The sequence below is a fragment of the Acidithrix sp. C25 genome (genome assembly GCF_904848545.2).
Window position 1 is genome coordinate 715,172 of record NZ_CAJHCI020000006.1, and the last position, 57,671, is coordinate 772,842.

The 57,671-nt window shown below is 48.2% G+C and carries 49 protein-coding genes and 7 pseudogenes (1 of these 56 cut by a window edge); 35 read left to right on the forward strand and 21 right to left on the reverse strand.

Features of this window, described 5'->3' with window-relative positions:
* Positions 1–480 precede the first annotated feature (480 nt).
* A complete protein-coding gene (locus ACIDITHRIX25_RS72275; RefSeq protein WP_201732511.1) occupies positions 481–1,566 on the forward strand; it encodes a mechanosensitive ion channel family protein in 1,086 nt (361 codons plus the stop codon).
* A gap of 667 nt (positions 1,567–2,233) precedes the next feature.
* Entirely contained in the window at positions 2,234–2,671 is a 438-nt protein-coding gene (locus ACIDITHRIX25_RS72280) for a hypothetical protein (RefSeq protein ID WP_052604229.1), read from the forward strand.
* Between the two features lie 599 nt (positions 2,672–3,270).
* Here ACIDITHRIX25_RS72280 and ACIDITHRIX25_RS72285 read toward each other — a convergent pair.
* The 4 genes and pseudogenes from ACIDITHRIX25_RS72285 to ACIDITHRIX25_RS72300 form a co-directional block, all read right to left on the reverse strand.
* Positions 3,271–4,372: pseudogene (locus tag ACIDITHRIX25_RS72285) on the reverse strand (IS630 family transposase).
* A 289-nt stretch (positions 4,373–4,661) separates the two neighbouring features.
* Positions 4,662–6,262: pseudogene (locus ACIDITHRIX25_RS72290) on the reverse strand (APC family permease).
* A gap of 462 nt (positions 6,263–6,724) precedes the next feature.
* Positions 6,725–6,916, reverse strand: coding sequence for a hypothetical protein (locus ACIDITHRIX25_RS72295; protein WP_201732513.1), 192 nt, complete (start codon positions 6,914–6,916; stop codon positions 6,725–6,727).
* Positions 6,917–8,428: 1,512 nt separating this feature from the next.
* On the reverse strand, positions 8,429–10,498 hold the full coding sequence (locus tag ACIDITHRIX25_RS72300; protein ID WP_052604227.1) for a hypothetical protein: 2,070 nt from the start codon (positions 10,496–10,498) through the stop codon (positions 8,429–8,431).
* Between the two features lie 1,169 nt (positions 10,499–11,667).
* On the opposite strand from ACIDITHRIX25_RS72300, the gene ACIDITHRIX25_RS72305 reads away from it, so the two are divergent.
* Genes ACIDITHRIX25_RS72305 through ACIDITHRIX25_RS72325 form a run of 5 tightly spaced genes read left to right on the forward strand, consistent with a single transcriptional unit; the run spans position 11,668 to position 13,815 of the window.
* Positions 11,668–11,988 carry a transposase gene (locus ACIDITHRIX25_RS72305; RefSeq protein ID WP_052604224.1) on the forward strand — a complete coding sequence of 107 codons (321 nt, stop codon included), beginning with the start codon at positions 11,668–11,670 and terminating at the stop codon, positions 11,986–11,988.
* On the forward strand, positions 11,988–12,857 hold the full coding sequence (locus tag ACIDITHRIX25_RS72310) for an IS3 family transposase (protein WP_052604222.1): 870 nt from the start codon (positions 11,988–11,990) through the stop codon (positions 12,855–12,857). The genes ACIDITHRIX25_RS72305 and ACIDITHRIX25_RS72310 overlap by 1 nt, the downstream gene beginning before the upstream one ends.
* Before the next feature lie 5 nt (positions 12,858–12,862).
* A complete protein-coding gene (locus ACIDITHRIX25_RS72315) occupies positions 12,863–13,030 on the forward strand; it encodes a hypothetical protein (protein ID WP_200891162.1) in 168 nt (55 codons plus the stop codon).
* Positions 13,008–13,325: a reverse transcriptase domain-containing protein gene (locus ACIDITHRIX25_RS72320; RefSeq protein ID WP_201732514.1), complete on the forward strand. Its 318-nt coding sequence runs from the start codon at positions 13,008–13,010 to the stop codon at positions 13,323–13,325. The genes ACIDITHRIX25_RS72315 and ACIDITHRIX25_RS72320 overlap by 23 nt, the downstream gene beginning before the upstream one ends.
* Positions 13,288–13,815: a group II intron maturase-specific domain-containing protein gene (locus ACIDITHRIX25_RS72325; protein WP_201732515.1), complete on the forward strand. Its 528-nt coding sequence runs from the start codon at positions 13,288–13,290 to the stop codon at positions 13,813–13,815. Before ACIDITHRIX25_RS72320 ends, ACIDITHRIX25_RS72325 begins: the two co-directional genes overlap by 38 nt.
* Before the next feature lie 507 nt (positions 13,816–14,322).
* On the opposite strand, the pseudogene ACIDITHRIX25_RS72330 reads toward ACIDITHRIX25_RS72325, so the two are convergent.
* Positions 14,323–15,424: pseudogene (locus tag ACIDITHRIX25_RS72330) on the reverse strand (IS630 family transposase).
* A gap of 1,232 nt (positions 15,425–16,656) precedes the next feature.
* Here ACIDITHRIX25_RS72330 and ACIDITHRIX25_RS72335 point away from each other — a divergent pair.
* The 3 genes from ACIDITHRIX25_RS72335 (at position 16,657) to ACIDITHRIX25_RS72345 (ending at position 20,977) form a co-directional block, all read left to right on the forward strand.
* A complete protein-coding gene (locus ACIDITHRIX25_RS72335) occupies positions 16,657–18,093 on the forward strand; it encodes a methyl-accepting chemotaxis protein (RefSeq protein ID WP_160291905.1) in 1,437 nt (478 codons plus the stop codon).
* A 574-nt stretch (positions 18,094–18,667) separates the two neighbouring features.
* On the forward strand, positions 18,668–19,882 hold the full coding sequence (locus ACIDITHRIX25_RS72340; RefSeq protein ID WP_052606936.1) for an exonuclease domain-containing protein: 1,215 nt from the start codon (positions 18,668–18,670) through the stop codon (positions 19,880–19,882).
* 804 nt (positions 19,883–20,686) lie between these two features.
* The gene (locus ACIDITHRIX25_RS72345) at positions 20,687–20,977 is read left to right on the forward strand and encodes a putative quinol monooxygenase (protein ID WP_052606935.1); all 291 of its coding nucleotides are present in this window, start codon (positions 20,687–20,689) and stop codon (positions 20,975–20,977) included.
* A gap of 133 nt (positions 20,978–21,110) precedes the next feature.
* Here ACIDITHRIX25_RS72345 and ACIDITHRIX25_RS72350 read toward each other — a convergent pair whose 3' ends face one another.
* Complete coding sequence (locus ACIDITHRIX25_RS72350) at positions 21,111–21,860, reverse strand: FadR/GntR family transcriptional regulator (protein WP_160291904.1); 750 nt, start codon at positions 21,858–21,860, stop codon at positions 21,111–21,113.
* 109 nt (positions 21,861–21,969) lie between these two features.
* Between ACIDITHRIX25_RS72350 and ACIDITHRIX25_RS72355 the strand changes: the two are divergent.
* From ACIDITHRIX25_RS72355 to ACIDITHRIX25_RS72370, 4 genes and pseudogenes are all read left to right on the forward strand, one after another.
* A pseudogene (locus tag ACIDITHRIX25_RS72355) lies at positions 21,970–23,153 on the forward strand (thiolase family protein).
* Between the two features lie 30 nt (positions 23,154–23,183).
* Complete coding sequence (locus ACIDITHRIX25_RS72360) at positions 23,184–23,525, forward strand: tyrosine-protein phosphatase (RefSeq protein ID WP_052606933.1); 342 nt, start codon at positions 23,184–23,186, stop codon at positions 23,523–23,525.
* A gap of 32 nt (positions 23,526–23,557) precedes the next feature.
* Complete coding sequence (locus ACIDITHRIX25_RS72365) at positions 23,558–23,971, forward strand: tyrosine-protein phosphatase (RefSeq protein WP_052606932.1); 414 nt, start codon at positions 23,558–23,560, stop codon at positions 23,969–23,971.
* Between the two features lie 678 nt (positions 23,972–24,649).
* Positions 24,650–24,886 carry a hypothetical protein gene (locus ACIDITHRIX25_RS72370; RefSeq protein ID WP_201732516.1) on the forward strand — a complete coding sequence of 79 codons (237 nt, stop codon included), beginning with the start codon at positions 24,650–24,652 and terminating at the stop codon, positions 24,884–24,886.
* On the opposite strand, the gene ACIDITHRIX25_RS72375 is transcribed toward ACIDITHRIX25_RS72370, so the two are convergent.
* Together ACIDITHRIX25_RS72375 and ACIDITHRIX25_RS72380 are read right to left on the reverse strand one after the other, a co-directional pair.
* Positions 24,870–25,247 (reverse strand): hypothetical protein, encoded by a 378-nt coding sequence (locus ACIDITHRIX25_RS72375; RefSeq protein ID WP_052606930.1) that lies wholly within the window; start codon positions 25,245–25,247, stop codon positions 24,870–24,872. The two genes, ACIDITHRIX25_RS72370 and ACIDITHRIX25_RS72375, sit on opposite strands and share 17 nt — an antisense overlap.
* 754 nt (positions 25,248–26,001) lie before the next feature.
* The gene (locus ACIDITHRIX25_RS72380) at positions 26,002–26,175 is read right to left on the reverse strand and encodes a hypothetical protein (RefSeq protein WP_160291903.1); all 174 of its coding nucleotides are present in this window, start codon (positions 26,173–26,175) and stop codon (positions 26,002–26,004) included.
* Positions 26,176–26,385: 210 nt separating this feature from the next.
* Here ACIDITHRIX25_RS72380 and ACIDITHRIX25_RS72385 point away from each other — a divergent pair, with 210 nt between their 5' ends.
* Positions 26,386–26,592, forward strand: coding sequence for a ribbon-helix-helix protein, CopG family (locus tag ACIDITHRIX25_RS72385; RefSeq protein ID WP_052606929.1), 207 nt, complete (start codon positions 26,386–26,388; stop codon positions 26,590–26,592).
* Positions 26,593–26,623: 31 nt separating this feature from the next.
* A complete protein-coding gene (locus ACIDITHRIX25_RS72390) occupies positions 26,624–26,857 on the forward strand; it encodes a type II toxin-antitoxin system death-on-curing family toxin (protein ID WP_201732517.1) in 234 nt (77 codons plus the stop codon).
* 584 nt (positions 26,858–27,441) lie between these two features.
* Here the strand turns inward: ACIDITHRIX25_RS72390 and ACIDITHRIX25_RS72395 are convergent.
* Entirely contained in the window at positions 27,442–27,606 is a 165-nt protein-coding gene (locus ACIDITHRIX25_RS72395) for a hypothetical protein (protein WP_160291902.1), read from the reverse strand.
* A gap of 322 nt (positions 27,607–27,928) precedes the next feature.
* Here ACIDITHRIX25_RS72395 and ACIDITHRIX25_RS72400 point away from each other — a divergent pair, with 322 nt between their 5' ends.
* Positions 27,929–28,174, forward strand: a complete 246-nt coding sequence (locus ACIDITHRIX25_RS72400) for a hypothetical protein (RefSeq protein ID WP_152626160.1) — start codon at positions 27,929–27,931, stop codon at positions 28,172–28,174.
* Between the two features lie 60 nt (positions 28,175–28,234).
* On the opposite strand, the gene ACIDITHRIX25_RS72405 is transcribed toward ACIDITHRIX25_RS72400, so the two are convergent.
* Positions 28,235–28,426 carry a transposase gene (locus ACIDITHRIX25_RS72405; RefSeq protein WP_052606928.1) on the reverse strand — a complete coding sequence of 64 codons (192 nt, stop codon included), beginning with the start codon at positions 28,424–28,426 and terminating at the stop codon, positions 28,235–28,237.
* Positions 28,427–28,974: 548 nt separating this feature from the next.
* Here ACIDITHRIX25_RS72405 and ACIDITHRIX25_RS72410 point away from each other — a divergent pair.
* Both ACIDITHRIX25_RS72410 and ACIDITHRIX25_RS72415 read left to right on the forward strand, forming a co-directional pair.
* Positions 28,975–29,733 (forward strand): GAF and ANTAR domain-containing protein, encoded by a 759-nt coding sequence (locus ACIDITHRIX25_RS72410; RefSeq protein ID WP_052606927.1) that lies wholly within the window; start codon positions 28,975–28,977, stop codon positions 29,731–29,733.
* A 74-nt stretch (positions 29,734–29,807) separates the two neighbouring features.
* Positions 29,808–30,533, forward strand: a complete 726-nt coding sequence (locus ACIDITHRIX25_RS72415) for a GAF and ANTAR domain-containing protein (protein ID WP_201732518.1) — start codon at positions 29,808–29,810, stop codon at positions 30,531–30,533.
* Between the two features lie 691 nt (positions 30,534–31,224).
* Here ACIDITHRIX25_RS72415 and ACIDITHRIX25_RS72420 read toward each other — a convergent pair.
* The 3 genes and pseudogenes from ACIDITHRIX25_RS72420 to ACIDITHRIX25_RS72425 all read right to left on the reverse strand — a co-directional run bounded on the left by ACIDITHRIX25_RS72420 (position 31,225) and on the right by ACIDITHRIX25_RS72425 (position 33,439).
* A complete protein-coding gene (locus tag ACIDITHRIX25_RS72420; protein WP_052607022.1) occupies positions 31,225–31,512 on the reverse strand; it encodes an EAL domain-containing protein in 288 nt (95 codons plus the stop codon).
* Positions 31,513–31,717: 205 nt separating this feature from the next.
* Positions 31,718–31,864 (reverse strand): annotated as a pseudogene (locus ACIDITHRIX25_RS000000104165) (IS3 family transposase); the annotation flags it as partial.
* 93 nt (positions 31,865–31,957) lie between these two features.
* The gene (locus ACIDITHRIX25_RS72425; protein WP_052607021.1) at positions 31,958–33,439 is read right to left on the reverse strand and encodes a Fic family protein; all 1,482 of its coding nucleotides are present in this window, start codon (positions 33,437–33,439) and stop codon (positions 31,958–31,960) included.
* A gap of 659 nt (positions 33,440–34,098) precedes the next feature.
* Here ACIDITHRIX25_RS72425 and ACIDITHRIX25_RS72430 point away from each other — a divergent pair.
* Positions 34,099–34,242, forward strand: coding sequence for a carbon storage regulator (locus ACIDITHRIX25_RS72430; protein ID WP_082058853.1), 144 nt, complete (start codon positions 34,099–34,101; stop codon positions 34,240–34,242).
* A 473-nt stretch (positions 34,243–34,715) separates the two neighbouring features.
* Here the strand turns inward: ACIDITHRIX25_RS72430 and ACIDITHRIX25_RS72435 are convergent, their stop codons facing one another.
* Entirely contained in the window at positions 34,716–35,144 is a 429-nt protein-coding gene (locus tag ACIDITHRIX25_RS72435) for a PIN domain-containing protein (protein ID WP_200891332.1), read from the reverse strand.
* Positions 35,145–35,608: 464 nt separating this feature from the next.
* Between ACIDITHRIX25_RS72435 and ACIDITHRIX25_RS72440 the strand changes: the two genes are divergently transcribed.
* Both ACIDITHRIX25_RS72440 and ACIDITHRIX25_RS72445 read left to right on the forward strand, forming a co-directional pair.
* Positions 35,609–35,857, forward strand: a complete 249-nt coding sequence (locus tag ACIDITHRIX25_RS72440; RefSeq protein ID WP_052605479.1) for a helix-turn-helix domain-containing protein — start codon at positions 35,609–35,611, stop codon at positions 35,855–35,857.
* Positions 35,858–35,984: 127 nt separating this feature from the next.
* On the forward strand, positions 35,985–36,485 hold the full coding sequence (locus ACIDITHRIX25_RS72445; RefSeq protein WP_283770396.1) for a transposase: 501 nt from the start codon (positions 35,985–35,987) through the stop codon (positions 36,483–36,485).
* A gap of 149 nt (positions 36,486–36,634) precedes the next feature.
* Here the strand turns inward: ACIDITHRIX25_RS72445 and ACIDITHRIX25_RS72450 are convergent, their stop codons facing one another.
* Both ACIDITHRIX25_RS72450 and ltrA read right to left on the reverse strand, forming a co-directional pair.
* Positions 36,635–36,892: a hypothetical protein gene (locus ACIDITHRIX25_RS72450; RefSeq protein ID WP_035391934.1), complete on the reverse strand. Its 258-nt coding sequence runs from the start codon at positions 36,890–36,892 to the stop codon at positions 36,635–36,637.
* A gap of 290 nt (positions 36,893–37,182) precedes the next feature.
* Positions 37,183–38,424 (reverse strand): group II intron reverse transcriptase/maturase, encoded by a 1,242-nt coding sequence (gene ltrA, locus ACIDITHRIX25_RS72455; protein WP_201732520.1) that lies wholly within the window; start codon positions 38,422–38,424, stop codon positions 37,183–37,185.
* An 830-nt stretch (positions 38,425–39,254) separates the two neighbouring features.
* On the opposite strand from ltrA, the gene ACIDITHRIX25_RS72460 reads away from it, so the two are divergent.
* Together ACIDITHRIX25_RS72460 and ACIDITHRIX25_RS72465 are read left to right on the forward strand one after the other, a co-directional pair.
* Entirely contained in the window at positions 39,255–39,479 is a 225-nt protein-coding gene (locus ACIDITHRIX25_RS72460) for a hypothetical protein (RefSeq protein ID WP_052605506.1), read from the forward strand.
* Positions 39,480–39,785: 306 nt separating this feature from the next.
* A complete protein-coding gene (locus tag ACIDITHRIX25_RS72465) occupies positions 39,786–40,343 on the forward strand; it encodes a transposase (protein WP_052604418.1) in 558 nt (185 codons plus the stop codon).
* Here the strand turns inward: ACIDITHRIX25_RS72465 and ACIDITHRIX25_RS72470 are convergent.
* Positions 40,315–42,435, reverse strand: coding sequence for a putative transposase (locus ACIDITHRIX25_RS72470; RefSeq protein ID WP_201732521.1), 2,121 nt, complete (start codon positions 42,433–42,435; stop codon positions 40,315–40,317). The two genes, ACIDITHRIX25_RS72465 and ACIDITHRIX25_RS72470, sit on opposite strands and share 29 nt — an antisense overlap.
* 436 nt (positions 42,436–42,871) lie before the next feature.
* Here ACIDITHRIX25_RS72470 and ACIDITHRIX25_RS72475 point away from each other — a divergent pair, with 436 nt between their 5' ends.
* The gene (locus ACIDITHRIX25_RS72475; protein ID WP_052604420.1) at positions 42,872–44,743 is read left to right on the forward strand and encodes a WD40/YVTN/BNR-like repeat-containing protein; all 1,872 of its coding nucleotides are present in this window, start codon (positions 42,872–42,874) and stop codon (positions 44,741–44,743) included.
* An 849-nt stretch (positions 44,744–45,592) separates the two neighbouring features.
* On the forward strand, positions 45,593–46,042 hold the full coding sequence (locus ACIDITHRIX25_RS72480; RefSeq protein ID WP_052604421.1) for a hypothetical protein: 450 nt from the start codon (positions 45,593–45,595) through the stop codon (positions 46,040–46,042).
* A 561-nt stretch (positions 46,043–46,603) separates the two neighbouring features.
* On the opposite strand, the pseudogene ACIDITHRIX25_RS72485 reads toward ACIDITHRIX25_RS72480, so the two are convergent.
* From ACIDITHRIX25_RS72485 to ACIDITHRIX25_RS72495, 3 genes and pseudogenes are all read right to left on the reverse strand, one after another.
* Positions 46,604–47,029, reverse strand: a pseudogene (locus tag ACIDITHRIX25_RS72485) (ISL3 family transposase); the annotation flags it as partial.
* 204 nt (positions 47,030–47,233) lie between these two features.
* On the reverse strand, positions 47,234–47,443 hold the full coding sequence (locus tag ACIDITHRIX25_RS72490; protein WP_201732523.1) for a hypothetical protein: 210 nt from the start codon (positions 47,441–47,443) through the stop codon (positions 47,234–47,236).
* A complete protein-coding gene (locus ACIDITHRIX25_RS72495) occupies positions 47,440–48,465 on the reverse strand; it encodes an IS630 family transposase (RefSeq protein WP_201732524.1) in 1,026 nt (341 codons plus the stop codon). Before ACIDITHRIX25_RS72495 ends, ACIDITHRIX25_RS72490 begins: the two co-directional genes overlap by 4 nt.
* Before the next feature lie 586 nt (positions 48,466–49,051).
* Here ACIDITHRIX25_RS72495 and ACIDITHRIX25_RS72500 point away from each other — a divergent pair.
* From ACIDITHRIX25_RS72500 to ACIDITHRIX25_RS72515, 4 genes are all read left to right on the forward strand, one after another.
* Complete coding sequence (locus tag ACIDITHRIX25_RS72500) at positions 49,052–49,429, forward strand: hypothetical protein (RefSeq protein WP_052604425.1); 378 nt, start codon at positions 49,052–49,054, stop codon at positions 49,427–49,429.
* Positions 49,430–49,588: 159 nt separating this feature from the next.
* Positions 49,589–50,386, forward strand: coding sequence for a nucleotidyl transferase AbiEii/AbiGii toxin family protein (locus ACIDITHRIX25_RS72505; RefSeq protein ID WP_052604426.1), 798 nt, complete (start codon positions 49,589–49,591; stop codon positions 50,384–50,386).
* Between the two features lie 139 nt (positions 50,387–50,525).
* On the forward strand, positions 50,526–50,912 hold the full coding sequence (locus ACIDITHRIX25_RS72510) for a (R)-mandelonitrile lyase (RefSeq protein WP_201732525.1): 387 nt from the start codon (positions 50,526–50,528) through the stop codon (positions 50,910–50,912).
* Positions 50,913–51,642: 730 nt separating this feature from the next.
* Positions 51,643–52,557, forward strand: coding sequence for a hypothetical protein (locus ACIDITHRIX25_RS72515; protein WP_052604428.1), 915 nt, complete (start codon positions 51,643–51,645; stop codon positions 52,555–52,557).
* 787 nt (positions 52,558–53,344) lie between these two features.
* Here ACIDITHRIX25_RS72515 and ACIDITHRIX25_RS72520 read toward each other — a convergent pair.
* The gene (locus ACIDITHRIX25_RS72520; RefSeq protein ID WP_213333398.1) at positions 53,345–53,710 is read right to left on the reverse strand and encodes a hypothetical protein; all 366 of its coding nucleotides are present in this window, start codon (positions 53,708–53,710) and stop codon (positions 53,345–53,347) included.
* 14 nt (positions 53,711–53,724) lie between these two features.
* On the opposite strand from ACIDITHRIX25_RS72520, the gene ACIDITHRIX25_RS000000104170 reads away from it, so the two are divergent.
* From ACIDITHRIX25_RS000000104170 to ACIDITHRIX25_RS72540, 5 genes and pseudogenes are all read left to right on the forward strand, one after another.
* On the forward strand, positions 53,725–53,988 hold the full coding sequence (locus ACIDITHRIX25_RS000000104170; protein WP_082058442.1) for a Txe/YoeB family addiction module toxin: 264 nt from the start codon (positions 53,725–53,727) through the stop codon (positions 53,986–53,988).
* Complete coding sequence (locus ACIDITHRIX25_RS72525; protein ID WP_235347549.1) at positions 53,916–54,518, forward strand: chloramphenicol phosphotransferase CPT family protein; 603 nt, start codon at positions 53,916–53,918, stop codon at positions 54,516–54,518. Before ACIDITHRIX25_RS000000104170 ends, ACIDITHRIX25_RS72525 begins: the two co-directional genes overlap by 73 nt.
* A 1,213-nt stretch (positions 54,519–55,731) precedes the next feature.
* A complete protein-coding gene (locus ACIDITHRIX25_RS72530; protein WP_052605479.1) occupies positions 55,732–55,980 on the forward strand; it encodes a helix-turn-helix domain-containing protein in 249 nt (82 codons plus the stop codon).
* 204 nt (positions 55,981–56,184) lie between these two features.
* Positions 56,185–56,610: pseudogene (locus ACIDITHRIX25_RS72535) on the forward strand (ISL3 family transposase); the annotation flags it as partial.
* Between the two features lie 1,055 nt (positions 56,611–57,665).
* On the forward strand, positions 57,666–57,671 hold the beginning of the coding sequence (locus ACIDITHRIX25_RS72540) for an NAD-dependent succinate-semialdehyde dehydrogenase (protein WP_201732527.1). The gene runs 1,386 nt beyond the window's last position; only the first 6 of its 1,392 coding nucleotides appear in the window; the start codon lies at positions 57,666–57,668; the stop codon falls past the right edge of the window.

Here is a 57,671-nt window from a genome sequence, read left to right on the forward strand (position 1 = left end):
AGAACTAGCCAAACCAATGATGAAGAAGCGAGTTTTGCGATGGTTAGTTCTCCTTGAATCCACTACCGATGGTGCAGGCTTAGGAAGGATAGTTCCTATAAGCCGTATCGCACACTTTGATGATCCAAGATCAAGCCAAAGTCAACTCGAGTGAGACGCCATCTGCGCCCTCAAGGGCAGGATTGAATGCATGGACCGAGCCTACTCCTCGGTCGGAATGTACCATATCGACCTGCCATGCATTCCATAGGGCTTACCTAGCCGGTCTCTCTGGCTCATTGACACCTAGGGTTGGGGTTTGGTTCGTTGTTGCGTTTTGCCTACCTCAAAGCAACAGGTTGGGTCTCGATATTTATCGCGCCAATAAGAATCCTTTTTTGTTGGCGCTAGGTTCAAACCGATAGATAGATGGCTTTAGCACGCTCAGAGATCTCGTCACTCTTCGTTTACTCTTTGGTATTCCCGATAGGATCTAAGACAATGACCGCCATTCAAATCTTTGCGTCTTTTACTAACAACGTTCTCTCTAGCAACTGGCTCAGAGCACTAATTGCGATGGTGGGCTCTGTTGTCTTGGTGGTTGTCGTCTATGGAGTTCTCTCAAAACTATCCAAACGAAGACATTCCAAACACTTTGTTATGGTTATAAATAGCACCCGAAAGTCTGTTATCGCCTTTTCCTTTGCGCTCTCTGGCACTGAGTCGATTAGATTCGCCCCTTTTCGATGGCGACTTGGCCTTAACTACGCTGCTCAAATAGCGGTAATTCTTACAATTGTCTGGATTATTGTAAACATATTGGCCGTCGTATCCACCATGGTGGTGGAGAGATTTGATATTACGGTGGTCGACAACAGAGACGCGAGACGCACAGTTACCCAAGTAAGCCTGATCCATCGGGTGATATCGATCACGATAATCATCATCGGCATCCTGGTATCGCTCACCACCTTGCCAGCGATTAGGACGTTTGGGACTACGGTCTTGGCTTCAGCTGGCGTTTTGAGTATCGTTGCTGGAATCGCTGGTCAGTCAACGCTAGGTAATATGATTGCCGGGATTCAAATCGCATTTTCGGGTGCACTGCGGATTGGCGACGTCGTTGTAGTCCAAAACGAGTGGGGCACGATAGAGGCTATCACGTTGACATATGTGGTGGTAAAGATTTGGGACGAACGCAGGCTGGTATTGCCTGTCTCATATTTTGTAAATACTCCCTTTGAGAACTGGACGAGAGATACTTCCCAGCTCCTCGGCGCTGTTTTGATCTTCGTTGATTACTCGGTCTCTATCCCTGAATTGCGTAAGGAATTGATCGACTACGTATCTAGCCATCCTCTATGGGATAAGAGAGTAGTGACCTTGCAGGTTGTCAATTCAACTGAACTAGCTATTCAAATTAGAGCTTTAGTTTCATCATCAACTTCGGGAAATTCATGGAATCTACGCTGTGACGTACGCGAGCACTTGATCACCTATCTAATGGATAACAACCCTGGCAGCCTTCCCAGGGTGCATATTGACGTTGCAAAGCCGGCCGCGGGCAAGGATACGACGCAGAACTAGACGATCTGACATTAGCGGATTTAGCCCTAGACCATTACGGGACGAAATCGCTCCTCTTTCCTTTGGGCTAAAAATCTCTCAGTTCCATTCAAGTGTAACCAATTCGGCACCTATGGGCATTTTGATAGTGTCGGAGTGCCACTAGGCAAGAATCGTAGATTTTTACTTCAAAGTTAGCTTTTCTATGGCGGTTGTCTTTTGATCAAAGAACCAAAGCGGTCCGGTTGGTAGGTGTTTAGTTCCTTCGCGATGCCAAAGGCCGTTGAGAATACCAAGCTAGCGGCCACGAAGAATGTATACATGTGGCCATCTCTATTCATGATGTTCTACACATCGCTTTTACATGTGCCCCTTTTTTCAACTATTGGGAGTCGCTATTGCGGCCGAATCGTCCATGGGTATATTCTTTGGAATAAATGGAATGCTTTAACCTTTGGTTACGAGGGCCTATCAGCCGCCCAAAGACGCATCCAAGAACTGTAATTTGTCGATTAGTCAAAGTTGGACTCCGAGTTAAAGTAGATTTTCAGATAGTCTCAAGAGTCAAGGGCCCTGGCTGTCAAGTGAATAGAGGTCTAGGTTTTGCTAACTGCAACTAACAAGACCCCATTATCTCAAGTTTAGGAAGTGTGCAGACAATGCTAATGATTATGTTGTTGGAGCCATCATGAATCCAAGGTCAATGAATCGAGATGATAGCAATCCAATGGAATCTCGCCAAAGGAGATATGTCTCTCCCACGGCGACGCTTATGTGGATCCTATTTGGCGCATTTGTCTTTGGAATTGGATGGTTCGTTGGCATCTGGAGACTTTGGATGGATCAAGGATGGACTACTGCCCAAAAATTGATTGCGACTCTAATAGTGCCCGGAGGGCTACTGCCTGCCGTTACCCTTTTGGGGATGCCTTCTGGATCATCGAGTTGCTCCACAGGGTTGGTTGGTCCTAGCCATCAAGGACCTGTTGTAGTCCATTGCATCACAACAGGAATAGTTAGTTCCGCTATAGCTCTTTTTGCCTTGGCCTTGTTGATCCTAGCTCCCATTTCCGTTGCAATTTTTATGCATCGAAAGTACTATCAAAACGTCGCCGTAAAGCTTTGAGTTGTTATTTGGAGCAACCGCGAACCATTCCGATTGCAGCTCTCATGGGAAAAGTGCTTTGTAGCGGTGATCGTAAATTTTGCGCCTAACAAATGGAGTCTATCCAAACTTCGCTGTGGCATGCGATGATACGATCCCTTTGTGCTGCTACTTCGAGCAATTGTTCCTACAGAATCAGTCCTCTAGGTCGAAGTTGGCAAAAGGATACATCCAAATATTTTTTAGAGGTTATCAGTCCTGCCATCGAATCAAATTCTCCTTTGACTTAGATAAATTGGAAGATAGAATTGTGCGCTGGAATAAAGAAGATTGACGGATATGGATCTGTCGCGATTCAACTTTACTATTAACGACAGACCCTTATCGCCGTCCTTGTGAAACTGGTTTTTTCCTTGGGTCTACAAGTGCCGGTCTTTCAAGTGAATTCTAAACCAGGTGCTATTTAATCTTGTGTTGTCATTTGGCACTTATCCATAGATTCAATGGTTTTTCCTTGGCCTGCCTAGCGAGCCCGTATAAGCGTCTTTTCTCTTGAAGAATGACCACGGGTGCAATTGATACCTTCCAGCTAGTGTCCCCTCTCATAAGTTCCCTGAGTTCTAGTTCCCCAGATACTTTGCCATCGATGCGAATATCTCGTCAGCTGTCTTTACCCACCTAAATGGTGTTGGGTCTTGGTTCCAGCGCTCTGCCCAGGTGTTGATCGAAGCAACGAGTTGCTTTTTTGACTTATGGGTGGATCTGCGGAGCATTTTGGTAGTCAGTTCCGAGAACCATCTCTCAACCAGGTTCATCCACGAGGAGTAGGTGGGTGTAAAATGGAAGTGGAATCTGGGGTTTTTTATGAGCCAGGCCCGTACAGCATCGGTTTTATGCGTTGCATAATTGTCCAGGATGATATGGACTTCGAGTTCTTTTGGAACTTCTTTTTTCACCTGATCCAAAAAGGCTATGAACTCGATCGCCCGATGAGCCTTTGTGGTGTTGGTGATCACCTTGCCAGAGGCAACATCAAGTGCTGCAAAGAGATTTGTTGTGCCGTTGCGTTTGTAGTCATGTGTTTGCCGCTCTGGAACAAAAGGTCTCATGGGAAGCAGTGGCTGGGTTCTATCCAACGCCTGGATCTGTGTCTTTTCGTCAATACATAGTACCAGTGCAGCATCAGGGGGATTGAGATAGATCCCAGTTATGTCGCGGACCTTTTCGGTAAAGGCCGGATCGGTACTGATGTTGAAGTATCCCAAGACATGGGGCTTGAGGCCAAAGGTTCTCCAGATACGTGAGATGCTCGCTGGTGATACCCCGATCCGCTTGGACATTGAAGACGTCGACCACTGGGTAGCAAGCGGGGGCTCTTCTTCCAAAGTGATCCTTAGAATCTCGGCGATCTTTTCGTCATCAATGCTTCTCGGTTTTCCACTTCTCGGTGCGTCATCGAGAAGTTCCACTCCGTAGTTGATAAAACGCCGCTTCCATTTGCATACCGTCTCTGTAGATATCTGAAGTCTTTGCGCGATCTCGTTGGTGTCCAACCCCTTCGTTACTCCATAGGGCAATGCTGGCCCTTGCCACCTGTCCTATGGGAGCTGTGGACTTTCTTACCACTGCTTCTAATTCGCTACGTTCTTTGGGACTGAGCGGAACCACCGAAGCTTGTCGTCCAGATCTCTTCTTGGGCGGCTTGCTCTGGTTGGCATCAATGTTTGGCTCCTCTGAAACGGTGTGACTTTGCATCGTTCTCCCTTGCAAGGTTATGTCCTTACCAAGGAGAACAACCTTAGAAGGGATTAATTCCTCAGTTTCAGGGAAATTATGAGAGGGGACACTAGCTCTATCTATAGTTGGCGAAACGGTGCCCTTGAAGTCAATATTTGGCAGTTAGATTCGCCATTTTTAGGGTTTGAAAAGTAAAAAAAAAAGGGGGGGAGGATGGGCTCAAGCGAGCATGGCATTGGCCCATTGAGCCCATCCGGTGAAAAATCGTCAGTTTCTATTCGTCGGCAACGATTGATCCGACTCTGTCGCCAAGCCCAGGGTTTCGCTTTGAAAGAATAGCGGCATAGATGACAGCTAAAACAACGATTGCGAGTGCGATGTAGGGATACCAGTTATAGGGAGTTGGTTGTCCAGGCTTAGCAAGGTAGTAAAGAGGTACCACTATTGATAAAGCACCTAAGATCGGCAAGACACCGTGACGGACAACCCTAAAGTCTGCCGGTCGGTATTTCTTGTAATAAAAGGGCAGAGCTAGGTTGGCCAAAAGGTAGACAATTAGTACCAGAATCGTTCCCATTGTGGATGACTCCGCGAAGAAGTTGATTGGGTCCATCGTCCCTGAACCCAACAAATGCGCGATCGCCCATCCGCCGATCAGTAGGACCGAGATACCTATAAAGGTCAAAATGGCGTTCATTGGAGTACGCCGCTCTTGATGCACCTTTCCAATTATTGAAGGCAAAAGTCCCTCTCTGCCCGCTGAGAAGATGAGCCTGGCTTGAGAGTTTGTCCCTGCCACCAGCGCACCGAGGGTAGAAGTCATACCAGCTAGGTATGCAAGAAATGCCAGAATTCCTATTGTCCCATTTGCGACAGTGATAAAAGGTATCGCAGCATTTCCTAGCTTGGTAACGTTGTAGTTGAAGCCTGTCACGGTTGCATACGCAAAGACGATATAGCTAATAGACATAATTGCGACCGAAGTAAATACGGCTTTAGGGACATTCTTCCTCGGTTGTTTGTCTCCTCAGCAAGGGCTGCGGAATTTTCCCAACCGATAAAAAGATAGATTGCTAGCGGAAATCCAGCCGCAAGGCCAGACATCCCATTTGTTATATGGCTTGGTTCAAACGGAGTTAGCGAAAGGTGGCCACCGTTTTGGATGATCGCTACCACTGCCACGATTATGAGAACTGTTATTTCGAAGGCGAAGAAGAATCCAGCGACTTTGGTCGAAACCGAGACACCTCTAATCATCAAGATCACGGCAAGTATGGTAAGGATTACCGTTAGGATACCCCAAGGTACGTTCCACTTTAAGTAGTGGTTGAGGATGATAGATAGAAACCCTCCCGAGACTGCAATTACCGAGGCCATGGCTACTATGTAGCCAACACCAGCCAAAATAGCAGTGGTAACTGCACTAGTTGGTCCAAATGTCTTTCCGACGAAAGTTATAAAACCTCCAGCAGATGGTTGAGCTTTAGAGAACTCCGAAAGGGTATTGGCTAGAAATGCGATGGCTATACCAGCGGCAACTATGGTGAGCGGTGATGCTACACCTGCGGTAACCGCTAGGAATCCAAAGCCGAAATAGAAACTCATCGCCGGCCCAATATTTGCCATTGTTGCAGCCGAAATATCAACTACGCCCAATGACCCAGAGGCCAACCGATGCTGGCGGCCGGCCGGAGCCATTGGTCTAGGTTCTACCTCTGTTCCAGACAATTTACCGGGAACAATATCTTCATTTGTGTCCAAAGGAGTTAGCCTTCCTTGATACATTATGGCGTGCCCCATTACACACCATCTATTTGAAGGATCTGCACCCCGCACCCTTGCTTCAAGAACGCTCAATATTTCGTTCTCCAGCATGGGTATTAGATCTTCTAGGAAAGGACTTTAGCAAATCCTAAAATAGGATCCGCTAAAAGTCCAGGATATTTACCACTAGAGCAATTTTATATTTGTGTATAATTCTAATTCATTCGATTTCTCCTGGCGGAATATCTAAATACGAGCAACAGAATCGACGTAATGTGACAGCTTGGCCTTGATTCCCAGGATTGGTAACCGTCTATGGCTCAGCGAAACCGCACATGGTCTATGGCCTCTATCGCTTGGAAGGACAGCTACTAATATGGTTTCATTTCTGCTAGAGCATAAGATTTCTGTTAATGATGAAGCGAATTTCGTTACCGTTAGTAGCATCTTCTCGATGCAGCCTTAGATTGAAGCCCGCTGGGGCGGTGTGCTTTTTAATCTGGCAGTGGCGAACTTAACAATCATATTGTTGAAATATAAGTTAGGGATATGCTAGAAAGATCCTAGAGACTCCTAGGTTTCGCAGTAGTCACCGAATCGCCTTACCACTCGTTCACGACTTCGGATCATAGAAGGAGATAGCCGACGCGCCATATGCTGGCATCGCCATCCCTCCAACATTGCATCAAATAACATCGGCTCTACGCGCAGTGGCGTTCCAGCACCCACCAAAGCCAATGCAGCCGAACCAGACGGTCGTCTCATTCGTGCTCCTCCCTGTTGTGGCATCAGATACAACATTATGTACTTCGACCCAACTTATTAGATGCATCATTATTGCATCTAACTGACTACAGGTGTTATATATCCATTCCCACCAGCGCTTTGGTGCGCGATGGACAAACTCCTATAGAACTGCTTAAAACTGTTTTCCCAGGTGGGAACTAATCACGAACCATGCTGAATGATGCATCAGACCTAACATTGCTCATTTTTCGCAAATAATCTAACACATGTGGAAAACGCTTCGCGTTTACACACAGGTGCCAGATCTCGACCACAGGCTCAACAACCAGCTACTACTACTACTAATTAACAAAAAGCTCTATGAATTTTCCTTAGAGTCGCGAACCCCTAAAAACAGCCCGATCCAAAAATCACAATAATTTTGGACCATTAAATGGGGACCCGCCACCGGCGCGATTGATTGAACTAACGCAGATGAAATTGTTCTTCGACGAGAGGTAATCGAGATAATTTTGAGTAGCGCTATCTCTTATGGCAACCCAAGTGCCGACTCACGCGGACGAAGTGTCAACGAAATAGCGTCCATAGTTATCTGTGGTTTGACAGCGAAAGTTTTCCTTATCGATGGATTGAATGCGGTTATCATCTGATAAGCGATAATCTTTTCAAAAGAGGCAACTGTCTAAGTCGGATATCATCCTTGAGCGGAACTTTCGATCTTGAATGGGCTTTTGGGTCGGCGAGCCTTGACTCTTAACGTAACGTCAGATTTCTCTGGCTCTGGAGGAGGTCACCATATAGTTTCTCGTGGGCCGACTTGTCGCCTAAGGTGTTTTAAATGTCTATATCGAAGATCATCTGTTGGAGTGGTCGTTTGCTTTGCCTCTAGTACGATTATCACGGCAGAGACCCTTTGGGTCGGCACAGCTGCTAGGTGCGGTTCCCGCATCTCATTGAGCTTTGAGATATTCAGCTTTGAATTAGTTAACGATGACGCTAACACTTAAATCAACTTTTTTGCGGTGGTAAATTTACTGGCCTAGTGTCGCCAACGCGCCAAAGTTGGCGACTGAGGGTTATCGCAAAACCAGCGAAATGCTAGCGCGAGACGTGACCTGTCGATTCACTTGCTTGCCAAGTCGTCTTTTATTTGTATTTTTTTCTATGGTCATCTATCGCGATGTGATTTTAAATGTGTCTGACCAAAGCAAGTGCCGAGTGGTAAGGAATGTTCAGTCTCGCCAGCTTAGATCCCCAAAATCATGTTGTGTCGATATCAAGATTAGATCCTCTGGCGTTCGGCAATAGTTATTGCGGCCACCAGTCAAGATAGTCTTACCTGGGGTTTACCTTCACTATTTTCGAGATAACTTTCGAATTGGGTTACCGCGATGGAATCTTTAAAACTTGTATGGGTACTTTGTGTAGTAGCAGTCGCCGTGGCCTGAACCCAATACCGAAAAAGGAGTATTCCCTGGATATTTTAGCCAAGTAACCCCTTGTGGTAGCCCTAGTTCCATAAGGCAATAATCACCTGCTGCAGTGAATTTTACTGTCGCTCAGAAAGCCTAGAGTTGTGCCACTTTTGAGATATTGCTCAAAATAGACGTTTTTTCGCCCCGGAACCAGGTATGGACCTACATTTTTCAAGGTACTTTGCGTTCCTACCTTGCACCATTTGAGCTGTCGGCTCAACAGATAAAGTGCGTTATTCGGCGAATATTCAATCAATGATCCATTCGGAAGGATAGTTTCAGGGCTATTAGAGGAGACGTAAGGCGGTAAGCCTGGCAGGCTTGGAACTCCACTGACCACCTCCCAATTGGCACCTCCATTACTAGAGATGCGCAAAGAATAGGATGAAGAGCCAGAAAGGAGATACCGGTTTGAGCCCGATTTGAAAAGTTCGGATTCAAAGCATGCATTGACAGAGCTAGGCCACGGTATCTGTTTTAGCGTAGCAGTTGAGGACTTCGAGAATAGGAGTGATTGGGAGCTCCCGTTCATGGCGCAATTTCCATATGTAACTCCACCAAAGCGGACGCAACCTCCGCTTTGTGTGCACTTTAGGGAACCCGTAATCCAGTCCTTGGCGTTGGTGGTAGTCTCAACTGCCAGATTGTTGGAAGCTGTGTTAAAGAATACCGAGATTCCATTTGTGTTTTGAGCAAATCCATCAAAGCTGGAAGGCGCCAAGCCGGATGGCGTTGGAATTTGACTCCAGCTCTTTCCTAGGTTAGAGGTAATAACTGGCACAAGCATAAACGGGGGACCGGCCGACGAACTATTTTGGCTGCTAAACCCAGCCGCTACGAGAAGCTGGCCCGATGAAGTCTTGTAATCGACCACGGTACTACAGACGTGAGGACCAAACGAAGGAGACCCTAGCAGGCTTCCGAGCGTCGATACTGGTATGTTTGATCGAGTTCCATGGTTCAATTCGGTGATGCCACTTTGAGTGCAACCTAACACCACACCGGGCAATGATTGGTTTATCGCAATCGCCAATAATCCCCCCAACTGCGGGTTTGTTGGCGATTTGAGTGGATAGCTACTCAGGAATGCCGCTGCATCTACTTTAACTTTTATTGCGCCAAGGTCAACGAAGGCGGCTTGGTTTCCACTTTTCTTGTATTTAATCAAATGGTAGGTTGAGATTGCCTTTGGGGTCATGTTGAATTGATAGACGAATGACTGGTTGGATCCTATGATATTGACCAGGGGAACGGATCCTGCAATTTTTACCACTTGACCTGGATAAACGCCTTTTGCACTCAGCTTCAAAATTTGCTTGGAGCTTGGTGGGTTGCTGGTTATCGAAAAATTGGTCTTACCTTCAGACGATCCGAGTCCGCACCCTCTAAATGAGACTAAACATTGCACTGAGACTTCGTAACTTCCAATCTTAGGATATGCAGGGAGGTCGTTATTTCGCGCTATCCAAGGTCCTGAGGGAAGGGTAAGGCTTGCCACAAAGTTGTGTGTTCCGCTCCAAGAAAGGGGAACTCCGTCATATTGAAGGCCCACTTCGCAGCCAGCCCAGCAAAAATTTGCATAAGAGGGGAGTGGAGATAGGTTTCCACTGACTTGTCCATGAATGGTAATGACGGATCCAGGCGGTCCATTTGAAGGAGCGAGTGAGAGCAAAACATGGGGTCCAGAATTGCCTTGCGCGTTAGTAGTTGGAAAGCCTTGAATTGTCGCATTGGCTCCTCTTTGGTTGATGCCTTGATCGACACTTAACCAATATGTCCCTGGTCTGAGGTTTGGGATTCGATAGCAGCCCGAGATTGCTCCACTCATCGATTGCCTGATTCCTCCAAAGGAACACCCCGCCTCAGGCAAAGTAGTGGCTACCAAAGATGGGTTGGTTGGTGTCTTTTTAACGTTTGCAAGTGTGACTGTTGCAGAAGAATTGGTTGTTTGCTTGGGGGTGGTGCCAGTTGTGGTGCTATTTCCACATGCACCCAATATCAGTGCTGCGAGGGTCAGTGCCAGCAGCGACCACGAGAAACTAGAGCTTGTTCGTCGATAGGATCTAGAAGCTATATCGTCACCTTCTGTTCTAGTGTTGCAGGCAGGATATCCAAGATTGACCAAGAGCCCTCAGGAGATTTAAAATTAGATTATTCGCTTTGAAATCATAGTTTCCGTCCCATAATAGCCCATCCTTGGCCCCTTGTCAAGGCCTAGGAGTGTCAATTATTGTAACTAAGGATATGTGGGTCGTATTTTGTGGGTCTTGCCCAGTGGCGCTATCAAAGATTCTGGTTGGGTTCAAATGTTGGCACAATGATTGGTTGGCACTTGTCGCCTTAGGCGATAGCTTGATGGCATTTAGTTGCAACCAAGTCAGTCGCCAATCATATTCAAAGAACTTTAGAGCGGACCCATTTGCAAGTTGCATCTGCTGAGGTACGAACTGATCCATACTCCTGGAATGCCATATCGATTGGGCGCATTTCAAATAATCGTGTGGTGGATAAATGATAATAAAGAGGGCTCTTTTATGGTAACTCCTAATCAGGCGGCCAAAATAGGCTATCGCTTCTTCGCCGATCCAAGGAACTGCGGATCTATTTGGACCAGAAGTTCGAAGGAGAGGGCAATTCACTTCTTTAGTGATTCAGCGCAATCCTATTTCCGTAGTTTTCATACCATATTGATCCTCCAAGATTAGGGAGTCATTTTTGGGAACTACTTCGTGATATCTAGAGGTAGTAACTTCAACATTGTCAGTGGATGCAGTGGAGATTCCACAAAGCCATAGTGGACATAGACGACCTTCGCATTCTCATCCTTTGCACGCATGGGAAATAGCTGTTGTCTCTGATATCTAGGTTCGACCGCCAAGCGGTTCAACGGAATCGCCGGTATCTCTTTGGGCTGGTTTCGAAGTTATTTTTTTGGCGAAGGTGCGTGAAGTATGAAAGCGCTTAAAGAAGAGCTGAATGCAAGTTCCTTGCTCGCCACCTGTCTTCGGTGATCAACCAGGTTCGATTGGTAGCAGTGGTCTGGTTTTCTGAGAGTTCGCATAACCAGTCAGTGGTTCAGGATGGGTTTATCACAATCAAAGCCAACCGGAATATGTCCCGTGTCAAGCGAGTCAAAAAGGCGCAGTGGCTTAGGGTCAATGTTGTGAATCCTTGAGAATAAAATCCTACGGAACGAGTTTGCTCATTGCCTCTGGTAGGAGCGATGGTGAGGTTCCCCAGATTTAGTGGACACCTGTTAAGCCAACATAGATTGTTGGTAGAAAGGATGTCATCATGGGAGCAACAAGGCGTAAATTCACCCTTGAGTTCAAGACTGAAGCTGCTCATCGAGTTATAGATTCCGCCACGTTCATTCCAGAGGTAGCTAGTGAGCTATCTATTTCCCAAGAGGCTCTATATAGGTGGGTAAAAGATGAACGAATACGTCTAGAGGCAGCTTCTAGTGTCAATGAAGGACCACTGAGCGCTGATGAAAGAAGAGAACTCATAAAGCTTCGTCGTGAGATGGCAGAGCTCAAAAAAGATAATGAGTTCCTGGGAAAAGCAGCCGCGTACTTCGCAGCCAAGCAAGCAAACAAGAAAGATTTGCCCTGATGGAAGCGGAGTGCGCTAACTTTGAGATAGCACGAATGGCGCGACTACTTGAAGTGTCTCGATCTGGCTACTATGCCTGGCTACATCGGTTAGAGAACCCAGCCGATGCCAAGGTGGCTAGAAATGACCTTGAGGCAAAGATACTCTCCATTCACAGGGAATCTAATGGAACTTATGGCGCTCCAAGAATCACCGCTGAGCTTCACGATCGCGGGGAGGTAATCAGTAAAAACAGCGTTGCAACTCGGATGAGAGATCTTGGAATAGAGGGTATATCCCCCAGATCATTCAAGGTCAAAACCACTACCGCTGATCCAAAGGCTTGTTATCCCAGTGACCTCGTCGAACGTGACTTCGACAAGGGATATCTAAATGCCGTTCTTACCTCGGATATCACTTACTTGCGAGTTGGAGAGGGATTTGCCTACCTTTGTGCTATTCGTGATGAGCACTCCGGCAGGGTGCTTGGATATTCTGTCGATCGCCACATGAGGACAAGCCTTGTCATTGAAGCACTCCAGCAGGCAATCTCCCTCAGGGGAGACGATATCCAAGGCGCAATTTTCCATACCGATCGCGGGAGCCAATTCACCGATCGTCGCGTCGTGGAACTCTGTGAACAGAATGGCATTATCCGGTCAATGGGTAAAACTGGATCTTGCTACGACCATGCAACAGCTGAATCGTTCTGGTCGATCTTCAAACACGAGTACTTCTACCGGCACGTATTTGAAGGTATGTCCGAATTGAGGGCTGGGATTAGGAGTTACATGGACTTTTATAACCATAAAAGGCGGTACTCGAAGATCGGTAACGTCTCACCAGTTGGTTATGAACTAACATTATTGGAGTCCGCCAAGGCGGCGTAGTCAATGTGTCCATTATTTATGGGCAACCTCAAATCTGGTCAACACCCAAATCAAAGACAGATGCCATAACACAGGTGACGCAGCGGGGCTATCAGCCTTTGGCCCTTCGACGCATCTACATAGCCAAGAAAAACCCCAAAGAAGAGACCCTTGGGAATTCCCCTAATGGGTGATCGAGCATTCCAAGCTTTATATAAGCTGGCACTCGATCCCATCGCAGAGACATTGGAGGATCCGAACTGCTGCGGATTTCGTACCGCCCGCTCAAGGCAAGATGCGGCCGGACAGTGCTTTATCGTGCTGGCGAACTGCAACCGGGCACAGTGGATACTTGAGGGCGACATCAAAGGCTTCTTTGACAATATCAGCCACGACTGGCTAATCGCCAATATCCCTATGGACAAAGCGATTCTGATTAAGTGGCCAAAGGTTGGATACTCAAGAAAGAGGAAGGCTCTTTCTGAGTGACCTCGGGACACCGAAAGAGAGCCCAGTTTCAGCAGTATTGGCAAATTTGACACTAGATGGTCTTAAAACACTGCTCAAGCAGCAATTTCGAGGTCGCAAGGTCAACATGGTAAGATTCGCGGATGATTTTATCGTCACCGGCATCTCTAAAGAGCTGTTGGAATACCAGGTGAAACCTGTGATAGAAGCTTTTATGGCGGAGCGTGGTCTCATGGCTTCACCGGAAAAGACCAATATCACCAATATTGCTGATGGCTTTGACTTCCTGGGTTGGAACTTCCGAAAGTACAAGGGAAAGCTTCTGCAAAGGCCCTCTAAGGACAACATGGCTGCGGTTAAATCTAAAATATGCCAGATCATCTCCTCTAACAAGACGGCTAAGCAGGAAAGTCTCATACGGCAACTGAACCCGGTGATCCGGGGCTGGGCGAACTATCATCGCCATGCCCTTGCCAAGGAAACCTTTTTCTCTCTAGATCGATATAGCTAAGGTAAGCATTCACCGCCTCGAAATCACCTCTAGCTGAACCCGATAGGATCCAGCCCTTTTCGTGGTGGTTCAGACGTAGCGTCTTTGTTTGCCTAGAGCATTAGTATCTGACCGGTCTTATCTCATTGAAAGCTATTTTTTAGAAAACTTTCGATGAAGCAAATCAGATGGAACTTGGATGGATGATCGGCCAATTCCACCCCATCCGCAGTATCCTGTACGAACTTTCGGAGCTTCCTCCCCCAACAACCGCTGATGCTAATTATTAGCCACATAAGAAAGGGGGGCACGGCTCAGCTATGGGTCGTGCCTACCCGACTACGTATTGGAATCAGCTACCCATTGTGCTATTCCTGGCTTAGAGTTGTCCGTAATCCTCAGAAAAGCGAAAGACAACTTTCTAATCCAACAGCGGGAGGACTATGGACAAATAAATATCAGAAAACGAGCCATTTAGGCATTAATTAAGGGACCTTCTAGTGTCCCCTCTCATAAGTTCCCTGAGTTCTAGTTCCCCAGATACTTTGCCATCGATGCTAATATCTCGTCAGCTGTCTTTACCCACCTAAATGGTGTTGGGTCTTGGTTCCAGCGCTCTGCCCAGGTGTTGATCGAAGCAACGAGTTGCTTTTGTGACTTATGGGTGGATGTGTGGAGCATTTTAGTAGTCAGTTCCGAGAACCATCTCTCAACCAGGTTCATCCACGAGGAGTAGGTGGGTGTAAAATGGAAGTGGAATCTGGGGTTTTTTATGAGCCAGGCCCGTACAGCATCGGTTTTATGCGTTGCATAATTGTCCAGGATGATATGGACTTCGAGTTCTTTTGGAACTTCTTTTTTCACCTGATCCAAAAAGGCTATGAACTCGATCGCCCGATGAGCCTTTGTGGTGTTGGTGATCACCTTGCCAGAGGCAACATCAAGTGCTGCAAAGAGATTTGTTGTGCCGTTGCGTTTGTAGTCATGTGTTTGCCGCTCTGGAACAAAAGGTCTCATGGGAAGCAGTGGCTGGGTTCTATCCAACGCCTGGATCTGTGTCTTTTCGTCAATACATAGTACCAGTGCAGCATCAGGGGGATTGAGATAGATCCCAGTTATGTCGCGGACCTTTTCGGTAAAGGCCGGATCGGTACTGATGTTGAAGTATCCCAAGACATGGGGCTTGAGGCCAAAGGTTCTCCAGATACGTGAGATGCTCGCTGGTGATACCCCGATCCGCTTGGACATTGAAGACGTCGACCACTGGGTAGCAAGCGGGGGCTCTTCTTCCAAAGTGATCCTTAGAATCTCGGCGATCTTTTCGTCATCAATGCTTCTCGGTTTTCCACTTCTCGGTGCGTCATCGAGAAGTTCCACTCCGTAGTTGATAAAACGCCGCTTCCATTTGCATACCGTCTCTGTAGATATCTGAAGTCTTTGCGCGATCTCGTTGGTGTCCAACCCCTTCGTTACTCCATAGGGCAATGCTGGCCCTTGCCACCTGTCCTATGGGAGCTGTGGACTTTCTTACCACTGCTTCTAATTCGCTACGTTCTTTGGGACTGAGCGGAACCACCGAAGCTTGTCGTCCAGATCTCTTCTTGGGCGGCTTGCTCTGGTTGGCATCAATGTTTGGCTCCTCTGAAACGGTGTGACTTTGCATCGTTCTCCCTTGCAAGGTTATGTCCTTACCAAGGAGAACAACCTTAGAAGGGATTAATTCCTCAGTTTCAGGGAAATTATGAGAGGGGACAAGAGCATTGGATGATGCTCGCGCTGCGGCGCAACTCCTAATGAGATCTCTAGAATCGGGCGTAAAGAAACTAGTATCATCAGCCTGTGAGCCGTCGACGATAGGTTGATGGAGAGATCTATCGTCTTTGATTTCGGGGATTCCAAATGCTGATTTCTGCCCTTGGCGAAATTGATCACTTGATCTTGCCATTTATCTGCGCAATTGAATTAGATGGATCTAGCGCTTGGGATAATGCTAGAAATTGCTAATTCTGCGAGGGTATCCTATCGGGGCGTTGGATGCTTTGGGATGCCGGAATCTCTTGTTGAAGTGTCACCTTTATTCTTAGTGGCCCAATCGTGGCTTTGTTGAATTCCATCTAAACATAAAAGCCTTTCGTCTATTTTTATCTTTAAAGCCGTGTGCTATTAAGGCCCTTCGAAATTTGGATATTCGAGGAGCTAGGGTCTTCGTGGGCTATCACTGAAAGGTACGTCGTTGTTCCCTTGAATCTGATGCCGATTTTTACTTTTAAAATCGGCCTTCATCTGCATTTTAGTTAGTAGAGCCCATTGATGTGCAAACGAGTTTGCTTAGTTACTTTTATTACTCAGTCTGCTCCAAGAGTAAATGATGTGGGATCTAGGATCACTGTTTGGCTGGTGTCTGTCAAAATGTTAGCTCTGATGGTGAATTTAGAGCGGGAAACTCGACATCGACTCGGACCAGGTAAATCTACCGATTCATCGAAACCAACGAGTTGTCGCCAACGAGATCGAATACAACTGTATAGAAGTTATCAAAAAGAGGTCGGTGGGTAAGGCGCCTTAGGAAAATCATTGGTTTGACCCACGTCGAGCCATGCTAAAGAAGCGTTCTTTAATGGCGATGATAAAAATCAACGATAAGGAGCAGCTTACATGCGGTCATATTCTGGCTAATTGGATTATTTAAGTCACAGAAGACTTGGTCTCTATAAAGAGTTGTATTTTCTTAGATTGGATTGAAGTACACTCCAACTTTACGGCCATTAGCTCAGCGAAGATCAAACTAAATCAAACACGACTTAAGCCGATATAAAGATTTACAGCTCATTTTGCTTGGAAGGTGGTTTCATGGTGCGACTTTTGACAAGGAGTACTACCAGGAGGGCTGCGTCAAGGGCGCAATTGGGTCGAATTAAATTCGAAAGCCCAGAGGCTGTGGTGGTCCAGGTCTCCTCGTTAGCATCGGCACTCGGAATCCATGTTGTAGATATATGGGGAATAATAGATAGCCTTGCGACTAAACTCGAGGAGCAGACTAGTTATTTTCATAATATTGGTGAAGTCGCCAACGATGTTGTTCTTTCTAACGAGAGAGTCTCTGAGCTTGCTCAGAAGACTAAAGTCGTAGCCCAAGATGTTGATAACCTTTTAGAGTCTTCAAAAGGCACAGTCGATAGTTCGCTATCTGAAATACGATCTTTAGCCGCTTGGGTATCGAACACCAGTGACGAACTAGTAGAGCTCGGAGTAGAACTTCAATCTGTAGCTAGCGTTGCCGCCAGCATCGATCAAATAGCTCAACAAACGCATATCTTGGCTCTTAATGCCCGAATTGAAGCCGTGCGTTCCGGAGTCCATGGAGTGTCGTTCGCTGTAATTGCAAATTCAATTAGAGACTTAGCAGATCAGACCATTTCGATGGCTGGTTCTATAGGCGAGAAGTTATCTGGGTTGACAGAGCGGGTTAATAGCCTCGATCGCAGCGCCCAAAAGGCTCGCCATGGGGCAAGTAATACTGAGACAGGAACTAACTCCATATCGGGAGTTATCACCGGTGCAGCTAGCGCCGTCTCAGAGGTAGATCGGGACGCTAGTGAAATGGCAAGTGCGGCCCAAGATTCCAGTGGCCAGATGGCGCAATTCAATAGTTCTCTGTCCATGCTCATTGAAGGAGTTGAAAGCAGCTCGAGGGAGTTAGTTCTAGCTAAAACTAAGAGTTCAGACCTTCTAGACGCCGTTGAGGTACTGTTGCAGAAGGCGAATGCCTCGGCGATCGATACGGTGGACACCCCCTTTATTAAGCTGGCGATAGATACAGCAGCGGATTTGTCGCGTCTCTTAGAGAATGCTATCGCGAGCGGAAGGATCAGTGAGGATGAGGTCTTTGATGATGACTATGTTCCAATAGCTGGCAGCAACCCTCCTCAGTACCTAACTAAATTTGTTCGCTTGACGGATGAGTTATTTGTTGCGCCCCAGGAGAGAGCCTTGGAAATGGATGCGCGCATAGCGTATTGTGCAGCGTCAGATCGGAATGGATTCGGGCCAACCCATAATCTAAAATTCTCAAAACCCCAAGGACCTGATCCAATCTGGAACGCTGCTAACTGCAGGAATCGATTAATGTATAAAGATCGTACGGGACTTTCAGTGGCTAAGAACCAGGATTTGGTGCACTTGCAGACCTATAGACGACATATGGGAGGTGGCCAATATGTTTTGATGAAGGACGTGTCATCTCCCATATGGGTGAATGGATTGCACTGGGGCGGATTACGTATTGGATATACGGCATAGATTTATGCTTTGCTGACTCAATTTATACAATGGTTACGGATTGGTTCTCCCATCCTCACACCTGGGGCCTTATGTTATCCTATTGATGCTCTATGCTCGCTTTTAGATCTTACTCATCATACGTAGCCCTCTTTATGCCACTGGTTTCGATGCGAGTTATCGTCTCGCATAGCTCAGTATTCAACACCTAGCCGGGCAGCTTCTTTCATGGATTAAGGAATGAAAAAGTTAGATTGGCAGTGGCGGGTCATTTGAACGGAAGCGTTGCAGTTGACCTAACAATCGTCAGTCGCTTGCGTTAGCTAGGTGGCAGGGGTAGCTTCGATGATAATTTAACACCTAAGTGAAGTAATTTGCCTACGATGACTCGCGAATTATTCATCAAGAGTCACCTATCGACAACTGCCCGGTCTAGCGAAATGAGCACTAAATAAATAAGAAGATGCGCACGTTAATTAGTGACAGTGGTACACTTTGGGGGTCTCACTTAAAGCCGAATCCAGGACTTCGGAGTTGCAGGGTGCTCTCTCCGTTAGAATTTACATCGGGCTTTTCCAGGCGCTAGTATTTCGGCGTGGAAACAGCAAGACCAATTAGCCATACGAATTCTCCAACTAGGAGTCCTGAAAAAATTGCCGCGAAGGTCGCGGTCGTTGACACCGAGACCACGGGCCTCTATAGGGACGATCGTATCGTTGAGGTTGGTATCGTTCTTCTGGATTCGCAAACCTGTGAGATTTTCGATGAATTTGAGACATTGGTAAATCCGGGTCGTGATGTTGGGCCAACTAGGATTCACGGAATCACGGCTTCCATGGTTGCGGCAGCACCCTCGTTTGATGAGATCGTCTATGAAGTCGCCGATCGCCTCAACGGATATATACTATCGGCGCACAACCTTGCCTTCGACCAAAGAATGATTGATTCTGAATTCACTCGGGCAGGAGCAATATTCGAGCCTGGAAGGGGCCTTTGCACACTTTCACTGTCGAGGATGAGACTCGACTTGGCCTGCCAAGAGTATGGGATTCCACTAAAAAGTGCACACAGAGCACTAGATGATGCTCGTGCTGCGGCGCAACTCCTAATGAGATCTTTGGAATCGGGTGCAAATAAATTACTATCATCAGCCTGTGAGCCGGCAACCATAAGCCTTGGTCATCTTCATAAGCCAACATATGGCCTGGCGATAACCCGTGACGACGTTGCGCAGGTAACCGAAGTAGTTCGCTTGCAAGAGGCGCACCGTCTTGAAATTGTCTGTGATGATCCGACCTTACTACCTTATTTAGATTTGCTCGGCCTAGCACTAGACGATCTTGTTCTAACTGAACAAGAGGTACGCGAGTTGAACAATGAAGCTCTTAGTCTCGGGCTTAGTCCCAATCAGATTAGCCTTGCTCACGAGCAAGCTTTCACTTCACTGATGGCTGATGTCGGCTCTGGAAATTCTGCGACAGAGATACAGTTAATGAAGGTTCTGGCTCCTCGTCTTGGAATCAACGATCGAAGCATGTTCGCAACTCATATGAGTAAACTAAGTGCGGAGTTGACGCCGACGGTTTGTTTCACTGGAGACATCTTCATAAAGGGTCACTTTGTGGAACGTTCAAAGTTGGAACAGTTAGCTTTAGCTGCAGGTTGGAGGGTTGACGGCACTGTTACCAAGAAGCGGTGCACGTTGTTAGTGGGAGATGTCAACTCCCAGTCTTCGAAGATGGAAAAAGCTCGACAGTTAGGGATCAAAATTGCTAGCGGTGATCAGTTCGCTGGCCTAATTGGCCTTTAGCTATTTTCCCCGCATGTAACGATGCTATTCGCCGCCCCATTGACCTTTTTTCTTGGTCCCGAAGAGTGATCTGACAGGAACTTATTGCTTTAGAAGTGGGGCTGTGGCCCCGTTCTCAATGCGAGGGCTCTCTCCTAGGGGTATTTACCCTAGGGTCTTTTCAATCGCAAGGTAAGAGTAAGGTAGACCCTGACAATCCTCGCCATTAGGAGAAGATTCTAGAAAATGGAATTGAACCGTTTGTTTTGCGACCCTTTTCTGCCTTGTTCACGATGGCGATGAGCCCATTAGCTCTAACCCTACTTTAATGTATGCAAGAGTTGTAAAGTTGCAAAGTCCAGTTGTTTTGTAGTGTCTGTTCTCTCTTGCGGTGCTGGCTAAAGGTTCAAGGTCTTGGCGATTGCCGCGCTTATTTAACTCTTTTGAAACGCTAGCTTCTTCGACATTGATTATGGCTTCGGCTACGAGTTGAATTCTGGCTAGCTGAGATGAACCTGCTTTATCGTATGGATGGCCGATCTTTTAATAAATCGGGTGTAGCTGGATGACGTCTCATTGAGTCACGCTGACAGTGCGGATTCAAAATTGGTGATTATTGGTCTCATTAAGCCAAAAAGCCTTGCTGTATAAGAAAACTAGGATTCGACAAAACTACTTAGGCATGTTCTGGCCGTAAACATTATGAAGGCCAAGACCAAAGATTGGTAGGACCTCGGAATTGATACAAAAGCAATTTCGAGTGCATTCTAAGAATGAAAGGTAGTACCTTTGATATGAAGAAACCATAGTGAAGGTAGATAAACGATGGCAATAAAAGTTCTTTTCGAATTTAAACTCAATGAAAATGCAATCGACCAAGGAAAAAAGAAACTCAGTGAAATCCTCGTTGATACCAGGGCTTTTGATGGTTGCGTGAGTGTCGAGGTAGTTGCCGATCTCAAGGATGCCACTCATTATGTGCTGCTAGAGACCTGGCGATCCAAAGAGCACTATTTTGCCTATGGAAAATGGAGAGCTGGAGATGGAGCCACGGATTTGGGAACGTTTTTCTCCGCTCCTCCGGCGATTTCGCTCTTTGAAATCACTGATATTTAGTATTTGAAGGTACCGCTCGGCTACACCTGCGAGCCGAGCGAGTGCCAAGGGCAGATCAGTAGATTCAAGCCGCTAGTTATGAAGAGATAGCTACAAAGATAGCCAAGGCAGTTGACTCTCTCGCAGATTCGGCTCAGTGCTGTTCAGCGCTTTGGATATCTTTTACCGTAGAACTGTGTTCATGAAGGGCGTGTAAGGCTGCTTGATCGCTCTCGATAAGCGAGCGGATCCAGCGCTCAGATTCGGTGACGTGTATTGTTGATGCGGCCGATGCTAGCGTGGGATTTCTTTCGGCCAACGCTTCAACTATTCTACGGTGTTGCTCGAGGGTAAACGACTGAACTCCCCCTAGATAGATTCCGCACCATATCCTTGCGCGAAGCGCTTTCGTGGATAGACCGCGCATGAGTGCACATAGGGTCATATTGCCGGTAACGGCCATTATTTGTTCGTGAAAGTCAAAGTCAATGACGATTAGTTCCTCAACGTTATTCGCCTTGTACATAAGTTCGAGGCTGTGGCGAAGATTTGAGACTTGTTCTTCATTTATTTTGAGGGCCGCGTAAGCTGTCGCGACAGGTTCAAAGAGTCGTCGCACTTCAAATATCTCTATAAGAGAGTCTCCTTGAGCTAGGTCAACTCCTAACCCAAGGCCACTCATCAGAACTTCTGGCCCTAGACCCGAAACATAAGTTCCACTTCCTTTGCGAACCTCAAGAACGCGCAGCTGTACTAAGGCGCTGGTCGCCTCACGTAGGGAACTTCTAGAGAGGCCAAACTTAGCTGCGAGTTCGTTCTCTGACGGTGGTCGCTGGCCTGGACAGAATTCCCCGTTGGCGATCAGCCCCATAATCTTCTCGATTGTCTTTACGGATACGTTCATATAGATGTCTCTCTCTGCCGGGCCCTTTACAGCCTCCACATGGCAATGGAGATAATCAGCAAAAGGACCTCTCGTAGATGAACTACCCGATACCTTTTGGTACCTCCTCATGAAGCGGGCCGTCATAGTTGAAATAGTGCGTACTCCATTTGCAAAGGCCCGCGAAGGCGGTGCACTCGAGGGTATCCATCCAGTAGACCTGCTAGCAACCTGTCTTGAAGCAATAGTTGATCCAAGTGGTATTCAATCCAATTTGATCGACGACGTAATAGTTGGGTGTTCTCTACCAGCGGCTGAGCAGTCCGGCAATATCGCGAGAAATGCGGTACTAGCCGCGGATATTCTGAGGATGTCCCCACAGTCTCTATCGATCGTAAATGCGGTTCATTCCAACAAGCGATACACTTTGCAGCACAAGGAGTAATGGCTGGCGCTTATGACGCGGCAGTGGCCGGGGGCGTAGAGATGATGGGACTTTTGCCTATGAAGGCGAACCGGATGGGAAAAGACGAAAAGGGTCCGCGCTTTCAAACGCGTTATCCGGCCGGACTTATCCCCCAGGGTGTTTCAGCCGAGCTCATAGCTTCTAGATTTGAAATCTCGCGCGATCAGTTGGATGAGTACTCTCTACGGTCGCATCTCCTGGCTCAAAGTGCCATCACCGAAGGATCTAAACTACAAGATATTATCCAAATTGAAAATCAAGGACGTGTAGTCCAAAAGGACGAGGGAATTCGTCCCAATTCGACCCTGGAAGCATTGTTATCGCTTCGCCCAGCCTTCTATACACCTGAGATGGCAGAGCGGTTCCCCGAGATCTCTTGGTGTCTCACCGCCGGTAACTCTTCGCAGATCTCAGATGGAGCAGGGGCTGCATTGATAGCAAGCGAAGCCTTTGCTAAAGAAAATGGCCTCATCGTAAAAGGATATTTGACTAGTTTTTCCGTTGTGGGCGATGATCTCATCATGATGCTGACTGGAGTGATACCAGCTACTCAAAAACTCTTGAAACGGGCAGGTCTGGAGATAAAAGATATCAATCTTTTTGAGGTTAACGAGGCATTTGCCTCGGTGGTTCTTGCTTATCAAAAGAAGTTAGATCTTCCTCTCGACTCTCTCAATGTCAGTGGTGGAGCGATTGCTTATGGCCATCCTGTGGGTGCATCAGGAGTTCGTCTTTTCGCTCAGCTGATAGATGACCTTACTCGACGCGGCGGAGGAAGAGGGGTTGTAACAATGTGTGAAAGTGGAGGAATGGCAAATGCAACTTTGGTTGAGGCGTTAGGTAAATGATCGACTTTGGACGATATGGAGCGTTAAATAATGCTTGAGGGTGCTTTCAACTTTCGGGACTTGGGAGGAATCACAACCTCCGACGGCAGACAAATTGTTTCCGGTCAACTTTTTCGTAGCGATAGCTTGCAGGAGCTAACCGACAACGATGTCAAGATTGTCAGCGAGGATCTTAAAGTGCGATGCGTTCTCGATCTCCGTTCGACTCAAGAGGCAGTATCGGAAGGTCGAGGTTTACTTGGGCGGCGACCATTATGTTATGTCAACCTTCCACTCATCGATGTGGATAGCCCTCACGGTGAACCTGGGGAATTGACCGTAAATCAATACCTCGATCACTTGGAGTCAGATGAGAATTTGTTTTGGCTATAAACCTATTAGGTTCGCTGGTTTAACATCCAACTGTGGTTCACTGCGCGGCAGGTAAGGATCGAACTGGTGTCCTTGTAGCCCTGGTACTCTTTCTGATAGGCGTACCGGAAGAGGCAGCTGCGCTCGATTATTTGAAGACTGCGGAAAATATGGATCGAGTAGTTCAACGATTTAGGACTTGGCCGCGCTATGCCAATAATATGGAGAATCTCCCTGAGGAGATAGATAGGTGTGAGCCCAGAACGATCGAGACTTTCCTAAGAGTGCTAAATTCTCGCTATGGTGGAGCACATGAGTGGGTACTACAAAAGGGTGTCTCTGTGGATGCGATAGAGCAGCTCGGCGCTAGCCACTCTGTTGGGTTTTACCTTTCCGATTTTCTCATTGTTTTTTTAGAGAGCGAAAGCTGCCTATTTTGCAGTTATGATCGTTGGCAGTACACCTGAATGTTGGGTAATTCATCGACTGTGCAATTTTGATAGGTCTTCAGACTTAATTTGACAATCAATTAGGCGACCTGAGGAGGACAACATCTGTTTAACAGCTGGTAGGACTTCTAGGGGTACACAAATTAGGTTGCTGTAAGCCTTGGCCGAGTTTCGAAGCCTCCTGTAACTCTGAATTTTTTGATCTTTAGTTGAGTGAATGCAAAGGTTTGCGCTAATTATGGACGCGATGAAAGCTTGGTTTGGGATTTTGGGACATTGTCAATCGGGAAAGCGGTGACTGTCAGTATGGATTGCACGTTTGTCCTATTCTTCGGCTGAAGGTCTTTTATACCTTAGGGTCATAAGACGTTATTGCTCGATTAACAGCAAGACCAATAACGATATCACTATCGTTGCGCAACGGACAATTAAAGAACGGAACGATTATCTCTATGGTATAGGACCTGAGCAGTAATCGCAACTACAGTTTAACTTTCCACCGTTAAATCTGAAGACCCAGAAACCTGGATGCGGTTAGATCTCAGTTATCGAAGCTCGTCTTACCAACAAGACGTAGTAGCAGAAGAATCCGACAAACGGCTGCACTCGGTAATACGGAGATAGACGAGCTTTCATCGCCATGTAATTGTTAAAAAATGCTTTTTCATCTTTAGATCGCCAGCAATGGATAATGCTGTGCGAGTGGGCGAAAAGACGCCATCCCAACAGGGGAGCCAAATAGATAAAGAAGATGCACATCATAATCGTCGCCAACCAGATTTGGGTCTCATGTTGCGGAGCCTCTTAGGCGGGTGTCAGACCGTCCTCGCAACTGGTGGTGCCACGGACCAGCTGCGGTCTCGATTCACGCTTGTCATCTCTCGTTCGAACGTGATAGCCGAGAGACTGCTCATAGTTATTGGACAGTCTTGATTCGATCAACTATTAGACACGGGACAACCTCATCCTCGCACAGGTGATAGCTAGCGCAGATGCGGTGGTAGCCGTCGGCGACCCAGAGCGGCGCACCTCGCACCAGTAGTACGGGGGAGAGTTTCTCGCCGGACTTCACCTTGTCCAGATCCTTTTCCACTTCGTGGTCATCGGCGCCCAAACAGGGCAGGCCGCTGGCCCGAAGGAGGTCCTTTGCCGCAAAGTGGTCGATCTGCGAGCTCGCTTTTAATGCCTTTACGATTTTCTTTGCTTCGCGGGGATCGGTCAAGAGAGACAAATAGTTGAGTGCTGCTGGATAGTCCTTGTCCTCTGGCTCTTCCTTCCAGTTCTCTGTTTTCATATGGTCCTCCTATTTTTCGGGCAAATCGGTGATAAGTTCACCCTGAAGTGAGCTGAGACCTGCGTTGTATGGACACTGTATTTGGAATCACGGGGAATTCTTCAGATTCGATCACCGAAATTCCCTAGGGCGACCAACCTGCGACGTGGATTTAAAGAAGTTTATTGAAAACAGCTTAACGGATCCAATGTCTAGAGTCAACTAGTTCCCCTAAAAGTCTCTCTACCAGATGCTCAATCAACCTCTAAAGGCGTAACGAAGCGCTATTTGCCACCGTCCAAGCCCCGGCATGGTAGATGTTTCGATTAATAATTAGTTGTTTATCGGTGACCTGTAGAAGGTCGGCGTCCGAGGAGAAGATGCGGCAGAGTAGTCAAAGGAGGTCCGCTGCGGTTATGAGTGATCCTCCCTGCTCTAGCACGGCCCGACAAACTGGCGAGGAAGCGCTTCTCTGAAGCGCGTACCACCTCTGGAGAGCGCTCGAGTTTGTGCTACTCTGCGAATTAGCCCCGGTTGGATCTGCTTGCAAGCAGAAGTCATCCACAACGACACAACCGATGGCTGCGATCAAGTCGACCTAGAGAGAGCAGGCATCGCGACCAACGTGGTCCGACTCGCTAGGTTCTTGGTAACGCCGAGTTTATTCCCGACCCTCAGCGCAACTGGCGAGGGATAACGAGCGTCGACGAATGTAAGGCTGTTGTGAAGTTCGGCCTGCTCTTCGACCTCGACTCCGCGCCAGGCGGTTTAGTAGTTAGCTTCGACGAGTGCGATCAACTTGAAGCGCTGAACTCGCAATTTGCGACTTATGGCCCAGGGCGACCAGATTGGAAGAGTCAGATTCCGTTCGAAAAGCATCGGTGATTAATTCGGGCTTGGAGTGCAGAACCAATTTAGTGTCGGCGTATTCAATTAGTCCGGCAGTCATGAGCTTCCAATATCGAACTTCTTCGAGCAGGAGACAAGATTGATCCAATGGAGTGCAGTGTCGTGATAGACCGCTCAACGAGCGATTAAATTGATCGTCTCAAGTGCGTTCGTCTGAATCTCTAATAGTCAGTGGCGTGGCCGTCAAGGTGTTATGGCGAATTTTGCGGCTAGAAGTTGAAATTTGATACTGAAACGGTACCATAGGGATATGGCTTTGACCCTTAGAACAGATGCAATTCTTGAGCATGCGCTCACCGCACTCTCGGAACTCGAAGGAATCTCTCGTCAGGAGGTGATCCGTCGGGCAGTGCTCGACCGCCTTGAGAGGAATGGTCATCGTGCACGAGTTGATGAGTCGACGGAGCGCTTGTTGGCACGTTGGAGCGACGTCTTGGAGCGACTTGGTTCATCGTGAGTTTGAATACCTCGAGCTTGAGGAACTCTTCATGATGATTAGAAGGCTCGATATTGGCCCGATTCGTGATGTGGGATTGTTGGACTCGGCAATAAATAGGCCACGTTCTCGGTTTCATGGCGAGGAAGCATATGCAACTTTTAGTTTCAAGGCAGCTGCACTCCTTCAATCCATAACAAAGAATCATGCCCTAACAGATGGTAACAAACGTCTCGCATGGCTCAGCACTGTAGTTTTTTGCGATCTGAACGGCTACGCACCCTAACTTGGTGACGACGATGCATTCAAGCTTGTCTATGAAATTGCAAGTTCAAGATTTGACGTTGAAGAAATTTCCCAACGACTTAGTCTCAAGCCACTGATCTAAAAGTTACATTCACCAACAATCTATCGATGTGTCTAAACACATGAGCCCATGTCGGAGCCTTGTAGGTCGGCCGCCCAAGGCACGTTCGCATAGCTTAACGCGTGAAAATGTGGGCAGAAATGTGGGCAAGACAGGATAGCCGAGACAGGGAGAACCGGTTCCTTCAAGCATCCAATGCCTAAGATAAGCCATTAGCTAAGCGTTGAATGTATCGGATTACTTTGGTTGTCTCGTCAGGGCCACCTTGATCGATCCACATTATGACGCCACAATCTCGGGAGGCGCTTCTGCCCGGGATGATTCACAGGACAGTAGACGGCCCCTTGAGCCCGGTGTACCCGTGTGCTTGAGTCCGGGAGAGATGGACGTCGTCTCTGCGATAGCGTGCATTCGGTAGGACTCGGTCGGCGTTGACAGGGTCCCGAAGCTTGATTAGTCAGCAATCGCGTTTGAAGATCGATGATTTGCTCAATCCTGCGCATTCATGCATCGATGCTATCGAGGGAGTTGGCCGAGTTGTCTTCGAGGTCGGCGATGGCGTTGGGAGTCGTAGAATTAGGAGCCTTTACTCCAAGTGGGATCCGACGTTTGTCTGCAAGACCAACCATGAGCAGATGAATGGCGCATATTCCTGCGAAACTTGCCACCCATTCTCGCTGAAATGTGCCACCCCTTAAGAGGGCGTAGAATGGACTCAGGAACAATGGATCCCAGAAGGCCTTGGGCGCAATCTATCGGTGATCCAAAACCAACCCACCGAAGGTGCCACACGCCCAATAGGCGAGAACCGAAAGGGTACTGCGCCCACGCACGCAAGTCAGGAGCCCCAGAGCAATCCGGCCCATGGCCTCTTCGTCAAATAAACGTAATGCCTTTTTTTAACCCTTGGTACTTGCTAAAATGTCTGGGGAAGAGTACAATTAATATTATCACTCCAGAACCTCGGTGATTTCTACCGAGGAGGACGGCATGAGTGAAAATACAATAATTCCCGACGACGGGTCATTAGACGCTGCCGAAAGCATGATTCAAAGCCAGTGGAACCAGTTCGTACATCCCGTTCTTTCGGTCGACTGGGGATCGTTGCCTACATTCCTAGCCCCCACTCCACCGAGTTCGACCGACCAAACCGACTCTCCGCGTCAAAGCAGGGCACGACGCTTTCGGATCCGTAGAAAAAACGGTCGGGACGGCCAGTTGAAACCCCCAGTGTAGAGCAATGCCCTTGGCCGATAGTGATCTCACTCGTGGAACCCATGGTCGGCCCGCTTCGCCTTACTTTATGAGCAGATTCAGACCCTCCGTTGGGCAGTTCGAAGCGCCGGTGAGGTGGTGGTTGAGGATTTCGGTCCTCCAACCCAAGAGCGTCCTGTCCAAAGTGACGATCTCCGGCACCTCCTCGACAAGACAGTCGGCGATCGTCTTGTCGAGGAGAGTGGCGGCGGTTGGGGGATTTGTCGCTATCATAATGTCCCCATTGAACTGCCTTTCTAGCTCAGCAAACCATCGTTGCGATGGTTTGCTGAGCTAGATGACCGTTTCAACCTGTCTCACAAGTGTCATCCACATCTCTCTTCAGAGACATTCATGATAACCGTGACGGCAAGATTACGACCACGCCTGTCTTCTTCATTGGATTGGTAGGTTTATTTGATGAATGTCGTTCTCTTTGAGTAGTTCAAAACGCTTACCGCTTGAAGTGGCCAAAACAGGAGATGCTGATAAACCAGCCAAGGCGATGTTCATTTTGACTCCGGCTTTGAGGCACGTCACTTCTAGAGAGCTATTCCTGATAATCTGTCAGTCTTTGAGTACGACGTTATATGGTTCTGAATCGTCCACTTTCTCTGGGTAGGATCACAGAAGGCAAAGGAGCTACAGTCATGGTTTACAGAAGTCCTAATGCGCTGGAGCAAGCACTCATCGAGCGTTTTTGCAACATGAGGAGACTCCCTCGATGGAGCCAGCAGCTATTGAGAATCTCGTGACGGGCACGGTCGCGTTGAGAGGTCATCGTGTCTACTGAACGTCTAATCGATATCTTCACTCTCATGGCAAACCACGAGAGTGAAGATCCCCATGGCTCGTCACTCTGTTCCGTCGCGAAAGAGATAACCGAACTGAGTGGCGCCGGCATTTCCATTACTTCGGAGGACGGCGGCCAAGAACAACTTTGCGCGAGCAATGACGTAGCGCAAGGTTTATTGGACCTCGAGATGACTTTCAATGAGGGACCGGGACACGATGCGAGCCAGAACGGCACGGCCAGCGAAGTCTCTGACCTCATGGGCGAAGGCGGGCAGCGTTGGACGTTCTATTCGCCCGAGGCGGTCAAGCTCGGAGCTCGAGCGGTCTTTGGCTTCCCCATCCATATTGGGGCAGTTGTCTTTGGCGCCTTGAGTCTGTACCGCGACAGCACGGGGCCGCTCAGCGAGGAGCAGTCCTCAAGTGCCTATCTCATGGCTTCGGTCATCGGCCGCGCTGTTCTGGTGATGCAAACCGGTGTCCCCAGAGGCGCCATCGCCAACGAACTCCAGGGCCAGTCCACCTTTGATTTCTCCGTGCACCAAGCCTCGGGGATACTTTCGGTGCAGGCTAAGCTTTCGGTGAAAGACGCCCTGATCATGCTTCGCGCACACGCGTTTGCTGTGGATATATCTCCATCCGAACTCGCGCATCGAATCATCGACCGTGGCACTCGGTTTGACTTTCAGTCTAGGGTCTGGCTAGAAACAGACCCGAAAAACAGGGAATACGAGGAATATGGGAATTAGTGTAGAGGCATCCGGTAGTTCATCCTCAAGGGTCGCCGACCGTTCTTGGGGGAACCCAGCAAGACGAGGGAATTATGAGTAGAGAATCACTGATAGTCAGCACGCTGGTCGAGTTGGCCGACAATCTCGTTGACAGCTTCGACATCATCAACATTCTCACGACCCTGAGTGATCGCTGCGTCGAAGCCTTGGAGGTGGACGCCGCTGGGGTCTTGCTGGCTTCACCCGGTGGAGAACTGCAGTTCGTAGCTTCCTCGAGCGAATCGATGCGCGTGCTTGAGCTCTTCCAGATCCAAACGAATGAAGGTCCGTGCATGGACTGCTACCGGAGCGGTGTAGCCGTAGTGAATGTGGCCCTCAGCGAGGCGAACGGACGTTGGCCGCTCTTTGCACCGCGAGCAATCAAGCACGGCTTCCACTCGGTGCACAGCCTTCCCCTTCGACTGCGGGGACGTACCATTGGCGCTCTCAATCTCTTTCGAACATTGCAGGGACCGATGGAAGACGGAGACATTGCCGCCGCGCAAGGCCTCGCTCACGTGGCGACCATCGCCATCCTTCAACACCGCGCGATGCTCGACGCCACCTCGCTCAATGAGCAACTCGATCACGCTCTCACCAGTCGCATAGTCATCGAACAAGCGAAGGGCATCATTGCCGAAGCGACGCAGTGCAGAATGGACCAAGCGTTTGGGCGACTCCGTGCTCATTCACGCAATCACAACGAAGGTATCACTTTGGTCGCCTCGGCCATCGTGGCGGGAACGCTTCAAGCGAATGATTTGGACAATCCGACGTAACGAAGTTCGGGGTACTGTGGAGAGTTCGCAAGATGTTTCGCATCATACTGCCAGCCTCTGAGATCCGAATTGACGAGTTTGCGACCAAGCATTAGTGTCTCATTGAGTTGGTCTTGCAGGCTCAGCTACGCCGATCTTTTTGTGTAACTGTGATGCAGGCGCCACTTCTTACATCGAACTTCTCCAGAGTGCGACTATGCAATGAGACGTTCGCTCCATCGCCTTGGGCGAGGCGTGTCAATATAGAAACCGAGGCTGTAGGATTACGAGAGTGGAAGGTACGCGTGAATGGATTTGTCACTCTTTTTACGATCGGAGCGTTCCCCGCGTCGAGACTGCGACTACGGCGAGGTCACTTGCGCCGTGATCGACCCGTTCGCTCGTGAAGTGACCCACCTCGTCTTCGAGCCCACATAGCGCCAAAAGCTCGGTCGACGGGTGCTGCTCTTACCTATCGAATCCTCGAACGACGGGGTGCTTCGGTGCAAATGAACGAGTTCGAGCAACTTGAGTTATCTCTTCTATGCCTACCGTTACTGAGCTGGATCTGTTCTTCGTTCTACCATAGTTTCGATGGTCGGGGAGTCCCTTCGGTATGAGGGTCGTCGGGTGTTATCCACATCCATTCATGCAGCGAAAGGTGGTCTCCTTCAAGCACTAGTGTGTCCATGTGTCGCTGATTGCCCCTTGATCAAACCTCTTCGCTGCAATTGCTACGCATGACCGAGGATTCAATGCTGGTGTTGGGGGTCATGAAATCACTCGCCGACAGGTTTATGTTCATCAATATGTTGGGAGTTCGTGGGTAGCTTTGCTGCCAATCCCCAAGTTGGGGTATCGCCTGCTCTCGGACACAGCGGTTGATCTCCACAATGAAACCGGTCTCTTCCATGAATGGAAGGAATGCCTGGGGACTGAGTAGCCCTCGTTCGGGGTGTTGCCAACGAATTAGCGCTTCGAATCCGGTTATTTCTGCCACTCTCGAGCGCAACTATGGCTTCTGTCTCCCACGAGCGCCGCGCCGGTCCACGTGCAGATTCCAGGCTTTGACAACGATTGGGAGCGAGATGACTCGATGAGCACCCTCACCATTCCGGGAGAGGTCGAATAGGAGCCGTAGGGTTGGCTTGTGCGTATCCAACTGGTGGAATTGCTCACCAAATGGGACTCTGGACCCCGCTTACCTATGCCGCTTGTAAGGTAGCAGTTTGCTCGAACCGAGTCGGCGATAAATGATTGATGTTCGAATGTCTACGCTTCTGGTTGGACCACTGGATCGAAACAAAGATTGCGGTTCTTGCTTCCTCTCGAGTGCTAATGTCGGTTCGGTATACGAGTTCTTTATTGCATGGCCGCTAACACACCAGATAAGATGAGAACCGTCTTCGTTGTGCTACCGGGGGTCTCAGACAAACTGGTATCGGTTAGCTGAGGTCTATTTCTCCGTTTTGGCTTCTGCCGAGCAAGACGAGACGCTTTGGGCTATCAGCTGCATTGAAGGCATTAGTTCTCTCAAGTTGCATAGTTGCTGTTGTTTTGTCAGTGAAATCAATACTGGACGTATAGTCATGAGCGAACCGCAGGGCTTTGATCAAGACGCTGGGGTCGTCATAGCGGGTGAGTTGACGCAAAGCTCCAAGATAGTCATCTCTGAACACGATGGGGATAATGATTCGTGATTGGTTACCAGCGACTAGTTCCGCGTTCATCATTACTCTTGCAGCTCGCCCGTTTCCATCATCGAATGGATGGACCTCAGAAACCAGAAACATGGTAAACACGGCACGCTCCCATGCTGTATCGAGTTCCGCTAGACGAGCAAAGCCTGCACGTAGCGTTCCCTCTGCTAGATCGGGTCGTACAAATACGGAGTCGCCCGCGCGGTTAGCAACTTCTTTCAGTCTCCCAGGGTTCTTTTCCGGTCGCCCAGCGAGAATAATTGAGTGACGATAGCGGAGCAACTCCACGAACTGCTCCCCCGAAGTTGCCACGCTTGACATCTCTATCAGGTCGTTGACAACCTGGTAGGTACCAGTAAGGTCGTGTCCATCTTGGGTTCTGCCATAAGGGACCTTGCCCTCATACACGAGATCAGTAGCTTCGTCTAGTTCGAATTCGGTCCCTTCTATATAGTTTGAAAAGTAGGCTTCGAAAAACGGAAGACAGCTCCAGCGTGGGTCGTTGGGGTCTGCTGGGTGGTTTTGCGGCAGGCTGCGATGCAATGCTTGAGCCAAAAGATCGAACCTTTTAACTCGATCCGCATCGTATGGAAACCCGCGTTGTCGAGCAGCTAGCGCTTGAGAACCCGTACGAATAGTCCTAGTACCAATCGCTGCACCAATCATCTGTTCTAATCGATCGATGCCAGCTGCTGGCACATCGAGATCTCTGGCCATAGCTTTAGCTCGATCTCGATAGTTACGTAGATGATCCTCCCCATCTATGCGAAGTAGTCGATCAACCCAGTCGGCCAACTCATTATCGGTGAACGCACGTCGCGGGCGATTTCTTACCGCTCTCGCTGGGCGAGTATTCTCCGCTAGGGCTCGCCATCGCGATGCCTGGTACAAACCGCCAGGGAGTTCAATATCTCCCTCTAGCGGTCCAGGCCCTTCTCGAGCCAACACCATAAGACCTGGAAGCTGTACTATACGGGCCTCAACCGGACGAACAAGGTAGAGTACTCCATCAACCGGACCACCCGAGGCAGCTGACCTGTCGCTGATCACGGCATCTGGCATGAGGTGGCCTACGATGGTCTGCCACTCTCGCTCCACTACTCCCGTCACATCATTTACCTCTTGGGTGTAGATCCCAGGAGCGATACGGACAAGTTCGCCTCGTTGAACACGACGGCTTAGCGTCGACGCTGGTTGATCAGTAGCGAACACGATGGAGTTAGCCATGCTTAAACTTTCATTATGCGTAGTTATTACCCGCTTAGCATAGCAGAGGTGGAAGAATATCCCATCCTAAGAATGAATACATCGCCGTATCCCGGCTTCGGCAATGCGAAGAGTCATCGGTATATCATGAGAGGCGCTATCTAAACTTGGATTCATATGCGTCCAGAAGCTCAGACGTATGTTGCAGCAAACAAGGAGGTCAGATGACATAGACCGAGCGACAGGCTCACGATAGCTAGCCGGTGAGAGTCCGGTCCAGGGAGACGCCAGAGTCCTTGTTAGAGAAGCCCCCGGTTTGGATAGAGATGTCCGGGTCGAAGCCGGGTGGATCAATATCCGAAATCTCATTACCCCTGACTACCAGGGAGTTTATGTATGTAATCTCTTTGAAACCTGACGCGGCGCCAGGAGGTGTCCCAGATGCTGGGTCATAGCAGGAGGAAGTGTCTGCTTACTTACGCTGGGCAGCACGGTCTATTTTCAGTTGGTTGAACAGGGCACCAAGCTAGGCATTACTTTGCCAGGGGCCACAGGGCTCGGCCTCATCAACGGCCGAAGTCTCAGTCCAGTATGACTGAATTCTTTCCCTGGCCCTGGGAGCGCTGCGTGTTGATCCAACTGCTCATGCCTGGTACTCTTTGTTGTCAAAGGAGGCGTGGATGCACGTGATCACCCGAAAAGAGGAGGAACGGATCGTCATTAGCGACGATATCGTGATTACCATTGTGGAGTCGAAGCGGCGGTCGGTTCGAATTGGGATCGAAGTTCCCACCGAGATCAGGGTTCAGCGGAACCAGGAGTAACCAGTGTCAGTCGAGGCGCGACTATGGAGTTGATCTCGCCTGCCTTCCACCCCGTCGATCAAAGTCAAGTTCTGGGTCGGGCTCGGACTGGCGACATGTCCATTTCATAATATCCCCATTGAACTGCCTTTCTAGCTCAGCAAACCATCGCAACGATGGCTTCCATGAACGACGATCGCCCAACATGACCTGCCGGCTGGGGCGGCCATCACAGCCGCCCGGCACGGTTATTTCGAGATGCTCTGGATTGACCCTGGACGATTGCAGCGATGAGAACGCAACAGATGTCTTGGTGTACTCTGCGTTCTAATTCTCAAGTCCAGGCCGATTCCTCATGCCAAATCAACCCCCAGATTGGAAACCGCGGTATCCTGACCCCTAACTTCGTCCGCGCCTCTCTCAGGCAATCCGAGGTAACCACCCGATACGCCGATATAGCGGTTGACAACTCGACTAGTCCCTGAGTCCCTGAGTCATAGGTGCTCAAGCTCCAGACGCAGGGTCTCTACCGTCCACGTCGGAAGTCCGCATCCGAGAAAGTCACCGTCGCGAGTAAGGATGCCAGCATCCATGGTCATGGCTAGCGCGACAGGAGCCCAATCCTTCGGATCTTGTGGCACTCGCCGAAGTGCAAGTTCCTTCTTCTCCTCGTAGGCAGAAGAAGGAATGATTTCAATGGTGCGGCTGGTGAAGAGTTCATCAACGTCGCCTAACAGCAGATCGACTTGTGCTTGGCTCAAATGACCATGGCCCACAATCTTCTTGGCCCGTTTCGGTAGTTCGTGTTGAGTCTCTTCCCATTGGTCTTGAGCGATGACGCTGCGTAACTGCGGATGGCGGAACAAATCGCGTCCTCGTTTGCGGAGCAGCTCTGCAGCGAGCACGCTCGTATCGACCACCACAATCAATTGGCTCTCCTAACCCTCATGTGGGTCACCAAGACCCCATAACTGATAAGTAACGCCTGTACGATAAGAACTTTTGGGTCTTTAAAAGCATTGAATGAAACCTGCACGGTTTGTGACCTCTAAATTTGAAGTTACTAACACACAGATTTAGGAGATCTAACCGTGCACGCTAACTCTCTAGTCAAGCAGTTGCTTGACGTTAAAGGTGTCATTGTCAACGATATTTTTATCTCAAAAGATGAAATTGTTGTAGATGTCAAACTTGCACGATCCAAGCTCGCATGTCCAAAGTGTTGTTGAATAAGCCGTAAATTCAAAACAAAATACCGCTACGACATCAGAACTTATCAACTCTCGCTGGAGACATCTTGACATGGGAATACGTCGTACTTGGATCTCTTGTGCCCTACGGAGACCGAAATGCCCCAATCATGGAGTAATCACTGAGTCAGTGCCATTTGGGTGACCGGTATCGTAAATCTCGCTTCACGAGAGACTTTGAACATCTAGTTGCCGGCTCAACCGCAAAGATGGATAAAACAACAGTTACGAAGCTCACCCGGATTGCTCAGAAAACAGTTGGTACGATCTGTGAGAGAGTAGTAGCCAAAGAGATCGATCCAAAGCGACTAGAGAAGCTCTCAATAATAGGGGTAGATGAGATTGCCTATCGTAAACACCATAAGTACATAACCCAAGTTATTTAGAGCCCGTAACAGATCATGAAACTGGAAAGATCGTCTATGGAGCAGAAGGAAAAAGCGCTAAGAGTCTAGATGGGTTCTTATGTGAGCTTGGTTCGCAACGTTCCAAGCTCTCACACAAGTAGCAACAATGGACATGGGACCAGCTTTTGCTAAAGCTTTCGCTGATCGCACACCAGATACTCAAATCGCACTCGATCCTTTTCATGTCGTTAAATTGGGCACTGAGTCCCTGGAGGAGGTAAGATGCGACCTATGGCGCCAGCTGAGAAAACTTCCTACTCCAGATTACGCCCGTAGGTTTGTGAGTGCAAGATGGGCATTACTAAAGAATCCTGGTGATTTGACTCAACGCCAAAATGAGACTCTACGTCAAATAAAGTCAACCGCTGCAATACTCCTAAAGCCCTTAGAGATGAAAGAATCCCTAAGAGGGATATTCGGTAGTGGATTATCCAATGACGAAGTAGCTGAGTTCTTGGATTCCTGGTGTGCTCGTGCTTCACGATCACAGATACCTAGCTTTGTCAGATTGTCAAAGACAATTCGAATCCATAAAGCTGGAATTATGGCTGCTATTGAGCCCCCTAGCTTGAAAAGGGTGTCTCTAATGGAAGGCTTGAGGGTCTAAACAATATATTAGATCCGCCATTGCTAGATGCTATGGTCTTCACTCTGCAAAATCAACACTTGGCTTGGTGATGCTTTCATGCGGTCCGATTGATCTCAAGCTCCCCTACGAAAGGGTTGCTTGATCCACATCTATGTTAGGAGAGCCAATCATTCAGGCAACTGTCGCCGGAGGTCGAACAGCTGCGCCAGCTCCTCTTCGGACATACCCGTGTCTTCGAGGACCTTCTCTACCGTGACGCCCAACTTGGCAATAGCACGACGCACTTCGTCCTGATCACGTTCGAGCGGGATATAAAACCCAATCACCTGACCGTGCTTGTTCACGGCAACCGGATCGGAGCCGGAAAGGTAGGTGCTTGCATTGTTGCGAAATTCACGAACGCCGACGCTTTTGAGTTTGCCCATTGTGTCTCCTTTGTGTACACAGTATAGCGCTTTATGGGCTGACCGTCAATGGCCCGGTTGTCCCTTTCATAATGTCCCCATGGAACAACCTCTCTAGCTCAGCACACCATCGTTGCGATGGTTTCCCAAACCAGAATGCCGCTTCAACCTGTCTCACAAGTGTTATCCGCATCTCTATTCAGGATCCACTGGACTTAACCCGCTGAGCCGGGAGTTCTTCGATGGGGGTCGAGTGGCGGGGAGGAACTTCCCCTCCCCGCTCTCACAGAACCGTGCGTGAACCTCTCAATTCACACGGCTCCTAGCGAACCGACTTTTGGTATTACCCCAAATGACCAGTGAGCCCAAAGATTGGGTTCACGTTCGGCTATTTGAGATAGGTATTTCCAAGCATTTGCTCGTATGCTAAGTCGCCTGTACTTTTTGCGTGCCCATCTAATCAAATAGATATTGATACGACGGAGGAGTTGGCCTAATCTGGATTTGTAGAAGCGTCCATAGTAGTTGATCCAGCCTAAGATCACCGGGTTGTAAAGCCTGGCGAGTTCGGCTATGGTTTGGCCTGTTTGGAGGTGAATACGAAACCGCCTAAGTTCTCTGCCCATTTCTTCTACCGCTTTATCTGAAGCCGCTGGCAGGAAGTTGTTAAACTGCTGCTTGAACTTATTGCGGGCGTAGCGTGGTGCAAAGGTAAATCCTAGAAAGTCAAAGCGTATTTGTTCGAACTCTCCTTTACGGTTGGAGTCCTTACAATAGACGATTTTGGTCTTTTGTGGATGTAACTCCAACTTGACCTGCGTCATTCTCTGACCTATAGCCTCTAGGATCTCTTCGGCTCGTTTCTTTGTTTCCACATGTACCAAAAGGTCATCCGCGTATCGTTCAAACGGGGCATAGGGTAAGTTCTTTACCATCCATTTGTCAAAAGCGTAATGTAAGAACAGATTCGCCAAAATCGGAGAAATCACCCCGCCTTGGGGTAATCCTTGCTCTCGATCTATTAGTTGTCCATCTTTGTTTTGCATTGGAGCTTTCAACCAACGTTTGATGTAGAGAATTATCCATGGCTCTGATACGTGCATAGAGACAGCTTTTAGCAGCAGTTCATGATCTATTGTGTCGAAGAAGGCCTTGATATCTAGATCAATGACCCAATCGTACTTCCAACATCTCTTGCGTGCTTTTTCAATGGCATCATGGGCTGAGCGATTCGGCCTGTAACCATAGGAGTCTTCGTGGAAGACCTCTTCCAATCTTGGCTCTATGTAGGCTTTAGCTACCCCTTGGGCGATGCGATCTTTGACGGTTGGAATACCTAGGATTCTTTTACCGCCATCTGACTTGTCTATCTCGACATATCTAGTTGCCGCTGGAAAATAACTTCCAGAAGCCATTCGATTCCAGAGTTGGTAGAGATTGTTCTTTAGATCCATCTCAAAGACTGAGATGGACTGCTTATCAATCCCTGGTGCTCCTCGATTGGCTTTTGCCTCTTTGTATGCTTTAAGTACGACGTACTTGTCTTTTGTCAAAAGCTTTTTCTTGTCGTGGTCTTGTCATTTGATCCCTCCCCCTCAACTTTTACCTTGAGAAGTTGTTCATTTGCCAATTACAACTAGATCTGCTGTTTACTCCATCTCTTTGGCTTACATCCTCATTACAAGGACTTCGTAGCTACTACGGGATGGTCCGCCCCCAATCCATAGGCATTTGGTACTTTCCCTCTTGTTGATCTGCAACTTGTAGGTTTTTCCTCATCTTTGGGCTTAGCCCATGTGGGCTTAGCCAAGAACGTCTAGGACTGGGTTCTCATGTTCCACATAAACGCCTGATGTTAAGCTCACGCCACCTACACGCCGGATGCCCAAGGAGCACTAATTGGGTTAGTCTCCAAGTTGTCCCGAAAGTTCGACGTCCCTCGGTTTCGACATCATCCATACCAATTTCGAACGCTTCGTCAGTGGTTTGTTTTCACTCGTCTTCTTAACTCATACCTGAAAGAGTCATTGCTCTAACTTTTCCGTACCGCTTTGGACAACAGTCTTTAGCTAATGCCCCGTACGGTGGTTTGGAATCTCCTCCCAAAAGGCGATCCCGGAGGGCCTACCTCCATCATCTATGTAGCATTGCAGTGTGATTGTTATCAGCTTCTACATGATTTACAACCTCTTTCATTCATGACGCACGTCGAAAGTTGGGTTGAGCTCGCCGAGGGACGAGGTATCACCCGGGAGCGCTATCGCGGCACTTCGGATTTAACGGTGGCTAGAGGTTAAAGTTCCATTTTTATGAAGTCGCTTTGGAAGTGGTACAGGGGTTCTGCCAGAATGGGATTTGACAAAACTCACAATGGAGAGCCCCTGTGGAAAAAGATCATAAAGCAATTTCTAAAATCTTGGTTGGTTTAGTTGATATTAATTTGATACGCGTTGAAGATAATCTTGGTGAACCGCTCCATGTTCACATTGAGTGTTCTAATTCACAAAAGCAATGTCCAACCGCTGAAGGCAAAGTTCACCATAATGGCCTCAGAGTTGTTGAGGTTGTAGACCTACCGTCTTTTGGTCGCAAGGTTATTCTTTTTTAGTCTAAGCACAGATGGCGATGTGCAAACAAACACTGCCCCCAACTTCTCTTTTAGTGATGATGATCCAAAAATAGCTCAATTTCAAATACCCACAAGGTCGTCTTCGCCTAAGTGATCGGGCGGCTAGATGGGCAACTTATGCTGTTGGAGCCCAGCGTCGTAGCGTTTCTTGTGTGGCTAAGGAACTTGGCTGTGATTGGCATACGATAAATGACGCAGTCGTTGCCTATGGAGCTGCATTGGTGGATGATCCTTCACGTTTTGGTGCTGTGGATGCTCTGGGACTAGACGAGGTCTTGTTCTACCGTGAAGGTAAGTATCACAAACAGAATTGGGCTACAACTATTTCTAGATGTGAGACGTGGTGTAGCTTTAGATGTTGTAGCGGGTCGAGGCGGAGCCAATCCAAAGGCTTGGATTGAAAGTCAAGAACAAAGCTGGCGTGATGGAGTTAAATGGGGAACCCTCGATCTATCTGGTGGTTACAAAGCCGTATTTAGAAAGGCTCTGCCAAAGACAACCCTTGTAGCCGATCCATTTCACCTGATCAAGCTGGCCAACCAACGAATCGATGAAACTAGGCGTCGAGTTCAGAACGAGCTCTATGGGTCACGCGCAAGAGCAGGTGATCCTTTGTATAGAATACGACGATTACTAACTATGGCAGATGAACGATTGACTAGTTATGCCAAAGATAAGCTCGTTGGACTACTCAAAGCCGATGATCCAGGCAATGAGGTTGCTACTGCTTGGCAGGCCAAAGAGGCCCTAAGGGAGCTATATACCATTTCTGACCCGAGCCTCAAACCTCCGGTAATAGCGAATTACATCAATGTCAAGATTTTGGCTCGATCTGATAAGTAATTGGTCGGTTGTCACCGCTAAGGCGCGGTGGGTTAGCGTTGAGTTGTTCTATGAGCAGACTAAGGGCTCGATTGATGCGGGGAGCATCAGGCTGACGAATGGTAACGGTAATTGCTCTTGGGCTATAGCGGATCTCACCGGGCTGATGAAGCAAGTTACGAGTAATGCTCCGGTACTCATTTAGATCACAGAGATAGTTGTTGAGCGTTCGAGCCAAGTCAAGTTCTGCGTTGTAAGCGAGCAAGCTACAGACCATCTGTAAGGCCCGGCGATTGGTGACAGGCCAAGCTCTAGTGGCGTTGGGATCGATATCGGTAGCGGGGATCTTGGCGGGGATAGCTTTGAGTGCAACTCTTGCTTCCTCGAAGACCACACGTGCCACCTCGAGTTGACGCGAGAGACTATCAAGAGTGTTGTTTTTCTCTTTGATGTCGGCAGTTTGGGTAGTAGCGTTTCTTCCAATAGATCTCTCAAGCTCTGCAACAGCTAATTCAGCGCTCTTGAGTGCGTTATGGGCTTGAGTGCGCATGGGATTGGTTACCTTGGCTACATTAGGGCGGCGATCCATGCGATAGTCACACAACCAACCAATGCCGTGGTGGTCTTGTAAGTACTTGAAGCTGTTTTCGATGCGCCACCGCGATCTCAGGGTGTGTGCTAGGCGAGCAGCACTGCTCACCAAATCAGAGGTGAGGATCTGCAATGCCACCTGACCATCCTCATAGATGCTGATCTGGCGGAGCGCTCCGACATCTTCTAGATGAAGAGTCTCTGATGCTACTTGGATGTAGTGTCGATATCCATCTATGGTTACCCATGAGTGTTTAGGTAAAACACTAGGTACCTCAAGAGGGGCACGGCGATAGGTGACCCAGTCGAAGCCGGCCTTGTTCAACTCGGCAAAGACCTTGGGGTAGGCACCACCCCGGTCAAAGCCGACCATCACCGGGCGGTCCCCACAGATGACCCGTAGCTGTTCAAGAGGACCCCACATGGTTTTGGAGAGCGACGACGGTGCTCCAGATGAAAAACAGATGGCCCGCCAATTCTCATCGACGATTAACGTGTCGTTCCTACCTGGCTCGCCGCGTCGTCGGCGGGTATTCCAACCTTTAGCCAGTGGAGCAGACCCGGTATAGGCAACGAAGTGATCGTCAACAAAGAACACTTCCGGAGCGCTATCGTCGGCCTCTAGCATTGCCTTGGCTAGAGCTACTTGTACTCTAAGAGGATCAATCTCCTCGGCAAGGCCAGCGAGCCGGGGGCGCAGGGTTCGAAGATGAGGAAAGCGTTCCAAGCCGACCAGTGCTCCGGCGTCAGTGTCCAATAGGTGCTTGGTTCCCTCTAGTGACGATGCACCAAGTGCGAATCCAAAGGTTGCAACAAGCAACGTGGCGCTCACGTCGTAGCGGCGTGCGCTACCTGATGGCAACACACCGAACACAGCACTGGCACCCACTCGATCAAAAAAGCCATGCAAAAGCATCGCCCCTGCATAGGCACTTTGGCGGATCCCATCGCTGATGCGGGTAACTACTAGATTGTCGGTGTCGCTACTGTTTCCAAGATCGGGCTTTACTATGGCGGATTCGACTTCTATGTTTGCTTGATCGGGCTTTTCAACCCCATCAATGACACTGAGGCGTAGTTGTTCGGACTCAGGGCGAACTCGCCGTGCCAGAAGACGGCTCACAGTGGCGGTCGAGACCGAAATTGCAGCGGCGATCTCGGTCCCTGGACGGTTTGCATCCGCCATGGCATAGGCCTGAGCAATCGCCTCATCACTGAGAAGCCGGGGTCGTCCCATAGGTGGGACCAAAGCGGCGGAACCGCCCTTGGATGCTCTGCCGCGCAATCTCGAGATGTATTCGGGTCGCAACTCAAAGAGAGCAGCCACCTCTAAGCCCGAGGCTCCTGCCGAAGTAAGTGCCACGATGGCCAAGTTTCGCATTCCTAGGTCCGCTGGATCGTAGACGAAAACTGCCCGAGGCCCCCAGCTCACCACCATCTCGCCGTTTACCATCGTCTTAGTGAGCTTGAATGGCGCAGGCATACCCGGAAGCAATTCGATTTGTTCTCGGCGTTTTCTCATCTCCTTATCATAGCACTATTGAACGACTTATGCAATTCCTAACATAAAAGAAATCGCTGTTCAAAACGGGGATTGTGGCTCAACTACCGGAGGTCTGAGGCTCTTAATGGGTGGTCATATTCGGTGATATCTATCATCAGCTATCAGTGCTTGAAGTTGGTCGACCGAATTGCGAATGGTCAAAAGTGTTCTTATTTCGTTCGATTCGGTTAATGCCCTGATCAAACGCCATCCTTTTGCAATTTGTAAATTCCAATACCTAGTTTAAGCCCCCCCCCATACGCCAAGGCGACTTTAGCATTAGGATTATCCTTTTATCGACGTGATCATGGGCATTGCTTTTTAGAAGAAGCGAAGCGGTCAAGGCAGTGGGAATCTTCCAAAGTGATCATTGCGATCGATATTGATCAATTTTCTATATATGGTACGGTGATTTATGAAATTGTTTCGTTTGTCAGGAACGTCAGTACTTATCGCCCTTCTAACTATGGTTTTGGCTAGCTGTGGATCTAGCAAATCTGTTTCTCCACCGAAAAGTTCCTTGACCGAGGTGCCCCTTAGCAAAGTTTTGAGATCTTATACACCAAAGATCAACGTTGGCTCGCCGGTCAACGTGAATTGGGGCAATACTCCAAATTTGAATCTGAGCGGAGCTGTAGATATTACCAAATTTGGCTCTATTTATCGGGCTGAGTTCAATGGGTCAACGAGCCAGATCTTTGTAAGACCAACGCCCAAGTCTAACTTCGCCGCACTAGGAACGATCGACGGCGAGATTCTACAGTTGCAATTTCCTAGTCAAAAGTACGGATTTGCTTTGGTTCGAAACCCAAGTTCAAATCCGTCTGGTATTGCAACACTTACAACACTCTATTCAAGTAGTGATGGTGGAAAGAAGTGGGCAATGGTCTCTACGGGTCTGCTCACACAGATTCACTTCTTCAGCCCCCAAGATGGCGTTGGCGTTACCTCAGTGACAAACTCTACAGCTGATCAACCACCAAGTGATGCGATTGAGACAACGACTGACGAGGGAAAGAACTGGCGCATGACTCAAATATTAGCAATAGCATCATCAAATGGCGCTCTCATTAATAGTTCCAGTTTTTCTTTTCCTTCTCAAGAGGTTGGCTTTTTAGCTATCGCTAGTCAGCCAGGCGCCGGCTCTCAAGCTAAGACACTATTGACTACACACAATGGTGGCACAACTTGGAAAGTTGTATCAACTGCAGGTTTTTCCAATACCACGAGTGGTCTACCTATAACTGGGTACTTGGAAGAGGTCACCTTTACTTCGCCAACAAACGGATACCTCGTCGTAGCCAGGGGACCTCGAGGTGCAGTTTATTCAAGCACCGATGGTGGTATTAGCTGGTCTACCGATCAGATATTGCCGGCGTCACCTAGTCCATCTACCTCAATTGCATATTATCGACATACGACACCTTATGGTCCATTGGCAATTACGAACTTTGGAGCAGTTTGGAGTTCCAATTCTGCAAATACTTGGAAACAAGTCTTTCCCTCCTATTGGCCATCTCAGCTTTCATTTGCCGATCAGATCCTTAGTGGCCTAACCTTAGATGGCTGGGGAGTCGTAATTCCACTCGATTCTTCCAAGGCTGTTAGTTTTACCTCCATACCAGCTTCAAATCCGATTTACTTCAAAGACTTTAGTTCCGGTGAGGTCGCTATCTCCGGAGGCAATTATTGGCTAAAGACGCGGTCTGGGCCTTGGAAAGATATTCTGATTCCAAATGCGGGGCAAGTGCTCTTCTCAGATTTCCTTTCGCCTAATAATGGCATTTTGGTGACAACTGCGAAGAGAGACAAGATCGTTGCTACCTCTGATGGAGGATCTACATGGCGTGGCGTCCAAGCGCCATTTATGCCAATTTCTCTTGATATGTTGTCGACTAACAATTGGTGGGTGATCGGCGGCGTTCAAGGTCCACTTCTGAACAATCCCTATAAGAAGAATGTAAGGGTAACCACCTATTCGCTCTACCACACGACTGATGGAGGGAAAACCTGGAAGAGGTTTACCTCTAGTTATTGGTCAAATCTCGGTCCCTACGGAATCAAATTCCAAAGCGCATCGATTGGTTATTTTTGGACCTCTCAACAACTACTAGTAACTCTTGACGGCGGTAAATCATTCAAGGCTAGGCCGCTTCCTAGTTGGCTGCAGATCTCTTCAGATCATGGACTAGTTCCGACTGGTAGTTCTTCGGCGGTGGTAACCGACGGCTCTCTTCCTCTGTTTAGGACAAATGACAATGGGGCTAGCTTTAGCGCTATCTCATAAGGAGATTGGCAGTTGAATCTCCAACCAATATGGTCTCTTGCGACAAGAGACCATAGGCCGATCGTCAAGAGTGGCTTCGTCTAAGGGTATAACTGGGCGGCAAAGCTAGCGAAGGACTTCGGCGAGTGTGGTCGACGGCTACGAGTTGCACGAAATCACTCTGTTCTGATTTGGTGGTGGGTCGCCCACCTCTTACTATGGTGCATTTGTTGGATCATCCTTGGTACTGTTTAGTGAAAGTGAATTTAATATCGAGTTCTTGCGTTAATTGTCGCTCCTTTTTTGGTCTTCAAATAAGGCTAGGTTTGACGTAGCTTCAATCGATTAGTCCGAACAATTACGCGCCACTCGAAGAGATTGCTGCGCGAAGCACCTTTAGCTATCGGTTAGTGCGAGGATTACTCTTCCATGCTGACGTGATTACTCTTCGCAAGCAACGAGACCTTGTAAGGTCATTTTTAAGGGTGTTTGGGCGGACGGGCTCAGCCCGTTTACTTCAATATCGTATAGATCGAATATGCTTCACCAATCCAAAGTCGTGACTCGACTTTGGATTGGTGGAGTCAAAGAATTGAATGGTCACGGGTATGAGTGGATCAGCGTTATGGCTTATCGGGAATGAACGGTCCTTTCGTCTGAAACCGCATCGATTCCTCCAGAAAAGACCTCGAGGGATGGATGGAGGCCGATCCAAATCTTGTGGCATGATGGAATCGAAGTGATGCGCAGTCAACTGAACTTGGGAAGTGCATTTCTTGACTTATAGTGCATTAAGTAGCCCGGTACTTGGATCATTATTGAGCTAAAAAAGCATCGCGTCGCGAGAGGCCATCACACAGGGAATCGATTATGCGACAAGACTATCGGAGCTCTCAATTGGCAAGGAATGAGAACCAAGAACGCATAACGGTACATACCTATGTCAAAGGTTCCGACATAAAAACGGTCAACGCGGCCTACATGCGCCAAACATGTCCTAATCCAAAGTGGGGGTATATCTCTTTAGACAACCGAAACGGGGATATGTTTCACTGTCGCAATCCTTATTTGGATTGCAACTGGCTGGGTGATGTGGACTACGTAGCATCCATGAATATCAAATCAAGGGTTGAAGATCACCAGATCAGCCGGTTCACTCCTTATAGAGAAGTGAAAAAGATCCTTGATGAGATTCCTACGCCGAATGGAAAGCCAAAACGTCAAAACAGATGTCAAGACTACCGCTCAGGTGAGGACTACAAGCAAACCATTGCGACGCAAGTCGAACATGTAAGATGGGCAACTACCAATTCTCATTAGTTCTGTTCTTGTGGACAGGAAAGAATACACGAGGGTTGCTTGAGAGCGAAAAGAAACGAAACGAAATGTATATTAATGTATATGAATTTTGGAGCGGAACCTTCCTGGTCATTCGAGCGGATTCGAAGTTTCCAATTGAATCCCAACCACTTGACGAGTCGAAAGCTTAGATGTCCGTGTCAACTCACCTTCAAAGGGTTAAATCGCCGCCAGTACTATACAGATAATGATATTTTTATATCATTATCTGTATGCTTGATTGCGTGAAAACAAGCGTGCTATTGCAAACACTGGACAAGTGGGACAGGCATGGGGTTTGGGCTTTCGATGTGCCTCGACTCAAATTGCTATTTGATGACTCACCTGGCGACCTTCAGCAATCCCTCAAGCATCAAACTCGAGCAGGCAATATCGGGTTCTCCTAACATAGATGTGGATCAAGCAACCCTTTCGTAGGGGAGCTTGAGATCAATCGGACCGCATGAAAGCATCACCAAGCCAAGTGTTGATTTTGCAGAGTGAAGACCATAGCATCTAGCAATGGCGGATCTAATATATTGTTTAGACCCTCAAGCCTTCCGTTGGAGACACCCTTTTCAAGCTAGGGGGCTCAATAGCAGCCATAATTCCATCTTTATGGATTCGAATTGTCTTTGACAATCTGACAAAGCTAGGTATCTGTGATCGTGAAGCACGAGCACACCAGGAATCCAAGAACTCAGCTACTTCGTCATTGGATAATCCACTACCGAATATCCCTCTTAGGGATTCTTTCATCTCTAAGGGCTTTAGAAGTATTGCAGCGGTTGACTTTATTTGACGTAGAGTCTCATTTTGGCGTTGAGTCAAATCACCAGGATTCTTTAGTAATGCCCATCTTGCACTCACAAACCTACGGGCGTAATCTGGAGTAGGAAGTTTTCTCAGTTGGCGCCATAGGTCGCATCTTACCTCCTCCAGGGCCTCAGTGCCCAATTTAACGACATGAAAAGGATCGAGGTTGCGACCTAAGTATCTGGTGTGCGATCAGCGAAAGCTTTAGCAAAAGCTGGTCCCATGTCCACTGTTGCTACTTGTGTGAGAGCTTGGAACGTTGCGAACCAAGCTCACATAAGAACCCATCTAGACTCTTAGCGCTTTTTCCTTCTGCTCCATAGACGATCTTTCCAGTTTCATGATCTGTTACGGGCTCTAAATAACTTGGGTTATGTACTTATGGTGTTTACGATAGGAAATCTCATCTACCTCTATTATTGAGAGCTTCTCTAGTCGCTTTGGATCGATCTCTTTGGCTACTACTCTCTCACAGATCGTACCAACTGTTTTCTGAGCAATCCGGGTGAGCTTCGTAACTGTTGTTTTATCCATCTTTGCGGTTGAGCCGGCAACTATAGAGCTCACACTCTGACTTGCTCCTTGAAATCAAGCAAAGAGTATGGGAATGTCGTCGTGTTGAGATAGTCGACTAATTCCTTTGTGACTGGTTCAATCTTGGGAATGAAGCGATTGTGGGTTACAGCAGAGCGCCCTTGCTTCCAAACGTGTTCCTGGGGATTGAGTTGCGGAGAATACGGAGGGAAATGGACTGCTTCGATGTGATGCTCCCTAATTGCCTCTTGAGCGACGCTCCCTCTGTGCCATCCTGCCCCATCCCATATAAGCAGAATCTTCTCTCTTGGGTAGATCTTGCGGATCGCCAGCAGTATGGCCGCTGTTTCATGCATAGTCTGGCGCTCTGTTGCAAATGCATGCTCCTTGCCTGTCTTGAGGTTTAAAAACCCATAGATGCTCCGGTTCATTCTGGTTCCATTGGTCTCAATTACAGCTGGTGTGGTTCCTTTCGGTATCCACACTTTCTGAGTAGTTGTCGCCTGAGTGAGAACCATCTCGTCTTCACAGAGAATCACCGTATCTGGATCAGAGAATGCCTCTTTCAGACGTTCTTGCTGCTCGTCTTTCCATTCAGCTACCGCTTGTGGATCAGCCTTCTCGTACTGTTTGCCCGGCAGATGGAAGCTGAACTTACTTTCCCGAAACAGAACGTAATAGCTAGTCCTAGAGGCATAGAGAACACCGTATCTGCGCTTGAGTACTGTAGCCAGGATCCGTGTTGACCAAAACGGGGAACTGCTATAGCCGTGGTCATTGGGAGTTGTAGTCGTGAGCATGATTGCCACTTCATCTCTTTGAGACTTTGAGAGAAGTACCGGAGCGTTGTTATGGCGCTTGTCCTTGAATGCCTCAGTGCCAACGCTGCGGAATGACCGTCGAATTCGCTGTACATGCTTGACAGAGAGGGCTGTCCTGTTGAGGGGACTCCCATCTTCAAGGGTGAGAACTGCCAGCGCCCGCTTATATTCGTCGATGTTTTCAGTCTTCGCCATGAATGCTTCAATAGTGGCGAGTTCCTCGGGTGTAAGCATGTCATGAGAAGATTAACACACCCCACAAGAAATTAAAAGGGCTCATTGGAGCATTTCAGAGTGTTATGCGAATAGATGTTCAAAGTCTCTCGTGAAGCGAGATTTGCGATACCGGTCACCCAAATGGCACTGACTCAGTGATTACTCCATGATTGGGGCATTTCGGTCTCCGTAGGGCACAAGAGATCCAAGTACGACGTATTCCCATGTCAAGATGTCTCCAGCGAGAGTTGATAAGTTCTGATGTCGTAGCGGTATTTTGTTTTGAATTTACGGCTTATTCAACAACACGGTGGACATGCGAGTTTGGATCGTGCAAGTTTGACATCTACAACAATTTCATCTTTTGAGATAAAAATATCGTTGACAATGACACCTTTAACGTCAAGCAACTGCTTGACTAGAGAGTTAGCGTGCACGGTTAGATCTCCTAAATCTGTGTGTTAGTAACTTCAAATTTAGAGGTCACAAACCGTGCACGTTTCATTCAATGCTTTTAAAGACCCAAAAGTTCTTATCGTACAGGCGTTACTTATCAGTTATGGGGTCTTAGTGACCCACATGAGGGTTAGGAGAGCCCAATATCGTGCGTATCGCTCGTGGGATATATGTAAATCCCAGAGCAAGAAGTATGCCAGCTGAGCCCCTTCTCGCTTTGGCATCCATCATTAGACCATTTGATTTTTCATACCTCTCTCTCGAATCGGTACTGTCCGATGCAGGATGGATTTCGCAGATAGCGCAGAGATATACGCTTATGTCCACAGGACGAAGCTCCGTATTTTACACACCATATTGCGTGCTTGAATTTACTCACACGTCGCGAAAGGTACGATCACCAGAGATTGTTTTCGATAGGAGCAGAGATATTCATGTCGCAACTCCAAAACGTGCATATGAAGACCTACGTTTCACCAAGCGCAACCTAACGATGGTTGAGCTAATGGAAACCACGGTATCATGATGGCAGCCGAGTTTACTTCATTGCTTGAGATGGCTCAGGAGATCGCAAGGGAAAGGCAGGCGAGCGTACCCGCGGTGGTGAAGGAACTCTTGCACTACGAAATCCTTTAGGCGCTACTTCAAAGGGGACAACGGCAATGTATTTACGACACTATCGAACTTGCACTACGAAATCCTTCAGGCGCTACTTCAAAGTGGGAGTGCGTCAACCTTGGTCTTGACGGGCGGAACAGCACTGCGCCTTTGCTACGGCGGAGTTCTTTATTCCGAGGATTTAGATTTTGCTGGTGGACTAGATTTTGATCCCTCCCAAATGAAGCCTTTTATGGAACGGCTAAAAGACAACGTGGGGGCTACGTATGGGCTATTGGCGGAGGTAGATGAATACCTTCCTAATGGAAATGACAGTGTGCATGTCAGCCGATGGAAGTCAAAGATTTTGCTGCCAAACTTTGATAGGTCTCTGAAACAGAATTATGTCATTCACCTTGAAGTGGCAAGGATTTCTTCCTGTACCGGCGAAGTGCGACCAATTCAAGTTATTTCCAACAATGTCTCATTTGGCTACAGGTCTCTCATGCTCAGAGTCGAATCTAAAGTGGAAATTCTGGCAGACAAGATCGTTGCGCTCGGAGCACGCGACCATGTCAAGCCTAGGGACCTATGGGATATTCATATGCTCGCCCAGGATGCAGTCCTACTAAATGGCGACTTTGTGCGCTCCAAGATAAACGACTATCATCTCGATTATGCTCGTTTTCTCCAACAGTTGGCCGAAAGGGTTGCGCTGCTTAGAAAACCGCTCACGGTTAGTGGATTCCAGAAAGAGATGTCACGGTTTCTTGATGCTCAAATCCAGACATTTATCCGTGAGCCACGATATGTACACGACATTTTAGAAGTGGTCATCGGTGTGGCAGAAGCAGCTATTGGTGAACTCGAGGGGACCGCCCCATAGGTTCCATAGAAGTTCAGGCTACTTGCTGCCTAGAAGCTGTGTTCGACATATATCTTCTATTAGCGATAGAAGATATATGTCGCTTCAAGGTTGCAAGATGCGCATGTGACAAGCGGGCATCTAATTAGGGAGAAAAACTATGGAATTGAACAAAAGGCAGCCAACCATAAAGGGACCATCTGACTGGTTCACCGGTGACGTCTATCTAGATCGTCTTGCTAATGGTGGTGAACTCTCGCCTTTATCGGTTGGCTCCGTCCACTTCACCCCAGGTGCGAGGACGGCTTGGCATTCCCATCGCGGAGGCCAAACACTATACGTTACCGAGGGCAAGGGTCTCATTCAGGCACACGATGGCGAGGTCCTAGAGGTTACATCCGGTGACGTAGTCGTTTCAGGCGACGGAGAATTACATTGGCATGGTGCCACGCCGGATTACTATATGACGCACATCTCTATGACAATCGGTGAAGCGACTTGGGGACAACACGTCACGGATGCACAATACTTCGGTCCTTCTAAGTAGTCAAGGTTAGGGCAGCTACAAATGCGAAATTAATTGGCCTTTGGAGTTTGCAAGTTGCATTCTTGGGGCTCCAAAGCTGAATCAACCAACGGAACACAAACCGCAACTCGACATAGGGTTTGGTATCTTAAACGACGTATCCGTTAGTGATGCAACTTGTGAGTGGGATATAGATTCGATGGAAATTTTTCAAAATACTAAATCCGGGTAACCTCGCTTCACCGAAAATGGTAGCCAACTAGTCAAATGGTGCAGTAAGCGAGGTATGAGTCAAAGCGTTTGATGTCAAAGCGTTTGATTAAGTGTGCGACCCGGAATGTGACCCACAATTTGACCCGGAACGGCTTTCGGTGATCAACGGCTTTTCTTGCGAAACTGCCACCGTGAACATACCCACCCAATCAACGCAAGTCACACCAAAAGGTGCAGTGCCGTAAGGCCAGAGCCCGAAGTAGTGCCCAGAACCGGGCCTTGTCTGAGACATCTCAGACAAGCAAGCCGAAACTAGCGAACTCATCTACCAGTGCTAATTCATTAGCACCAGACCAGTCGGTCGCGGTGGCATGATGGAAGCGATGTTAGGTAACCCCAACCAAACATACGGAGCCAGAATCCCCGTCCGTAAGGGCGGGGAGGTTCACCAGTGCTGATGCATGTGATCTAAAAATCAACTTTGGGTTACCGCTCTATTATATTACTGTTGCCCAAAGAGCACCAAGGAGGCAGAGAGATGACGTTTAAACTTTTAAAGCAGGGCAACAGTGGGACTAAGGTGGTGATTATGATTGTCGGCTCAGTCGTGGCACTCATCCTCCTAACCTTTGCTATCATCGCCTCGAATCCATCTTCAAAATCACAGAAAACAACGGTGAGTAAAAGTTCAAAGAAAAGTACTGCTCAAAGTACCAAAGCGACTAATCAAGCCGCTGTCAGGTCTGATACCGTCAAATCTACCTCTACCACCTTGATTACCACTACAACTACCTCTGTCGCAACCAATATGTCGACCATTACCACCTTCCCGCCTTCATCGTCGGTGGCCAAGTCTTTGACGACGTTCGTAGGAAATCTGTCTGGCACCGAATCGAGCGCTGCGAGTGCGGCACAGATCACCTACCATGGCTTCATATTGAGTCCGGCAGTACTTGATGGGCAGACCCCAGTTGCACTGGCAGCCTTTTCCTATGACCCGAATTCACTCAACGTCAAAGTTATGGCTTACCAGCAGGGGCAATGGACTGTAGTTGCCGAACTCGCTCGACCTTCTGATGAACCTGCCGCTGTTGACCCCAGCTTTCCGTGGATGGTGACTGCCTCATATTCACCAGGAATCACGGTTGGTGATGTAACGAATAATCGAAAGCCTACCTTTTTGATCCCGTTAGACTTTGCCGACAATATTCCTGGAGCCTTCGTAATCCAAACCTCACCTGTCTCGATATCAAGCTGGCAATATGCTAACTTTTACCCTTTTGGAAAAGCCACTCCTACAAATGTCTTAGCCCGTAATCCATCCTTTGTAGGCACCGAAATCAGAAGTACCTACAACAACTGCAACCCCGACTGCGCCTCAGGCACGGTTACTGCGCAATATTGGCAATTCGACCAAACAAAACAAGCATTTAGAATGCAGGCTCCTAGTTGATTGGCCTTCTATTATGTGAGCGTATCAGTCATACCCAAGTGTAGAAAAGCCTTTGAAAATCCAAAGGGCACAAGTCCAAGCAGTATTTCAAGAAGATTACCAATATAGGTCAGGTGCTAAATGCCAGAGCTTGATCAGCGAAATTGCTCGGGGCTCTTTTGATATTTTAGGCTAGTGGCGCACTCGTGATGCAGACCACGGTGATTTAGAACACGTGGCCCTTTGTCTGCAAATACGATCGTCCGAGCTCGTTATGAGAGCGTCAAAAAGGAGAAGTGGCTCTCGTCTTGGCGGTAATGACGCTAACCGAATCTGATACCGTGCGCCTATTGTAAAAGAGATTCTTTACGTAGAGCGTCCAACCCTTTGATCTAATGGTTCCCAAGGGACAAATTATCGGGCTAAGGAAAAAGTACGATGGGTAATCTGCAGCCGATTTCACCGGTTGAGGAACTAACGGAAGCTTTTAATGCGCCAAATTGAGACTAACAACGCTTGCGAACGTGACTACAAACGGGAAGCAATGGAAAGTTTATGCATAAATATAATTCGACGACTTAAGAGAGCTAATACTAAATTTCAGGTACATTAATGTTGGTGGTGACTTTAGGCGTAGAATGCTCGCAAGATTTAGGATTTGGTGATCGCAAGTCGTTGAAAAGTCGGTACCTAAAAATCCATGCAGTCCACTCTAGGTCGAGCGCATTCTCGTATAATCGAGCTAAGGTCGGATCGACCTTAGCTTTACACTGTGGCGTTCGCCTTGGCTGCGCGCTTACACCTCGGCTTAGACCAGGACTGTCGTAGCACCTATACTCCCGACCATGACCGTCTGGGCCAAAAGCGGTCTCGCCGGTCCCGTGAGGACCTCCTCACACGTTTTCCAGCCCTTAATGAGCAGGAAGAGGGGTCCAATCAGCCCAAATGCTGAAGCAGCTGGAAAAGTTCGCCCAAGCCGACTATGCAAGTACTGATCTCCTTGATGCCGTCTACCAGTTCCAACAACGCCAGGCGCGGTACCGAGATTACGTCCGGAGCCATCGGGAGGATCCGGCCCCTTTGTTGGGACTTTCACTGTCGGAGGAAACGTCATCGACACTACCGCCTGCTCGATGCCGAGGAGGCGACTCTCCCTAGCAAAGGCGTCAACCACCAACTCGATCGGGCATGAGGCCGATCTTTACAACCCGAGGCTCGAAGGATCACGCATATTGTCAGCAGACTGAGCGCGATAATTCCAGACGAATCAAATGTTTGCTCGACGATGCCTTGTACGACCGAACAAGCGGGATCGGCGAACCTGAACCGCTCAGGCACGAGATACCTGGCACCTGGTCGCAGCGAATCACCAAGGGGCATTGGTTCGTCTGCCAACTGTTCGACGCGGACCTCTTGCTCCTTCAGTCCTACTATCACTTCGAGAAGTCATGACCCAGGTGATCGTGCTGAATGGCGGTTCGAGCTCAGGAAAGTCCTCGATTGCGCGAGCCCTTCAGGACATCTTGCCCAAAGTTTGGTTGACCTTCGGAGTGGACGCCCTGATCGAGGCGCTCCCTGGTAGAGGTGACGATCCCCGATCGGGATTGGTCCTCGAATCGGACGGCACCGTGACCATCCAGCCCGAGTTCCGAGCCCTCGAGGACGTCTGGTACGCAGGCCTGGCATTCATGACTCATAACGGTGCATCGTTAATTCTCGATGAAGTCCTTCTGACCGGAGGTATAGGGCAACGACGACTGCAAGGCGCATTGACCGGTCTTGACGTGTTGTGGATCGGAGTTCACTGCGACCCGAATGCGGCTGCCATGCGCGAAATAACCCGATCCGATCGCGTTCAGGGAATGGCAATGGCACAGGCACTTGCAGTGCATGAGGAGGTCATGTGCGACATCGAAGTCGATACTACCGATTACTCCGCTTTGGAATGCGCTCGCCGGATTACTCTTCGCGTCACTTCGTGATGCCTGAACACGAAAAGATCTGCCAACACGTGCTGGTGCCCATAAGGAATGCTGACAACGGATGGCTTTCCGGTACCTCTGGTGGTACCAGTTCCCCAGACTCGAATCTGGTAGGCATCCCGCGATATAACCAGTCGTTACGCGCTCGCGACCAATCTCCTGAACTGCAATTGGAAGGCTCCCTATTTAACGATCCGCTATTAATACGAGCTTGGTATCCATAACGTAGATGGAGGAAATTATTGTGAAGTCCAAAAGGCTATCCGTTTCGCCCGGAGTAAGCCAGGGACAGGCTCTTTCAGTCATCCGCTATTACCAAATAACAAAATTGCTCTAGCGTTTTCCCTGGAGTCGTTAGCCCCTAAAAACAACTTGGTCCAAAAATAACATAAATTCTGGACCATCAAATGAGGTCCCGCCAGCTCCATCAAGTATCTTCAATGACTATTTGATTTAGTCGGTAGCAGCAGTAGCAAACCGTTCGTGATAGTCGTCAAAGATTGTTGAATGGTGTATAGGCGCTTCGCGTTTATGTACAATTCAATATTCCCTTGCGAACCGATCGGCGAAGATTAAATAACCATTGTCGCCGAGAAATCGGAGAGTCAAAAACGGCTCAAAATAGCAAAGTTACCATTAATCTGAAAGCAGGCAGATGCGTCAACTATCCAGACATTTACGGTTATTGATCGATCGAGACTGGCGAAATGTTTAGGCATGTTGGACCGATCCACCATGACGCGCCTGGACGAAAGTCGGCTCTCCTAACCCTCATGTGGGTCACCAAGACCCCATAACCGATAAGTAACGCCAGCACGATAAGAACTTTTGGGTCTTTAAAAGCATTGAATGAAACGTGCACGGTTTGTGACCTCTAAATTTGAAGTTACTAACACACAGATTTAGGAGATCTAACCGTGCACGCTAACTCTCTAGTCAAGCAGTTGCTTGACGTTAAAGGTGTCATTGTCAACGATATTTTTATCTCAAAAGATGAAATTGTTGTAGATGTCAAACTTGCACGATCCAAGCTCGCATGTCCAAAGTGTTGTTGAATAAGCCGTAAATTCAAAACAAAATACCGCTACGACATCAGAACTTATCAACTCTCGCTGGAGACATCTTGACATGGGAATACGTCGTACTTGGATCTCTTGTGCCCTACGGAGACCGAAATGCCCCAATTATGGAGTAATCACTGAGTCAGTGCCATTTGGGTGACCGGTATCGTAAATCTCGCTTCACGAGAGACTTTGAACATCTAGTTGCCGGCTCAACCGCAAAGATGGATAAAACAACAGTTACGAAGCTCACCCGGATTGCTCAGAAAACAGTTGGTACGATCTGTGAGAGAGTAGTAGCCAAAGAGATCGATCCAAAGCGACTAGAGAAGCTCTCAATAATAGGGGTAGATGAGATTGCCTATCGTAAACACCATAAGTACATAACCCAAGTTATTTAGAGCCCGTAACAGATCATGAAACTGGAAAGATCGTCTATGGAGCAGAAGGAAAAAGCGCTAAGAGTCTAGATGGGTTCTTATGTGAGCTTGGTTCGCAACGTTCCAAGCTCTCACACAAGTAGCAACAATGGACATGGGACCAGCTTTTGCTAAAGCTTTCGCTGATCGCACACCAGATACTTAGGTCGCAACCTCGATCCTTTTCATGTCGTTAAATTGGGCACTGAGGCCCTGGAGGAGGTAAGATGCGACCTATGGCGCCAACTGAGAAAACTTCCTACTCCAGATTACGCCCGTAGGTTTGTGAGTGCAAGATGGGCATTACTAAAGAATCCTGGTGATTTGACTCAACGCCAAAATGAGACTCTACGTCAAATAAAGTCAACCGCTGCAATACTTCTAAAGCCCTTAGAGATGAAAGAATCCCTAAGAGGGATATTCGGTAGTGGATTATCCAATGACGAAGTAGCTGAGTTCTTGGATTCCTGGTGTGCTCGTGCTTCACGAGCACAGATACCTAGCTTTGTCAGATTATCAAAGACAATTCGAACCCATAAAGATGGAATTATGGCTGCTATTGAGCCCCCTAGCTTGAAAAGGGTGTCTCCAACGGAAGGCTTGAGGGTCTAAACAATAAATTAGATCCGCCATTGCTAGATGCTATGGTCTTCACTCTGCAAAATCAACACTTGGCTTGGTGATGCTTTCATGCGGTCCGATTGATCTCAAGCTCCCCTACGAAAGGGTTGCTTGATCCACATCTATGTTAGGAGAGCCCGAAAGTCTACGTTTACTATTTGATGTGTAGCTTTGCTGGCCCACCAGCAGTTGCGATTTATAAAGTTACCGATATTTAGCAATTTTTAATGATGTTTGATTGGGCCTATGGGTAATTTTTATGAAGATTTGAATTGACTGGGTAGACTTAATCCGAGGGAAAAAAATTTACGGACATGCTAGCTAAATCAATAGGTTGGCGAGTTTGAGCTCGCGGAAGCGTCAAATTCTCAGATTGAGTTGATCTGAAGTAATGAAGACGTGGGTTTATTCTTTTAGATATTGGTGAGAGTATTTAATATCTTATGGGACTTTTATCTCACGATCTGAATCTATATGACCAGATAGTATATTGCTATAGGTTGCCCGATAAAAGTACTCGACGGTAGTTTTGGTCAGGAATTACACAAATAAGTGATGATCAGCTTTAGTTTGTATATAGGCAACACCGGACTTTTGAACAGCATGAGAGTGATCTCGGGCGAATCAGTCGTTGATTGAATTCGGCTGAAATATTGCTCATAAGTCACTTGGTTCCGTTGTTATCGAAAACGCTTTACGAGGTTGAATTCACTCATAGATGTTCTCATTCATTACAAAAAGGTGGTTTCAAATACAAGGGCATTTGCGTCTAAAAGATTGTTAGCGGCCTTTGTGGAATCATAAGTACCCAAAGGAAGGTTTTAGAAACCGACAATGTTTCAATCCAGCAATTCTTGACGCTTCAACAAATGTAAATATTTTTCTACCCGATAGATCTCTCCGCCAACTGTAAAAGCCAAGGTCACGCACATCGGTAACGTAAGATTTCAGGAAGGCACTAGCGTCAAAGCTATAGATGCATTGAGGGCTTCTCACCGAAATAGATGTCCTGCCTCCCGTGCCAAGCACAACAGAAAGAGGCATAAATGGCT

What these genes read in the sequence shown, in the direction of transcription:
- ACIDITHRIX25_RS72275 (WP_201732511.1), top strand. Translation starts at nt 481, where the DNA reads ATGACCGCCATTCAAATCTTTGCGTCTTTTACTAACAACGTTCTCTCT.
- ACIDITHRIX25_RS72280 (WP_052604229.1), top strand. Translation starts at nt 2,234, where the DNA reads ATGAATCCAAGGTCAATGAATCGAGATGATAGCAATCCAATGGAATCT.
- ACIDITHRIX25_RS72295 (WP_201732513.1), bottom strand. Translation starts at nt 6,916, where the DNA reads ATGAGACGACCGTCTGGTTCGGCTGCATTGGCTTTGGTGGGTGCTGGA.
- ACIDITHRIX25_RS72305 (WP_052604224.1), top strand. Translation starts at nt 11,668, where the DNA reads ATGGGAGCAACAAGGCGTAAATTCACCCTTGAGTTCAAGACTGAAGCT.
- ACIDITHRIX25_RS72310 (WP_052604222.1), top strand. Translation starts at nt 11,988, where the DNA reads ATGGAAGCGGAGTGCGCTAACTTTGAGATAGCACGAATGGCGCGACTA.
- ACIDITHRIX25_RS72345 (WP_052606935.1), top strand. Translation starts at nt 20,687, where the DNA reads ATGGCAATAAAAGTTCTTTTCGAATTTAAACTCAATGAAAATGCAATC.
- ACIDITHRIX25_RS72350 (WP_160291904.1), bottom strand. Translation starts at nt 21,860, where the DNA reads ATGAACGTATCCGTAAAGACAATCGAGAAGATTATGGGGCTGATCGCC.
- ACIDITHRIX25_RS72360 (WP_052606933.1), top strand. Translation starts at nt 23,184, where the DNA reads ATGCTTGAGGGTGCTTTCAACTTTCGGGACTTGGGAGGAATCACAACC.
- ACIDITHRIX25_RS72375 (WP_052606930.1), bottom strand. Translation starts at nt 25,247, where the DNA reads ATGAAAACAGAGAACTGGAAGGAAGAGCCAGAGGACAAGGACTATCCA.
- ACIDITHRIX25_RS72380 (WP_160291903.1), bottom strand. Translation starts at nt 26,175, where the DNA reads ATGACTGCCGGACTAATTGAATACGCCGACACTAAATTGGTTCTGCAC.
- ACIDITHRIX25_RS72385 (WP_052606929.1), top strand. Translation starts at nt 26,386, where the DNA reads ATGGCTTTGACCCTTAGAACAGATGCAATTCTTGAGCATGCGCTCACC.
- ACIDITHRIX25_RS72390 (WP_201732517.1), top strand. Translation starts at nt 26,624, where the DNA reads ATGATGATTAGAAGGCTCGATATTGGCCCGATTCGTGATGTGGGATTG.
- ACIDITHRIX25_RS72400 (WP_152626160.1), top strand. Translation starts at nt 27,929, where the DNA reads ATGAGTGAAAATACAATAATTCCCGACGACGGGTCATTAGACGCTGCC.
- ACIDITHRIX25_RS72405 (WP_052606928.1), bottom strand. Translation starts at nt 28,426, where the DNA reads ATGATAGCGACAAATCCCCCAACCGCCGCCACTCTCCTCGACAAGACG.
- ACIDITHRIX25_RS72415 (WP_201732518.1), top strand. Translation starts at nt 29,808, where the DNA reads ATGAGTAGAGAATCACTGATAGTCAGCACGCTGGTCGAGTTGGCCGAC.
- ACIDITHRIX25_RS72425 (WP_052607021.1), bottom strand. Translation starts at nt 33,439, where the DNA reads ATGGCTAACTCCATCGTGTTCGCTACTGATCAACCAGCGTCGACGCTA.
- ACIDITHRIX25_RS72430 (WP_082058853.1), top strand. Translation starts at nt 34,099, where the DNA reads ATGCACGTGATCACCCGAAAAGAGGAGGAACGGATCGTCATTAGCGAC.
- ACIDITHRIX25_RS72445 (WP_283770396.1), top strand. Translation starts at nt 35,985, where the DNA reads ATGGACATGGGACCAGCTTTTGCTAAAGCTTTCGCTGATCGCACACCA.
- ACIDITHRIX25_RS72450 (WP_035391934.1), bottom strand. Translation starts at nt 36,892, where the DNA reads ATGGGCAAACTCAAAAGCGTCGGCGTTCGTGAATTTCGCAACAATGCA.
- ACIDITHRIX25_RS72470 (WP_201732521.1), bottom strand. Translation starts at nt 42,435, where the DNA reads ATGAGAAAACGCCGAGAACAAATCGAATTGCTTCCGGGTATGCCTGCG.
- ACIDITHRIX25_RS72475 (WP_052604420.1), top strand. Translation starts at nt 42,872, where the DNA reads ATGAAATTGTTTCGTTTGTCAGGAACGTCAGTACTTATCGCCCTTCTA.
- ACIDITHRIX25_RS72480 (WP_052604421.1), top strand. Translation starts at nt 45,593, where the DNA reads ATGCGACAAGACTATCGGAGCTCTCAATTGGCAAGGAATGAGAACCAA.
- ACIDITHRIX25_RS72495 (WP_201732524.1), bottom strand. Translation starts at nt 48,465, where the DNA reads ATGCTTACACCCGAGGAACTCGCCACTATTGAAGCATTCATGGCGAAG.
- ACIDITHRIX25_RS72510 (WP_201732525.1), top strand. Translation starts at nt 50,526, where the DNA reads ATGGAATTGAACAAAAGGCAGCCAACCATAAAGGGACCATCTGACTGG.
- ACIDITHRIX25_RS72515 (WP_052604428.1), top strand. Translation starts at nt 51,643, where the DNA reads ATGACGTTTAAACTTTTAAAGCAGGGCAACAGTGGGACTAAGGTGGTG.
- ACIDITHRIX25_RS000000104170 (WP_082058442.1), top strand. Translation starts at nt 53,725, where the DNA reads ATGAGGCCGATCTTTACAACCCGAGGCTCGAAGGATCACGCATATTGT.